A 57,671-nucleotide genomic window follows, 5' to 3' on the forward strand; every position below is an offset into this window, starting at 1 on the left:
TTTTAAAAGACTGTACATAAAAAATCCGCTATTATACGTGAACAAATCTCACATTTTAAAATCAATCAAAAAAGCGCTACTATCAATATCTTATTGACAGTAACGCCTATATTTATCATATATTAAAACTTATTCTTGTCATCAAGCTATCAATTATTGTTTTGGAACTTCAAATTTATAAATATCATTAGAATATATAGGAATGAATTTTTTACACAATTCATGAACAATAAATGCCGATACAAATGGTATGACAAAATAACCAAGTGCTAATAAAATAATATTCATTGTTGGATCACCTGACATTCGGTTAAATGCATTTATTGGGCCAACTAATCCTGTATATCCAAATCCAGCAGACAATGGTGTTCCTTTAACCTGAAGAACGTAAGCAATGATTCCAGTAATTATTCCATTTATAGTCAATGGTATCGAAATAATTAAATTTTTCAAGTAAACTGGGATCATCATTTTTGCAGCTCCTATGAGTAAAACTGCATTTACACCAATAGAATTGACACGCAATGAGCCAAATAAGAAAGTAACACAGGCAGCCACTATACCTAGGTTTGCTGCTCCACTTCCTAGTCCGTTTAAACTAATCGCAGTTGCAATCGCTACTAACGATATTGGTGTTACCATTAATAATGAAAATGCCACACTAATAAGTATAGACATTAACAACGGATTTAAGTCTGTAAAAGAATGAATTACATTTCCAATTGCTTGAGTAATTTTTCGAATGTAAGGTAATGTGATTAGACCGATACCCCCACTAACGATAGGTACTAAAACTGGTAATATAATTAATTCAAAAGATCCAAGTTTGTTTTGTAATACCATATATATAAGACATGCAATAATAACAACCAAACTCGTATTTATAATGTCACCTATACCTTTTAACATAAAACTATTATTGCTATATACAACAGCACCTGAACCAATCATAGCTGATGTACCTACTATAGCAGCACCTGCGCCATTAAATTTAAATTGATGAGCAGCTAAAACCCCAATAATAAATGCCATAAATGATTGAATTAGTATCACTAACTGATACGTTAATTCTAAAATTTCATTACCACTTTTAAATATTTTTAATACTTCACCTAATAAAGCATTCGGAACAAGTGCAATAACAACACCAGCACCAATAGAATTTAAAATCTTACTGAAAAACTGTTTATTATCAGCATTATTTGCGTTACTCATAAACGACCTCCAATTTGAACATTAAACTCATCATATTATAGAAAATTAACTTTAACAATGATTAGTTGGCTAATTTAATCTAAATATAACAATCCACAAAATGAATAAAGTAAATTTAAACAATCTACTCACTAATCAATGTCATGCTAATCTTAAAATACTACTAATTACATCCTGTGACTAATAATGTAATAAATTGTAAATATTAAAATAGCCATATTACTATTAAGATAGATAAATTGAATCGACTTGGTATAAAGCACAATAAAATAGCACTTTTACAAATATATTATTAGAAAAGTTGAAACAAATATATAACCCCAGATAATATAATCATTATCATTAATGTAATACCAAAAAAAGAAGTTAAACAATGCATAGTTGCTTAACTTCCAATATTGAACTCATCATTACAATTTGACATAGAGTCTATTAAAGCGTGTGCCATTTGAGTCCACTTTTATGGTTCTTCATCTTTTATGGTGGGAAGGTAAAACTTCCTGCTTTTTTTAATACACAAAAAGCGCAATTGCCTCTATAATTTAAAGTGACCAAACCCAAACTAAAGGAGACAAGTGCGCCTATGTGTAATGATACCTTAGAATTACTAAGAATAAAAGATGAAAATATAAAATATATAAACCAAGAAATTGACGTCATTATCAAAGGAAAAAAAGCAACAGTGGTTAATGCTGTACTAACGTATAAGCCTTCGGCCTGTTATTGTTGTGGAGTTAAAAATGAAGGACAAATTCATAAACATGGTAAGCGTGTTTCTCGTATTACTTTACTTAAAACTCAAGGGTATAACACATACCTCAACTTAGCTAAACAACGTTTTAAATGCTTAGAATGCAATGGCACTTTTACTGCTAAAACGTCAATTGTTGATGAGTCGTGTTTTATCTCAAGATGTGTTACTCAAAAAGTTATAGAAGAAGCTACTAAAGTTAAAACAGAGATTGATACTGCAGAAGATAACTGTATCTCTCCATCTACTGTAAGTCGTATTAGAACTAAAGCGGCTAATTCATTACGAATTAAACCGTTTAATTGTTTGCCAGAACACATCGCTATGGATGAATTTAAAAGCGTTAAAAATGTAACTGGATCAATGAGTTTCATTTTTATAGATAATGATACTCATGATGTTATAGATATTTTAGAAAATAGAACTACAAGATTCTTGCGTGCCTATTTCGAGCGATTCGATTTAAAAAATCGACAACAAGTTAAGACGGTTACTATTGACATGTATGAACCCTATGTCCGATTATTTCGCGACCTATTTCCTAATGCAGCTATTATTTTTGACAGATTCCATATCGTTCAACATTTAAATAGGGAACTTAATAAGTATCGTGTACAAGTTATGAATGAATACCGTAATAAAAAAGGACCTAATTATACAATTTTTAAGAATAACTGGAAAGTTCTATTGATGGATACTAGTAAAACCATATTTAGTAAATACAGATGGAATAAATCTTTTAAGGCTTATAAACGCTCATCTGACATTGTAGAATTCATGCTTTCAAAAGACGATATACTACGACGCTCCTACGAACTTGTCCAAGGATTAAGAAAAGATCTAAGGTTATGTAATTGGCCTAAATTTATTAATCGTTTAAATTCAGTTAGTAAAAAGTCTGTGAGTAAAGGTGTATGGAAAGTGGTTAAATATTATAGAAAACATCAAAGGATGTTAAGAAATACAATTTATTACCCAGCATTTAATAATGGTGCTATAGAAGGAATTAATAATAAGATAAAATTAATCAAGCGAATTTCTTTTGGTTACAGAAATTTCAACAACTTTAAAGCACGTATAATGATGATTTTCAGCTTATACAAAGGAGAAAAAAAGAAGACAACCAAGCCCAATAATGGACTGGCCGCCTAATAATAAAAACTCTAAAAGTTGTAATTTAAAATAGTTCTTTAAATTATATACCCACCACATTTGGTGGAGAACCACTTTTATTTGTATTGTATAGAGAGAAATAAAAAGAAACCTTGTTTTACAAGGTTTCTAATACGTTATGTTATGTAAATAACAGTTAATTATACCGGTGGTCGGGGTCGAACCGACACTCCACAAGTGGAACGGGATTTTGAGTCCCGCGCGTCTGCCAATTCCGCCACACCGGCTTAATGGTAAACAAAAAACTTCCCTTTGGAAGCAATTATGGAGCGGAAGATAGGATTTACACCTATACCTCGTTCCGGGAAGGAACGTGTTCTAAAAGTTGAACTACTCCCGCAAATATTAAATTATGGAGCGGAAGATAGGATTTACACCTATACCTCATTCCAGGAAGGAATGTATTCTAAGAGTTGAAATACTCCCGCATTATTATTAAATTATGGAGCGGAAGATAGGATTTGCACCTATACCTCGTTCCGGGAAGGAACGTGTTCTAAAAGTTGAACTACTCCCGCATAAACCTGGAGGCGGCAACCGGATTTGAACCGGTGATAAAGGTTTTGCAGACCTCTGCCTTACCACTTGGCTATGCCGCCAATAACTGGGCTAGCTGGATTCGAACCAACGAGTGACGGAGTCAAAGTCCGTTGCCTTACCGCTTGGCTATAGCCCATTAATAATAAGGGCGGCTGAAGGGGATCGAACCCTCGAATGTCGGAACCACAATCCGATGTGTTAACCACTTCACCACAGCCGCCATGGCAGGGGCAGTAGGAATCGAACCCACACCAAAGGTTTTGGAGACCTCTATTCTACCGTTGAACTATGCCCCTATTAAAAATAATAAATGGAGGGGGGCAGATTCGAACTGCCGAACCCGAAGGAGCGGATTTACAGTCCGCCGCGTTTAGCCACTTCGCTACCCCTCCATAAATGGTGCCGGCCAGAGGACTTGAACCCCCAACCTACTGATTACAAGTCAGTTGCTCTACCAATTGAGCTAGGCCGGCTAAGAAATGGTTCAGGACAGAGTCGAACTGCCGACACATGGAGCTTCAATCCATTGCTCTACCAACTGAGCTACTGAACCATAATAAAAATGTAATGATGGCGGTCTCGACGGGAATCGAACCCGCGATCTCCTGCGTGACAGGCAGGCGTGTTAACCGCTACACTACGAGACCTATTAAATTAAAAACTATGTATTGCGGGAGGCGGATTTGAACCACCGACCTTCGGGTTATGAGCCCGACGAGCTACCGAACTGCTCCATCCCGCGATAATAAAAAATAATGGCGGAGGAAGAGGGATTCGAACCCCCGCGGCCCGTTAAGGCCCTGTCGGTTTTCAAGACCGATCCCTTCAGCCGGACTTGGGTATTCCTCCATTATTATAGGTAAATCGCTATTAATTATAAAATTAAATGGCGGTCTCGACGGGAATCGAACCCGCGATCTCCTGCGTGACAGGCAGGCGTGTTAACCGCTACACTACGAGACCATTAGTAAAACGGAGGAAGAGGGATTCGAACCCCCGCGAGCCGTTAAGCCCCTGTCGGTTTTCAAGACCGATCCCTTCAGCCGGACTTGGGTATTCCTCCAAAATTATATGGACCTTGCAGGACTCGAACCTGCGACCGAACGGTTATGAGCCGTTAGCTCTAACCAACTGAGCTAAAGGTCCTAAATATAATTTTACAACTAATAAATAGTGGCGGTGGAGGGGATCGAACCCCCGACCTCACGGGTATGAACCGTACGCTCTAGCCAGCTGAGCTACACCGCCTTATATAGTTTGTAAATAATATGGTGGAGACTAGCGGGATCGAACCGCTGACCTCCTGCGTGCAAAGCAGGCGCTCTCCCAGCTGAGCTAAGCCCCCATAATAATTACAGTATATCGGGAAGACAGGATTCGAACCTGCGACCCCTTGGTCCCAAACCAAGTGCTCTACCAAGCTGAGCTACTTCCCGTATAATTAACGCGCCCGATAGGAGTCGAACCCATAACCTCTTGATCCGTAGTCAAACGCTCTATCCAATTGAGCTACGGGCGCATATGTTTTTATTGAAAATGGTGCCGAGGACCGGAATCGAACCGGTACGGTGATCACTCACCGCAGGATTTTAAGTCCTGTGCGTCTGCCAGTTCCGCCACCCCGGCACTATAAAAATGGAGCAGAAGACGGGATTCGAACCCGCGACCCCAACCTTGGCAAGGTTGTATTCTACCGCTGAACTACTTCTGCATATGCGGGTGAAGGGAGTCGAACCCCCACGCCGTAAGGCGCTAGATCCTAAGTCTAGTGCGTCTGCCAATTCCGCCACACCCGCAAATGGTGAGCCATAGAGGATTCGAACCTCTGACCCTCTGATTAAAAGTCAGATGCTCTACCAACTGAGCTAATGGCTCTTCCATGGTGCCGGCCAGAGGACTTGAACCCCCAACCTACTGATTACAAGTCAGTTGCTCTACCAATTGAGCTAGGCCGGCAATATGTAAGAATAAATGGTGGAGAATGACGGGTTCGAACCGCCGACCCTCTGCTTGTAAGGCAGATGCTCTCCCAGCTGAGCTAATTCTCCGATTTAAAACTGCCTGGCAACGTTCTACTCTAGCGGAACGTAAGTTCGACTACCATCGACGCTAAGGAGCTTAACTTCTGTGTTCGGCATGGGAACAGGTGTGACCTCCTTGCTATAGTCACCAGACATATGAATGTAAATTATACATTCAAAACTAGATAGTAAGTAAAAGTGATTTTGCTTCGCAAAACATTTATTTTGATTAAGTCTTCGATCGATTAGTATTCGTCAGCTCCACATGTCACCATGCTTCCACCTCGAACCTATTAACCTCATCATCTTTGAGGGATCTTATAACCGAAGTTGGGAAATCTCATCTTGAGGGGGGCTTCATGCTTAGATGCTTTCAGCACTTATCCCGTCCACACATAGCTACCCAGCTATGCCGTTGGCACGACAACTGGTACACCAGAGGTATGTCCATCCCGGTCCTCTCGTACTAAGGACAGCTCCTCTCAAATTTCCTACGCCCACGACGGATAGGGACCGAACTGTCTCACGACGTTCTGAACCCAGCTCGCGTACCGCTTTAATGGGCGAACAGCCCAACCCTTGGGACCGACTACAGCCCCAGGATGCGATGAGCCGACATCGAGGTGCCAAACCTCCCCGTCGATGTGAACTCTTGGGGGAGATAAGCCTGTTATCCCCGGGGTAGCTTTTATCCGTTGAGCGATGGCCCTTCCATGCGGAACCACCGGATCACTAAGTCCGTCTTTCGACCCTGCTCGACTTGTAGGTCTCGCAGTCAAGCTCCCTTATGCCTTTACACTCTATGAATGATTTCCAACCATTCTGAGGGAACCTTTGAGCGCCTCCGTTACCTTTTAGGAGGCGACCGCCCCAGTCAAACTGCCCGCCTGACACTGTCTCCCACCACGATAAGTGGTGCGGGTTAGAAAGCCAACACAGCTAGGGTAGTATCCCACCAGCGCCTCCACGTAAGCTAGCGCTCACGTTTCAAAGGCTCCTACCTATCCTGTACAAGCTGTGCCGAATTTCAATATCAGGCTACAGTAAAGCTCCACGGGGTCTTTCCGTCCTGTCGCGGGTAACCTGCATCTTCACAGGTACTATGATTTCACCGAGTCTCTCGTTGAGACAGTGCCCAAATCGTTACGCCTTTCGTGCGGGTCGGAACTTACCCGACAAGGAATTTCGCTACCTTAGGACCGTTATAGTTACGGCCGCCGTTTACTGGGGCTTCGATTCGTAGCTTCGCAGAAGCTAACCACTCCTCTTAACCTTCCAGCACCGGGCAGGCGTCAGCCCCTATACATCACCTTACGGTTTAGCAGAGACCTGTGTTTTTGATAAACAGTCGCTTGGGCCTATTCACTGCGGCTCTTCTGGGCGTTAACCCTAAAGAGCACCCCTTCTCCCGAAGTTACGGGGTCATTTTGCCGAGTTCCTTAACGAGAGTTCGCTCGCTCACCTTAGAATTCTCATCTTGACTACCTGTGTCGGTTTGCGGTACGGGCACCTATTTTCTATCTAGAGGCTTTTCTCGGCAGTGTGAAATCAACGACTCGAAGACACAATGTCTTCTCCCCATCACAGCTCAGCCTTAACGAGTACCGGATTTGCCTAATACTCAGCCTTACTGCTTAGACGTGCAATCCAATCGCACGCTTCGCCTATCCTACTGCGTCCCCCCATCGATTAAAACGATTATAGGTGGTACAGGAATATCAACCTGTTATCCATCGCCTACGCCTGTCGGCCTCAGCTTAGGACCCGACTAACCCAGAGCGGACGAGCCTTCCTCTGGAAACCTTAGTCAATCGGTGGACGGGATTCTCACCCGTCTTTCGCTACTCACACCGGCATTCTCACTTCTAAGCGCTCCACATGTCCTTACGATCATGCTTCAACGCCCTTAGAACGCTCTCCTACCATTGTCCAAAGGACAATCCACAGCTTCGGTAATATGTTTAGCCCCGGTACATTTTCGGCGCAGTGTCACTCGACTAGTGAGCTATTACGCACTCTTTAAATGATGGCTGCTTCTAAGCCAACATCCTAGTTGTCTGGGCAACGCCACATCCTTTTCCACTTAACATATATTTTGGGACCTTAGCTGGTGGTCTGGGCTGTTTCCCTTTCGAACACGGACCTTATCACCCATGTTCTGACTCCCAAGTTAAATTAATTGGCATTCGGAGTTTGTCTGAATTCGGTAACCCGAGAGGGGCCCCTCGTCCAAACAGTGCTCTACCTCCAATAATCATCACTTGAGGCTAGCCCTAAAGCTATTTCGGAGAGAACCAGCTATCTCCAGGTTCGATTGGAATTTCTCCGCTACCCTCAGTTCATCCGCTCACTTTTCAACGTAAGTCGGTTCGGTCCTCCATTCAGTGTTACCTGAACTTCAACCTGACCAAGGGTAGATCACCTGGTTTCGGGTCTACGACCAAATACTAAACGCCCTATTCAGACTCGCTTTCGCTACGGCTCCACATTTACTGCTTAACCTTGCATCAAATCGTAACTCGCCGGTTCATTCTACAAAAGGCACGCCATCACCCATTAACGGGCTCTGACTACTTGTAAGCACACGGTTTCAGGTTCTATTTCACTCCCCTTCCGGGGTGCTTTTCACCTTTCCCTCACGGTACTGGTTCACTATCGGTCACTAGAGAGTATTTAGCCTTAGGAGATGGTCCTCCCAGATTCCGACGGAATTTCACGTGCTCCGTCGTACTCAGGATCCACTCAAGAGAGACAACATTTTCGACTACAGGATTATTACCTTCTTTGATTCATCTTTCCAGATGATTCGTCTAATGTCGTCCTTTGTAACTCCGTATAGAGTGTCCTACAACCCCAACAAGCAAGCTTGTTGGTTTGGGCTCTTCCCGTTTCGCTCGCCGCTACTAAGGGAATCGAATTTTCTTTCTCTTCCTCCGGGTACTAAGATGTTTCAGTTCTCCGGGTGTGCCTTCTGATATGCTATGTATTCACATATCGATAACATGACATAACTCATGCTGGGTTTCCCCATTCGGAAATCTCTGGATCAAAGCTTACTTACAGCTCCCCAAAGCATATCGTCGTTAGTAACGTCCTTCATCGGCTTCTAGTGCCAAGGCATCCACCGTGCGCCCTTAATAACTTAATCTATGTTTCCACCATTTTTATAAGTCAAACGTTAACATGAAGTTACGTTCTTTTATAAAAAGATTTAAACGCGTTATTAATCTTGTGAGTGTTCTTTCGAACACTAGCGATTATTTCTTATGAATTCAAGCTTATTTAAAACTCTTTATTCACTCGGTTTTGCTTGGTAAAATCTATATTTTACTTACTTATCTAGTTTTCAATGTACAAATAATGGTGGAGACTAGCGGGATCGAACCGCTGACCTCCTGCGTGCAAAGCAGGCGCTCTCCCAGCTGAGCTAAGCCCCCAAATAGGTATTAAATTAATGGTGGGCCTAAGTGGACTCGAACCACCGACCTCACGCTTATCAGGCGTGCGCTCTAACCAGCTGAGCTATAGGCCCATTAATTTGAATGAACAAACATTCAAAACTGAATACAATATGTCACGTTATTCCGCATCTTCTTCAGAAGATGTTCCGAATATATCCTTAGAAAGGAGGTGATCCAGCCGCACCTTCCGATACGGCTACCTTGTTACGACTTCACCCCAATCATTTGTCCCACCTTCGACGGCTAGCTCCTAAAAGGTTACTCCACCGGCTTCGGGTGTTACAAACTCTCGTGGTGTGACGGGCGGTGTGTACAAGACCCGGGAACGTATTCACCGTAGCATGCTGATCTACGATTACTAGCGATTCCAGCTTCATGTAGTCGAGTTGCAGACTACAATCCGAACTGAGAACAACTTTATGGGATTTGCTTGACCTCGCGGTTTCGCTGCCCTTTGTATTGTCCATTGTAGCACGTGTGTAGCCCAAATCATAAGGGGCATGATGATTTGACGTCATCCCCACCTTCCTCCGGTTTGTCACCGGCAGTCAACTTAGAGTGCCCAACTTAATGATGGCAACTAAGCTTAAGGGTTGCGCTCGTTGCGGGACTTAACCCAACATCTCACGACACGAGCTGACGACAACCATGCACCACCTGTCACTTTGTCCCCCGAAGGGGAAGGCTCTATCTCTAGAGTTGTCAAAGGATGTCAAGATTTGGTAAGGTTCTTCGCGTTGCTTCGAATTAAACCACATGCTCCACCGCTTGTGCGGGTCCCCGTCAATTCCTTTGAGTTTCAACCTTGCGGTCGTACTCCCCAGGCGGAGTGCTTAATGCGTTAGCTGCAGCACTAAGGGGCGGAAACCCCCTAACACTTAGCACTCATCGTTTACGGCGTGGACTACCAGGGTATCTAATCCTGTTTGATCCCCACGCTTTCGCACATCAGCGTCAGTTACAGACCAGAAAGTCGCCTTCGCCACTGGTGTTCCTCCATATCTCTGCGCATTTCACCGCTACACATGGAATTCCACTTTCCTCTTCTGCACTCAAGTTTTCCAGTTTCCAATGACCCTCCACGGTTGAGCCGTGGGCTTTCACATCAGACTTAAAAAACCGCCTACGCGCGCTTTACGCCCAATAATTCCGGATAACGCTTGCCACCTACGTATTACCGCGGCTGCTGGCACGTAGTTAGCCGTGGCTTTCTGATTAGGTACCGTCAAGATGTGCACAGTTACTTACACATATGTTCTTCCCTAATAACAGAGTTTTACGATCCGAAGACCTTCATCACTCACGCGGCGTTGCTCCGTCAGGCTTTCGCCCATTGCGGAAGATTCCCTACTGCTGCCTCCCGTAGGAGTCTGGACCGTGTCTCAGTTCCAGTGTGGCCGATCACCCTCTCAGGTCGGCTATGCATCGTTGCCTTGGTAAGCCGTTACCTTACCAACTAGCTAATGCAGCGCGGATCCATCTATAAGTGACAGCAAGACCGTCTTTCACTTTTGAACCATGCGGTTCAAAATATTATCCGGTATTAGCTCCGGTTTCCCGAAGTTATCCCAGTCTTATAGGTAGGTTATCCACGTGTTACTCACCCGTCCGCCGCTAACATCAGAGAAGCAAGCTTCTCGTCCGTTCGCTCGACTTGCATGTATTAGGCACGCCGCCAGCGTTCATCCTGAGCCAGGATCAAACTCTCCATAAAAATTATGATGTTTGATTAGCTCATAAATACTAAATAATGTTTGTAACTTATAGTTACGTTTTTGGAATTAACGTTGACATATTGTCATTCAGTTTTCAATGTTCGTTTGTCACTTACAACATTTAATTATAACTCGTAAGTTTTTGTAAGTCAAGAATTATTTTTAATTATTTTATTTCTAAAAAATAAATTTCCTAACTCAATTAATTCAACAAATATTATTTTATTATGTATTTGTTCGAATTTCAATAGTCAAATTTACACTTTATTAATATTTTAAATCAACAACTTAAAACATTTGTTTTTTAAATATTAGTGCCGTTTGACGACTTTTATATAATATCAAGTTATTCTAGTAGAGTCAACATAAAACAACACTTATTTTTGTTTAAAAATTACTGTTGAAGGGATTATTTTCTATTCGTAAGTACTATATGTATTTAAAGTGTAATTCCTTACGCTTTTTACTTCAGTTTTACAAACAAACTTATACTCACTTTATGGATAGTTATTTAGTAGACCTTCGTTTGAATATTTTTATGTTTATTTATAAAGGGTACTAGTTATTAGTTAATACCACTTCCGTAGTTAGAATATTCTTTTCTTCAATTTAAATATTTTTCAGAATAAGCATAAAAAAGAAGTTAAACAACTTTCATGTCGTTTAACTTCTTAAATATTACACTTACTTATATGAAGTAAGCTAACGCTTTTTTAATTTGTCATACTACCAAAGTTAAATTATTTATCTTGGCATTCTTTACAAACTCCATAAATTTCCATTCGATGATGTGTTACGTCAAAGTCAGTCATATGCTGAGCTAATCTTTCAATTTCATTTAACTGTGGATATTGAAAATCAACAATCTTACCACATTGTTCACATATAATATGATAATGATTATGTGTATTAAAGTCGAATCGACTTGATGAGTCTCCATATGTTAATTCTTTTACAATTCCAATATCTTTAAACACTCTTAAGTTATTATATATTGTCGCAACACTTATATTTGGAAAATCAGGTGAAAGTGCTTGATAAATTTCATCAGCTGTTGGATGAGTATGTGAAGAAATTAAATAACGTAATATTGCTTGTCTTTGAGGTGTAATTCTTATGCCTGCTTGTCGCAATGATGCAATTGATTCTTCTAGTTCATGTTCAATTGATTCTATTTCAACACTCATCTATATCACCATCTTTCTTATATAATAATTATTATTACTTACTATAAATATAACTGTAGTATTGCGCGCGTGTCAATATTTACATGATGATTTCATTTAATAGCCTTTTTTAGCATCAACTTCATTCTCAATTAGACCATTCTTATTGAGAAAATTAACTAGATTGTTTTTAAAAATATCTAATAAGTCATACTTTGCCTCATAATCATTACCAGTTATATGCGCTGTTATAGTTACATTTTCCAATTCATATAATTCATGATTAGGTTTCAAAGGTTCATTTTCAAACACATCTAAATATGCATGTCGAATAACTTTACTTTTTAATACTTCTATTAAGAGCGCTTCTTTAACTATGCTACCTCGTCCTATATTTATAAAAAGTGCTTCATCTTTCATTAATTCAAAATGTTTTTTCTTTAGTAAATGAATCGTTTCTTGCGTTTCTGGTAAAGCATTTATAATAATGTCAGCATTTGGTAATGTGCTTTCAAGTGATTCGATAGTATATATCTCGTCAAACTCATCTTTGTTCTGACCTGACTTGCTCAGACCAATTAAATTCATATTAAAAGCCTTTGCTAACTTCGCAGTTCTAGTAGCAATTGCACCTGTACCTAAAAATAAAACTGTTTGTCCTGATAGGCGTTTACCAGTTATTTTCGAATCATATATATGTTGTCTTTGGTTATCATATGATAGTTTCATCTTTTTATAATCATCTAAAATGAAAGCTAAAATGTATTCAGATAATTGTTTAGCTTGAACACCTTTTCCATTAGTTAAAAGTATGCCGTGATCTGCAATATAATCTAACGGTAATGTATTTACACCCGTTGCAAACCATGCAATCCATTTTAAATTCGGGCAACGTTGTAAAAATGCCTCATTGATACCGCCATCATAACCAACTAATATATCTAAATCAGCCAAGTCACTCTCAGGTATTTCTGATGCTTTTTTATAAAATTTAAAATCTAAATCTGAAAAGCGTTGTTGTAATTCAGTTTCAACTTCACGCATACGATTTAACCCAACAACTTTCATATATGTCACCCCAAAATGTTTTTAAGTTCTTCTATTTGTGTTTTAACCTTAACCTTCTCGATAACATCTAATACTTTACCTTGTTCATCTATTATAAAAGTTGTTCTTACAATACCCATACTTTCTTTGCCAAATGATTTTTTTAACTGATATACGCCTGTTTCTTTAGCTAATTTAAAATCTTCATCTACTAATAAATCGAAATTCAATCCGTGTTTCTCAATAAAATTTTGGTGTTTTTTCTTTGAATCACCGCTTATACCATATACTGCAACATCTAAATCATTGAACATTTCTAAATTGTCTCTAAAGTCACAAGCTTCTGTGGTACAAGTAGGTGTATTATCTCTAGGATAAAAATATATAATCGCCTTTTTACCTTTTAATGTATCATTTGTAATGACAGTTCCGTCTTGATTTTCTAATTTAAATATTGGAAATTGTTCTCCTTTTTGCAACATATAATCACCTTTTTCTTCATTATAATAATTTTATGATACGATATTAGATGAAAATATTAAATTAAAAGAGGTTGATATAAATGAATTTTAGTGAAAGTGAACGTTTACAACAACTTTCAAACGAATATATTCTAGGCGGTGTCAATTCCCCTTCTCGTTCTTATAAAGCTGTAGGAGGCGGTGCACCTGTTGTTATGAAAGAAGGACACGGTGCATATTTATATGATGTCGATGGCAATAAATTTATTGATTACCTTCAAGCATACGGTCCAATTATTGCGGGGCATGCACATCCTCATATTACTAAAGCAATTCAAGAACAAGCAGCCAAAGGTGTTTTATTTGGTACACCGACTGAACTAGAAATTGAATTCAGCAAAAAATTACGTGATGCAATTCCATCTCTTGAGAAAATTCGCTTTGTAAATTCTGGAACAGAAGCAGTCATGACAACAATTCGTGTTGCACGTGCATATACTAAAAGAAATAAAATTATAAAATTTGCTGGATCTTATCATGGCCATTCTGATTTAGTATTGGTTGCAGCAGGTAGTGGCCCATCTCAGCTCGGTTCTCCAGACTCAGCTGGTGTTCCAGAAAGCGTCGCACGTGAAGTCATTACTGTACCTTTCAATGATATTAACGCATATAAAGAAGCAATTGAATTTTGGGGTGATGAAATTGCCGCAGTATTAGTAGAACCAATTGTTGGTAACTTTGGAATGGTAATGCCTCAACCTGGATTTTTAGAAGAGGTTAATGAAATTTCGCATAACAATGGGACACTAGTGATTTATGATGAAGTAATTACTGCATTCCGTTTCCATTACGGTGCCGCTCAAGATTTATTAGGTGTTATCCCTGATTTAACTGCATTTGGTAAAATTGTTGGCGGTGGTTTACCAATTGGAGGCTATGGTGGACGTCAAGATATTATGGAACAAGTAGCACCTCTAGGACCTGCATATCAAGCTGGTACAATGGCTGGTAACCCGTTATCTATGAAAGCAGGTATTGCATTACTCGAAGTACTAGAACAAGACGGTGTTTATGAAAAATTAGACAGCTTAGGCCAACAACTAGAAGAAGGTTTACTTAAATTAATCGAAAAACATAATATCACAGCTACAATTAATCGTATTTATGGATCTTTAACATTGTACTTTACAGATGAAAAAGTCACACATTATGATCAAGTTGAACATTCTGACGGCGAAGCGTTCGGTAAATTTTTCAAATTAATGTTAAATCAAGGTATCAATTTAGCACCTTCTAAGTTTGAAGCTTGGTTCTTAACAACTGAACATACAGAAGAAGATATTCAACAAACTTTAAAAGCTGCAGACTATGCTTTTAGTCAAATGAAATAACTTTTAAGGAAGTATATTTTTAATTGAATTAAAATAAAACAAATGCTCACATAGTAGATTCATTTTATATCGTTAAATATTAACGTTTAACTTGATATGTCACTATGTGAGTTTTTATTTTACAAATTTATACTCTTTTAATCTCTGACTAAAGTTTTACATCGCTATCAGTATTATGTATGATTTATTTTAACAACTATAAATAAGCTTGAATTTTATAACTAGTAAGTGTATAACAGTAATGAATACGAATATTAGATATTCAATAAACTTAAAAGGGGCGTCATTATTTTTGAGACTAGGAGCTCGGATTTTTAAAACTGGTATAGCCATTATTTTAGCTATGTCTATCGCTTCTTTACTACCGGATGATGTTGGTCTGAAAGCCTTAGCTGGTGTCAGTGCTGTTGTTGCAATGCAACCTAGTATTTATCGTTCATTTAAAACAGTTTCTGATCAAGCATTGGGTAACATTATAGGTGCCATATTATCTGTTACAATGGTAACAATTTTTAGTGATAATTTTATCATTATGGGTGTTACCGTCATAGTACTTATTGCTATTTTATTTAAATTTAATTTAGCACATGTTGCTACTTTGGCGAGTGTAACAGCATTAATCATTATGGGACAACATACCGGTTCTTTCTATATTACCGCCTTTTACAGGTTTGTACTTGTAATGATTGGTGTCATAAGTTCATCTCTAGTTAACTTTGTGTTTCTACCACCTAAATTTGAAACAAAAATTTACTATAATTCATTAAATATATCCTCAGATATTTTTATGTGGTTTAAATTAGTATTAAATGATACGACGGAGTTTAATAATATTAAACAAGATAGTCATAATTTAAAACAACGTGTCGAAAAGTTAGAGAAAATTTATGATTACTATAGCGAAGAACGTCCTATTACAAAAAAACATATTCACCAACAGAATAGAAAGAAAATACTTTTCAGAGAAGTAGTTCAGACGACTAGACAAGCTTATGAAGTATTAAACAAATTGTCGCGTTATCAAAACGACTTATATTTACTTAATAACAATTTCCTATTACAAATCAAATTAGATTTAGATTCATTAACTGCTTTTCACGAGCAAATTTTAGCTAGCCTTTCTAAAAAAGCACGTTATAATGTGACACATGTTGATTATGAGTTAGATAATCCGCAGAAAAAAGATTTATTGTCTACATTTCAGCATGAGTTAATAAATCATCCTTATCAAACGGAATATTCGTTTGCCAATGTTATGCAAATTGTTGCAGCCATCGAAGAGTATCGACACCATTTAGAGCATTTAGACCGCATAAGAATTAGCTTTTTCACATATCATAGGTCTGATGCAGACATTGAAATTGTTGAAGAAGACTTTGATTTATAAGTTTAAAGCAATTCCTGTAATTAATACCACAATGAGATAAAGTAATATTGAATCTCGAAATTAAATTTAAAAAAGCAGTAAGATTATTTTCAATGAAGAAAATCTCTTACTGCTTTTCTATGTTATGACCCCACCATCCTGTTACAAATCTTCCCTACAAGATTGTACTGAAGTCAAACAACTAATACTTTATAAGTTTTGAATGCTATATAAATGCTCGTAAGCACCTTGTTTTGCAATCAATTCACGATGCGTACCTGTTTCAACAATATGTCCATTTTCAATTACGACAATTTTGTCAGCATGTGTAATAGTGGACAAGCGATGCGCTACGATAAGTGTCGTTCGATCTTTACTCAACACATCTAATGATTCTTGAATAATGGATTCACTTTCTAAATCAAGTGCACTTGTTGCTTCATCCAAGATAAGAATTGGCGGATTATTTAAAAATATTCTAGCAATCGATAATCTTTGTTTTTGACCACCTGATAATTTAACACCTCGTTCACCTACTTCAGTGTCATATCCCTGTGGCAAGTTCATAATAAAGTCATGTGCATTAGCCATTTTCGCCGCTTCAACTACTTCTTCATCTGTTGCTGTTGGACGACCAAGTAAAATATTTTCCTTAACTGTATCAGAGAATAAAATATTATCCTGTTGCACCAATCCTATTTGATTTCTTAAACTTCCCGTTAAAAAATCTTTAATATTGTGACCATCTATTAAAATTTGCCCAGAAGTTACATCGTAAAATCTCGGTATTAAGTTAATTAATGTTGATTTACCACCACCACTCATACCTACGAAAGCAACTGTTTCTCCTTTTTCAATACTCAAATTAATATCTTTTAAAATTGGAGCTTCGTTATCGTTATATTGAAAACTAACATGATCAATATCAATACGACCTTGTTTAATTTCAATAGGTTGAGCACCAACACCATTTTTAATGTCATAATCTTCGTCAATTAATTGGAATACACGGTCCATTGAAGCAAAACTTTGCGTTAAAGTTGTAAATGATGCGACTAAACGACGTAAAGGCCCGAACAATAACTCTAAGTATCCAACAAATGCTGCAAGTGTACCTACTGTGATTGATCCAGAAATAGCAAGATATGCACCAACACCGATGACAATAATTGGTCCAATATCTGTAACTGTATTAATTGCGGCAAAGGAATAGGCATTCCATCTTGTATGTTTCAACGCACGTGTTAAGAAATTAGTATTCTTTTTATCAAAGTTTTTCGCTTCATTGTCTTCAATCGCAAAACTTTTAACGACTGAAATACCTTGAACACGTTCATGCAAGAATCCTTGAACCTCAGCTAATGCTTGCGATCTCTCACGCGTCAATTTTCTTAATCTTCCAAAGAAAACGTACACCGTTAAAATGTAAAATGGGAAGATAAACAGTGCTGCTAAAGTCAATTTCACATCTAAAAAGAACATTATGGATAGTGCAATAATAATTGTTATACAATCTAACCAAATATTCATTAACCCGGTTAAAATGAAATCTTTTGTTTGTTCAACATCATTAATCACTCTAGATATTACTTGACCTACTTGATTATTAGCATAAAATCTCGCACTTAAAGCTTGTAAATGGTTATATAACTTTTTACGTATATCATACAATATTTTATTACTTGTCCATTGCGCCAAATATTGACGTATAAATTCAATTGGTGGTCTCACTATTACAAAAATAAATAATGCGATACCAATGGCAATAGTTAAATGATGAACTTTTTCATCAGTCGTTAGTGCGTGGTTATTAATCACGCCATCTATTGCATATTTAATTAAAAGTGGTATAAGCATTGGTATACCAAACTTAATTATCCCAACAATAATCGTTGCAAAAATACGATATTTATATGGCTTAACAAATTGCAAATATCGTTTAATCATACAATCCCCCCTAATCTATTGCCCTATCCTATTCATAAGCATAAAAATGAATAGAGGTTGGATACATAATTTGTAGATGTAAATTCTTCTTACAATTTACATTTTTAAAATTAAGATATCTCAACCTCTGTCATATTCATGTGATTAAATACGTTGTCTTATTCGTATGTTATATTCTATTCAATTTAATCTATGGATACTGTGTCCCCACACGACAGCAAAAGTTATCATACTTCTTTACATCACTAAGTCAATATAAATGATTTAATCAGTATTTACACTTTATTTGCTTAATACTGTCTAATTTTTTTGTAACGTTCTTTCCAAACTTTGATAAAATCTGGCGCGAATGGGCCCTTCTTCTGTTCTATCCATTGTTGAAGAATGTCCACGTTGCGTCTTAAAATAATATCAATATCATGCGGATAATTCATTTGATTCATATGTTGCTCATATTCATCTTCATCTAATAAATGATACTTTCCGTTTGGATATACTTTAATATCTAAATCATAGTCTATATATTTTAATGCCTCTTCATCACAAACAAATGGTGATGACAAATTGCAATAGTAATAAATTCCATCTTCTCTAAACATGCAGATAACATTAAACCAATATTCTGAGTGAAAGTAAACAATTGCCGGTTCACGTGTTATCCAAGTTCTTCCGTCACTTTCAGTCACTAACGTATGATCATTGCCACCAATGACAACATGATCAGTACCCTTTAATATTGTTGTTTCAGACCAAACGCGATGAATCTTACCATCATGTTTATAACTCTGAATTTTAATGTTTTCCCCTTCTTTAGGTATGGATTCTCTGACCATACTCCACACCACCTTCTGTTAATTTAACCATTATAAATTATAGCATATTTCAGAAATAGTATTATATAAATACATATTTTTACGAAATAAGATTTTACTACTTAATGATTAAACTCGGTAATATTGCTAAGTACTACAACAGAGATTTACATGTCCCATTTAAAGTATGTAAAATCATCACTTTTATAAATCAACACTTTAACTTTTTGACATTGTTATCCTATGAGATTTAAAGATATCATTTATACATTTTTAAAATTAATGTCACTATGTTTTCCGATAATATTACCAATCATCGAATGTTACCCATTTATAAATTGATAAATCTTTGACATAGGTACAGGGAATGTATATTGGTCTCGATCACTTAAATTAAACCAAATCATGTCATCTGGTAATGTTTCAATGTTAATTGCTCCTGAAGCGGCGTATACTTTAATCTTCCATGTTAAATGAGTAAATTGATGCTTCAACTCAAAAATAGGTGTTTCTACTGGTTGAATGTCATGACCGATTTTTTCAGTCATTTTACGTCTAGCATGCTCACTTTCAAACATAGGAAATTGCCACATACCATGCAATAATTTTTCGCTACGCTTTTGCAACAGATATTGACCTTGATTATTTCTAATTAAAAAGACGGATTGCTCAATTACTTTTTTACTTACATTTTTAGATTTAACAGGTAACTTTTCAAATGTACCTTTATCAAATGCCTCACAGTTTTCTTGAACTGGACAAAATAAGCATAATGGATTTTTTGGTGTACAAATTAATGCCCCTAATTCCATCATAGCTTGATTAAACGTTCCAGCTTCTGTAGTAACATACGGTAACAATTCTTGTTCGTACGATTTCCTCGTCGATTGTAATTTAATATCTCGATAGTCATCATTCAATCTAGACCATACTCGAAAAACATTTCCGTCTACAGTTGCTAGTGGTACATTATATGCAATGCTCATTACTGCAGCTTGTGTGTATGGGCCAACACCTTTTAACGCTTTAAATTGATCAGGATCTTTGGGAACTAAGCCTTCATATTTATCATAAACTTCTTTAATCGCCGTATGAAAATTTCGAGCTCTACTATAATATCCTAAGCCTTCCCAATACTTTAACACTTCATCTTCCGAAGCTTGACTCAAAACTTCCACAGTTGGAAATCGTTCAACAAAACGATGATAATAGTCAATAACTGTTTTAACTTGTGTCTGTTGTAACATGACCTCACTTAACCAAATATAGTACGGATTGGTCGTTTGTCGCCATGGCATTTCTCTTTGATTTTCATCAAACCAGTGTATCAAATTTTCTTTAAAACTAGACTGCTGATACATTTATAAAACCCTTTCCTCACCAAAATTAATTGTCTTTACTCATAATGTTTTTATTGTACATTAAAATCATGGTTAGTATGTAAGTTAATTTAGTTATTTGCGAAATTGGATTATAATAGTATATATAATATTATGAAATGAGTGAACTGATATGGACACTGCAACACATATCGCAATTGGGGTGGGCCTTACAGCACTTGCAACTCAAGATCCAGCAATGGCTTCTACGTTTGGTGCAACAGCTACAACCCTTATCGTTGGTTCATTAATTCCTGATGGGGATACTGTTCTTAAATTAAAGGACAATGCAACATATATTTCGCATCATAGAGGTATCACGCATTCCATCCCTTTCACAATACTATGGCCAATTTTAATTACATTTTTAATATTCACGTTCTTTAGTGGAACCAACCCATTTCATGTATGGATGTGGGCTCAGCTCGCAGTATTTTTACATGTCTTTGTAGATATATTCAATTCTTATGGTACACAAGCGCTTAGACCTATCACAAACAAATGGATTCAATTAAGTGTGATTAACACATTTGACCCTATTATTTTCACAGTTCTTTGTATTGGTATTGTATTATGGGTTATAGGCTTGCATCCATTTGCAGTCTTCTTTCCTATAATCGCTTTACTAATCATTTATTACATGATTCGTTTTAAAATGAGAGCCGTAATTAAGCAACAAGCTTTAAAAGCAATTCAACAAGAGCATCACCCTGTTAAAGTATTTGTTGCGCCAACAATAAAATTTATGGAATGGCGTGTCGCGATACAAACTGATGCACATGACTATGTTGGAAAAGCATATGGTAGGAATGTGGTGTTTAGTGATAAAGTGGAACGTCAAACATTATCAACAGACTCCATTTTATGGAAAGTCAAAGGTAATAAAGATATACGTACTTTTTTAAACTTTTCATCAATCTATCGTTGGCAAACAACAACGTTAGCAGATGGTTCTACTGAAATTCGTTTGATTGATTTGCGTTATTTAAAAAATGATCATTATTCATTTGTGGCAATTGCACATGTAACAAACGATAATGTCATAGACCACTCTTATATTGGCTGGGTATTTACAGAAGATAAGTTACAACGTAAACTGTATGCTAAATAATTTCAAGTTATTATTCACTAAAGTTAATCTATAAAAAATGAACAACCGGGCAGAATGAAAATCAAAACGATTTTTACTCTGTCCGGTTTTTTAATGTAAAACTATGAATGCTTTTACAAAATCTAAAATTTATATTGTTGCTAACAAACTACCTTTAATGACTCGAAATATCAAAATCAGTATAGGAAAACAATATCTAGATGATATTCTAATTGTTTCTGATTCTCACAGATTAATTTACACAACAGGTCAGCTAAACATCATGAAGAAGTATCCGCCTCGTCTGTACTATCATTTGAAACATCTTGTTGATTATCAGTTTGCGTCACTTTAGATGTTTTATTATAAATTGCGTGTGTCGTATACCTTGCTAATACGAAATTTACTGCAGCTATTAAACATAAGAATAAAATAAAGTAAAAATGATATGGAATGTTTTCCATACTTGATATACCAAATATGATAGATTGTGCTATACCATTAACAATGTAATACATTGGATTCAGCATTAGGATGTGATTGATAAATACATGATTTGGATTTGGTATGAAAATAATTGGTAACAATAAGATACACAATACACAAACCCCATAAAATATGATATTTATTTTTTCAGTTAACAGTCGAATAAGACCAAAAGTAACGGATATTAATCCTACAAAAATAGTTGCCATCACAATAAAATAGAATAGCGCTATATATGATGTTTCGAAGTTTACTGGTTTAACCAATGCACTAATCATCGTCAAAATGACTAGCATAATAAAACTTAAAATAGACATAATAACTACTGGCGTCGCTGCGGAAATATTAAATAACTTAGTCACTAAAAAGTCATTCATATAATGATGATAAGAGATATAAATTGTGAACATCAATACCGCAAAAACAATCAATGCAATAATTCTAAATAACCATCGCACCTCTTTAACATCGGTCAAATGACTAAAGGAAAATAGCGTTTCACTTGCAATAATAAGTATTAAACATGCAGCTAATACGATTAGAAAACTTTTCCAACTTTGTTTTAAACGTTCTGTTACATACCTTTTAGTATGCGGTAAGTTTTTAAAATATAAAATAATATTATCTAGCATCTTTACACCTACAATTCAATATAAATCCATTTGTCTTCTTTCAAATTGGCAATACAATATCCATTCCCAACTTTAGTAATCCAAATGTTATTGTTAATATTAAACTTATCTTTTAATTCTTTTTTATCTACAATTGGATAAACAAAACCGTATAACTGATTATTATCATTGAAAAGTAATTGTATCGGTTGTTGTGTAACGGATGCAACGAAACGGTTATCATCATCAGGAACTAAAGTTTTTATAACTGAACTATGCTTTTTATGTAATTGACTGTTAAAGTATGCATAGTAATTACTATAATTTGATTTCATATATGGCGCTAATTTTTTAAAACTATGCGTTTGATATAAACCTGCCGGGTTAAAATATTCTAATTTATCTTTACTAACATAGTAAGTCTTATTATCGGCGGTAACACGATAATTTTTACTATTTTCGCCAGTAATTGTAACTACACTATATTTTGGAATTGTGACTTGTTTATCCCCTTGCATATCCACACTGCCATTAAAAGCAATTCCATAAGCTAACTTTTCGCCATATGGATCTTTATTTTCATTTTGCATCGTAGCACGATTCGTAAAATCTGTTATCGAAATAATTCCTATATTATTGAAAATGAGCAACATCATCAATGCTAAGCCTAAAATAGTACCTGAGGCTAAAGTCCAAAAACGCACTAAAAACTTAGGCGGTTTTGCATGATTATAGCGCTCAACGCGTTTGAAATTATAGGTCATCTCTGGTATTCTTGTACGATTCTTTTTCCAATCTAAATCAAAGTTTTCAATTTCTTCTTTTGAGTTTAAACTTAATCGATCACGTTCATGTTCTTTAAAAGATGGAATAACTTGTTTAAGTGACCCTTCCATTCTTAATTGACCATGTGAAAACCAAGCTATATAGTTACTCACTTGTGAAATTTTATCAATATCATCACCAATTGACACAATCGTTAAATTATTTTCAATATAATCATTTGTTAATTCAATCGCACGTTCCATAAATTGTGGTGTTAAATAGTCAATAACATGATTTAAAATAATAATATTTGATTTTGATGAGCGTGCAATACTTAATAGTAATTGAGCGTATGCCGCTTTCGAAATATGGTTAACCGGCTTCGTTTTATAATCGCCTAAATGTGCATATTGAATAATCTGTTCAGCTTTATGATCATTAATTTCATATGGAAATAGTTGAACTAACTGCGCTGTGTAAGCTTCAACAGTTTGATGAATTAACGATTGATCTTCAATATATCCGTAGAACAAATCTTCAGTACAAACTACTTTACCTTTATCAGGTTTAATTGCACCTGCCAACAATTGACCTACCAACGCTTTGGAAGATTCAGGTTCACCAATTATACCTAATGCTTCTCCTTGATAAATATGTAAACTAATATTGTTTAAATCGATATCTTCAGCATCATATCCAAAAGGTAAATACCATTTCTTATTCTGTTTATTCCTATAGTAGTGTGTTACTTTTAGTAACTTTAAAACAATTGAACTTCCCATCTATTTTCATCCTTCTATAATTGTAATAACGCTATAGGTAAGCCTTCTTCGGGTTCATCGCTATTAAATCTAAACCCCCACGCAAAAATACCTTTTAATCTTTCTACTTTAAAATATTGATTACTGCCATCAGTCAGTTTATAAATTTTACCAATTTCTATCTTTTTTCTGTCTACTAAGTAACTTTCGGCAACAATTACTTTACTTTGATAAACGTCATATTCATTTAAAATACCATTCATCTCAGCTTTTCTCATTTTCTCTTTATAAAGTTGTATTTCGTGTCTTAATTCTGGCTCAGACATCTCACTCAATTTCTTCTGTTCCATCGGCAATACCACTTTCTTCTAATTTAGCTTTAATTTTATCATATTTATATCCTTTTCTCATAAGGCCTTCGATAGTTTTTGAAATTAATTTCTGTTGCGTGTACTTCTTTCGATTTTTATTATAAATTTTTTCTAAATCTCGTTGTAATAAATCGTCTAAAACCGCTTCATCTTGTGTAAAATCCATTTCATTCAATACAGCATGAATGGTTTCCATTTCAAACCCTTTTTGAATTAAAGATTGCATTACTTTTTCTTTAACCTTATTTTGTGGTCCTTTTTTTGTTTTAGATATTTTTTCAGCAATTTGGATAATATCATCAAGTTCCTGTTGTTCTCTATAAAGTTCTGTAAACATTTCAATGATATTTGGTTCTATACCAAGTTGATAAAGTTTTTGTTGATAAATTTTAGGTCCTTTATCTGTCGTGCGAATCATTGTATTTTTTAAACTTTCCGCATAATCTTGATGGTCGATTAACTTTTCGCGATAACAATATTCAATCACTTCAGAAATCGCTTGCTCTGATATCTCTTCTTTTTGTAAATATTGAATAACTTCTTTTTCAGTTCTCTTTTTATATGATAAATATTGGATTGCTTTGTTTAAACCTATGCGATAATGATCATACTTTTGAATCTCTGCCATGTCAGCAGCTTCAAGTTGTTGCCCTTTTTTTAAATTAAATTTGACTAATGTATCGATATCTATACCCATTTCAAATTGTTCGTCTAAAAAAAGATTAAAACGTTCTTTGTTTTTCTTTTGAACTTCTATTTTAGTAATCTTCGGCACTGGATCACCCCGTTACTTTCTCAAGTTTTATACAATACTCTTTTATTATTCAATAAGCCACTTCCTATAGCAAATGTTTAACTTTAAATATTTTTCGATGCTAACAAAAAATCACACTATCATCTTTTAAAATGAAAGTGTGATTACAAGCAAATCTGTAAAATTTATTAAGCAGAAACAATTCAACTTTATCATTATGACATTTCAATTAAACCTTCTACATTATAGTTCCAAGCATCTTACACATGAATGCAAGTATTTAACGATTTAATTGTGACATAGCCTGTTGATATTGTGTTTCATTGATATAATTTTGTTGCTTCATTTTTTCTAAGTTCGTGCTTACACGTTGCGTAAAATTCTCTGACATATTATTGATATTATATACGCTAGGTGCATTGACTTTACTAGCTAAAATAGCGCTTTGTAAAACTGTTATGTGAGACATTGTTGTACTATTTTTATTCACGGTTGTTCCAAAGTAATGGTTTGCTGCGCCCTCAAGCGTATATTGATTATCCCCAAAGTAAATATTATTTAAATAAAAGCTTAAAATTTCGTTCTTATTATATTGTTTTTCAACTCGATGAGCTACAAATAATTCTTTTACTTTTCTAGTAAATGAACGATCATTATCATAAAAATAATTTTTGACAACTTGTTGTGTAATGGTACTACCACCTTGCACATCTCTGTCGCTAATCGTTGAAAATAAAGCTCTAGTTGTACCTTTCAAATCGAATCCATGATGATTGTAGAATCGTTCATCTTCCATTGAAATAAAGGCACCTTTAACATACTCTGGCATGTTATCAGCTGACACAAAACTACTTTTATTTTCAATTTTTCTTAGTTCATCCACATTATCGCGTGTAGATAAAAAATACATGATACCAATAAACAATGCGATAATGATTAGAATGGTTAATAATATTTTTAATAGTATTCGTTTACTTTTTTTCTTTTTCGGCGGTTTGCCAACTGGTTGATAATACGTATTATAGTGAGGTTCGTGTTTCATATGCTCAAAATGTTCATTTGAGTTTGAGTACCTATCGCTTCTTTTCATGCGTTTGCTCCTTCTTTTAAAACTCACTTAGTATATACCTTGAGTTTACCAGTACTATCACAAATAGGCTACACTTTTTGGGAAAATCAGTCCAAGGGCTTACAATCGTATACGCCATCATACTTACTTTTTTGTTTTTTGAAAAGATTATAGATAAATCATTACAATTTTAAATATTAATCATGCCAAATATTGTTATATTTTGTAAAATAAAAGACCATCCCTATTAAATGCCAATAGAGACGACCTTTTATTTGTTATTCATTTATTAAAACTAAAATCCATATTTCATTTCAAACGAAAATATATAAATTTTAACAATCGATAACCACAATACTTCTATTGTAATTGTTTAACGATTTCTCGATTAAAATCATCTAAATCGTCTGGTACTCGACTTGTTACAATATTGTTGTCTACAACTACTGACTCATCAACTACATGTGCGCCTGCATTTGATAAATCTTTGCGCACGTTCAATACTGCTGTTAACGTACGACCTTTTAAATCATCTGTATCTATTAGTATTTGTGGCCCATGACAAATGGCAAATGTTGGTACATCATTTTTAGTAAAGTATTTAGCAAATGTGCCATATCGACCTTCTGTATCTCCACGTAAATGATCTGGTGAAAATCCTCCAGGAATTAATAATGCATCATAATCTTCTGGTTTAGCTTCTGCAATGCCTACATCGACAGTAACTTTTTCACCGTGTTTACCAACAACTTCACTATTTGCAGTATCCCCAATCACTACAGTATTAAATCCAGCATTCTCTAATGCCTCTTTAGGACTTGAATATTCTATATCTTCAAATTCGTTTGCTAGAATAATTGCTACTTTTTTAGTCATTGAAAATCACATTTCTATATATCATTGATATAATTACTATAGACAAGTAAATCAGTGATTAAACATACAAGATATAAAAAATATTAAGCGACTATCGCGATATCTAACTCTAACACATCTTATGTGGCATTTACTTAGATACTAATTTAACCTTTTCTTCAAGCTGATCTAACAATCCAATCCATTCATCTATATCTTCAACACGTACTTCATCAGGATTTACATGATCGATATCCTCAATAAACTTATTTAAACGTGCTTTTATCTGTTCGATTGTTTGCTGTTCATTCATAAAAAGTTAACTCCTTTTATTTTGTTTTCTTTTTCATTATTATCCTAACAGAAATTGCGTTAAAGCGATATAATCTTAGCTATATTTATGACATTCAAATTATTTTGACTTTTAAAAATCCCCTTTTCAATTAACTAAAATTAAGAGATAATTTGTTACGAGTGATAATACGAAGTGGTATCATACCGATATGAACCAAATAGAAAGAAGGAAGTTTAAGACGATGAATAGCGTCAAATTGAAGCAACCTGTTAGCATTTACAATGATCCATGGGAATCATATAACGATGTTAAAGAACATGGCCAATTAACTTTAAGTAACATCGAATTTACAACTACAAATCTTTGTAATATGCGTTGTAGCCACTGTGCAGTTGGTTATACTTTACAAACTGTCGACCCCGAGCCTTTAGATATGGACTTAATTTATCGTAGACTTGATGAAATTCCAAATCTGCGAACGATGTCAATTACAGGTGGCGAACCAATGTTTTCTAAAAAGTCTATTAGAAATGTTGTTAAACCTCTATTAAAGTATGCACATCATCGAGGTATATATACACAAATGAATTCAAACCTAACATTGCCTCAAGATCGTTATTTAGATATTGCTGAATATATCGATGTTATGCATATCTCACATAACTGGGGAACAACTGATGAATTCGCAAATGTTGGCTTTGGCGCAATGAAGAAGCAACCACCGTTAAAAGCTAAGTTAAAATTATATGAACAAATGATTTCGAATGCACGTACATTATCAGAACAAGGAATGTTTGTATCTGCGGAAACAATGCTCAATCAAAGTACGCTACCACATTTACGAAAAATACATCAAGAAGTCGTTCATGATATGAAATGTAGCAGACACGAGATTCACCCTATGTATCCAGCTGACTTTGCAAGTCAATTAAATGTGTTAACTCTAGCGGAAATGAAAAAGACAATTCATGATATATTGGATTTCAGAGATGAAGATATTTGGATGTTATTTGGTACTTTGCCTGTGTTTCCATGCTTAAAGGATGATGAAGATCAAAAGTTACTATCACGTTTAAGAAATGCTAACAATGTAACGACTAGAAATGACCCGGATGGCCGTAGTCGTTTAAATGTCAATGTATTTACAGGTAATGTAATCGTAACTGATTTCGGAGATGAAACAGGTACAATTTCGAATATACAAAAAGATAAATTAACAGATGTATTTGATAAATGGTTATCCTCTGATCTTGCTAAATCATTAAATTGTCATTGTTCCGAGTTTAGTTGTTTAGGACCAAATGTTCTTGTTAAAAATATGTACTATCCGAATATGGATTTTAAAGATAATGAGCGTCATATGCACAAACAACCACAAATTATACAATTTTAAAAACTCTTAATTATGCGGAGAAGCACTTTATCGATAAGTAGTCTCCGCATATTTTAATGCTATTATAAAATAAAAAACAATTAATTGCTGGCAGTACTCTACTTTAATAATAAAGGTCATTTAATAGGACTAATAGTCTATAATAAAAAGGTTAAATTTTAACTAAAAGCATAAACGTGCATAATCAAAAAGACAGATTGTAGGTGGAATATTCGAACATAACAGTTCAATTCATCCTTAACAATCTGTCTTTATATTTTTAGTCTCTAATATGTTGCACTTGAGCTAAATATTCAATTGTTTGTTTACTTTCAATGCGACGTGCTTTTCTTCGTTCAACACGTTGTGGTGCTGTATCATAAAACCATTTTTCAACATCATCTTCTGGATATACACCAGGTACATGTTTAGGTTTGCCTTCATCATCTAACGCAACAAATGTTAAGTAACTTAATGCAGCTAAATCATGCTTGTTATTAAATACATCGTCAATTCTAATTTGAACGACCACTTCCATTGAACTAGTCCCAGCGTATGAAACCATCGCTACGTATTGTAATATGTCCCCTGTTTTAATCGGCTTTAAGAAATCTACTGAGTCTGTAGATGCGGTAACTACTTGCGCACCAGCATGTTTCATAGCTGTGATTGCTGCAATTTCATCAATATTAGCCATCAATGTACCACCAAACATTGTATGATGGTGATTCGTATCTTGAGGGAAAACTTGTCTATTTTTATAACATTTTGATTCTGACATAGATTTCATTGGTCTGTCCTGATTTGTCATTATTTTATCTCCCAATCTATATTTTAATCACGTATTTGACCTTTAAATACATGTTTCATTTCCTACTCAGCACCTCAAAATAACATTTATTAAAATGTTGATGCCCAATTTCCATTTTCAAATACTAGTTCTTTTGAACCATCTTCGAATATGCCATAAATAGTCAAATCACTACTACCAATCATGAAATCGACATGTACGTTTGAATCATTTAATCCGCTTGCAATCTTTTCCTCAACAGTCATTTCCGTTCCACCTTGAATATTAAAGGCGTAAGCAGATCCAATCGCTAAATGACATGCTGCATTTTCATCAAATAAAGTATTGTAAAAAATGGTATTACGATTTGATATCGGTGAATCATCAGGTACTAACGCTACTTCACCTAATCTTCTTGAACCTTCATCGGTATTGATTAAATCTTTCAATACCGCTTCACCTTTTTCAGCTGAAAAATCAATAATTTCTCCATCTTTAAACATCAATTTAAATTGATCGATAATCGTTCCATTATAACTTAAAGGCAATTTATTAGTAACATATCCATCTACTCTATTTCGATCTGGTGCTGTAAATACTTCTTCAGTTGGTATATTAGCAATAAAAGCTTGTTCCTCGCCGTTAACATAACTTGTAGCATCTTCCCAGATATGATTTTTCGCTAAACCTACTGTTAAATCAGTACCTTCAGATACATAATGCAACGCATGGTAATTTTTTTGTTGTAACTTTTGAGCGTAAACACTTAAATTAGCGATGTGTTGACGCCAATTTTCAACTGGATCGTTACCATCAATTCGCACAATATCAAATACCTCGTCAATAAACTTAATATATGCTTCTTCTACAGATAGTTCAGGATATACTCTCTTCGCCCAAGCTTTAGATGGAAAAGCAGCTACGACCCATGGAAATTGATTTTTTTGTACACTTTCCATATATCCTTTAAATGCGCGTGCGTTTTGTTGTTGAAATGCTTGTAATTTTTGGCTATCGATACCATCCATTAAATCAGGATCTTCACTAATAAGTGCTAAATTAGCAGCGCCACGTTTAACGTAATCCATTCTCGCTTCAACATCATATGATTTTATCTCATGATTAGCAAAATGTTCCACAGATTCATTTTCAAATTTTAAGCGTTTTAAGGTTGGATCGCTATATACAACACGTACATCTGAAGCGCCACAATGATATGCTTCTTCTACAATTAAATGCGTTAATTCTAATGTTTCTACTGATGATCTAATAAATACTGGCTGTTTTGGTTGAACATTCATACCAACCTTAACTAATAGTTCAGCGTATTGTTGTAACTTTTCTTTGTAATTAGTCAAAATTCCCACTCCTAGTCGTGTCGCAATTGTCCTAAAGCGTCAGCAATAGCTGTCACTTCACTTGGCGACAATCTTTCTCTTGATTGAACAAAATCATATATATCTGTTAATTCTTCTTCATTTGCATTTTTATATTTTTCAGGATCTAATAATCCTTGATTAACAATATTTAACTTCTCTCTAATAGCTAATACTTTCTCTTCATTTGTCATAGCCACAATGTTCACCTCTAATAATAGTTATGTTATCAAAGTATCACAATTTAATAAACTTTAATAGAATTTTATATAATCTGCTTTCTTATTGTTTAAAGTCGCTATAAAATGGGGATATAACTACATAGTTTGGAGGAATCAAAATGGTAGATGTAGCATTTGTCTGTCTTGGCAATATATGTCGTTCTCCAATGGCAGAAGCAATCATGCGACAAAGACTTAAAGACAGAAATATTCATGATATTAAAGTACATTCAAGAGGTACTGGTAGCTGGAATTTAGGAGAGCCGCCTCATGAAGGTACACAAAAAATTCTCAACAAACACAATATTCCATTTGATGGCATGATTAGTGAATTATTCGAAGCGACAGATGATTTTGATTACATTGTGGCTATGGATCAAAGTAACGTTGATAATATTAAATCTATCAATCCTAATCTTAAGGGACAATTGTTCAAACTGTTAGAATTTAGTAATATGGAAGAGAGTGATGTACCAGATCCATACTACACGAATAATTTTGAAGGTGTATACGACATGGTATTATCATCTTGTGATAATTTAATAGACTACATCGTAAAAGATGCAAATTTGAAAGAGGGGTAGTTTTTTATGGAAAATAAATTTGTTCCTGGTATTTTAATTGGTGCCGTAATTGGTGGTGCAATTAGTTTAGCTGATAAATCTACACGTCAAGCTTTAGTTCAATCAGTTAAAGATGCAAAAAATGGTAACCGCACTCGTAAGCCTTCTAAAGTCAGCAAGATTAAAGACGAAGTTTTATACTGGAAAGATGTTGTTGAAGAAATTCGTCGTAATAATCCTGAATTAGAACGTTCATTAAAGGATGCGAAAGAAACATTTGTTAATAGAAAAAATCAACGCTAAGATGATTTTGTTTTTATAAGGCAATACTTAACAATTTGGTGTACGCCTTTCATAGTTATCATTATTAAATGATAATACAATGATTGGCCAAACTACATTGTTTCAGTATTGCCTTTGTTTTAATTTTAAATCAAAATAGCCTATGAAAGATTTAAATCAATTAATTTCTATAATATTATCATTTTTAAAGCATATCATTGTTTAGTTTTTTTATAATTGGATAAATACTAATAGTTACTTTATAAAACATTACATAGAGAAAGGTTAAGGAGTGCACATGTCGAAAAAGGATCACTCTTCTTCAAAATACCTTAATTCTGTTAAGGAAGCGCAAGAGGAGTCAAAAAAGAAAAATAAAAGTAATCCCAAAATTGATGTTGATCGTACATATATTGAACCTCAACAATTCCAATCTAAGAAACCTAAAAAAGATGATCAGGTTTTCTTCTTATCAAGATTAAATAAACCTGCAAAATATAAGAAAGACTCTAATTTCTTATCATATCTCATCTATCGCATAGGAAAAGATGATGCCTCAGGACTAGCAGCGCAAATGACTTACCATTTCGTACTTGCTATGTTCCCTATGTTGCTTTTCCTATTAACATTATTACCATTTTTCAATATTAAGCAGAGTCAAATTACTAATATGTTAAGCAATGCACCCGCTGAAACATCTACTCTAATTAAGAGTGTAATTGGTGATATAACTCAAAACTCCAGTGGTGGCTTATTATCTATCGGTTTGATTTTAGCAATTTGGTCAGCTTCAAATGGAATGACTGCAATTATGAATTCTTTCAATGTTGCTTACGATGTAGAAGATAGCCGTAATGGAATCGTTTTAAAACTACTAAGTGTTGTCTTCACTGTAGTTATGGGCGTTGTGTTTGTAGTTGCTCTAGCATTACCAACGCTTGGTTCTGTAATTAGTCATTTCCTATTCGGTCCACTTGGATTTGACGAACAAGTGAAATGGATTTTTAACCTTATTAGAATTGTGTTACCAATCATTATTATATTTATCATATTTATCGTGTTATATTCGGTTGCACCTAACGTTAAAACGAAGCTTAAGTCAGTATTACCAGGTGCAGTATTTACTTCAATTATTTGGTTAGCTGGTTCATTTGGTTTTGGTTGGTATATTTCAAATTTTGGTAACTATTCTAAAACATATGGCAGTATCGCGGGTATCATCATTTTATTACTATGGTTATATATCACAAGTTTTATTATAATTGTCGGTGCTGAAATCAATGCAATCATTCATCAGCGTAGTGTAATTAAAGGTAAAACACCTGAAGAAGCAGCATTAGAACATGATGACAATAATAAAAATCATTATAATGAGAACACTAGATACGAATATGATGAAGATAGTAATGCAACACATCAACGTACGTATCATGTTGATGAACATCCTAGTGATACCTATCCAGAAGATGATAAAAATATAAAAGACAAAATCGTTGATAAGCTTAAAAAAGACTAAACACCAACAAAACAGAGGTTTTCGCTAATGATTGCGAAGACCTCTGTTTTTTGGTGTCTATTTGATGTTATATTGTGATTGGCGTAAGTAACTTTTCTTAATTCGATACGAACTATTGAATTAAATTATGTTGGAATGCATAGATGACAGCTTGTGTTCTATCTTGCACTTCTAACTTACTTAAAATGTTACTCACATGTGTCTTAACCGTTTTAATAGTAATATGCGATGCACTAGCAATTTCTTGATTTGAGTAACCTTTCGCAATCAATAATAATATTTCCATTTCTCGTTCTGTAAGCATTTCATATAACTCTGCGCGCTTTTTCATACGGTTACGCATTTTCACTAAAACTTCCGGTTCAAAAACAGATTCTCCTCTAGAAGTTTTACGAACTGCATCGGCGATATCTTTTGCACTTGTTGTTTTTAAAATGTAACTATCGACACCTGCATCTAATGCACGATATACCTCTTTATCTTCAATAAAACTAGTTAACATTAATACTTTAATTTGCGGTAAATCTTTTTTAATCTGAGTCGTCGCTTCTACACCATCCATGTCTTCCATAAGTAAATCCATTAAAATTAAATCTGGCTTCAACTCATGGGCTTTGGCAATTGCTTCTTTACCAGAAGCGCCTTCACCAACTACTTCAATATCACTTTGCGTTGATAGATAACTTGAAATTCCTATACGTACCATTTCATGATCATCCACAAACAATACTTTAATCGTCATACGAATCCTCCTTATTTAAAGGTGCTTTCACCTCGATACGTGTACCTGAATCTGGCAATGATACAATATGGAACGTTGCACCAATTTCCAAAGCTCTTTCACGCATATTTTTAAGTCCATAACTTTGTTCTAATTTTTCATCAACATTAAAACCTTTACCATTATCTTGAATTCTCAACAATAAATAATCGTCTTTATTAAACAATTCTACTGTCACTTTTGTACCGTTTGAATGACGCAATGTATTCGAAATTGCTTCCTGTGTAATTCTGAACAAATGATCTTCAATACCTTTAGGCACTTTAAAATCTTGTATTTCATGCACAACTTTCATTGGCACTTTTTTTTGTAAATCAATAACTAAATCTTTAATACCCTCACCTAAAGATTTGTCTTTTAAACCAAGCGGTCTTAAATGTAACAGCAAAGCACGCATTTCTAACTGCGAATCTTGAACCATTTTCTCTAAAATCGGAATTTGTTGGTCTAATGGTGGTTCTAACTTCGTTTCTTTGATAGCAGAAAGCATCATACTTGCCGCAAAAAGTTGCTGACTAACAGAATCGTGAAGTTCTCGAGCTAGTCTTTGACGTTCATCTTCAATAATCTTTTTAACTTTCACATCATTAATATTATAATTTTCATTGGTTAAGTTTTGAGTTTTAAGTCGCAACTTATGCAATTCTTGATTTAAAGGTACGAGTGTATGGTATAAATCTAACGTTTCACTATATATTTCTATATTTTGATCATTAATGCCAACTGTTTCGCCTTCCATTGAACGCTCAATTTGCGTCTTAATCCAATCATTTTGCTGATTGATTTTGTATGCGAGTACCGAACCAACAATAATACACAATAATATGATGATGAGATTTAAAAATAAAAAGACTGGTATTCCGAATATTTGTGTATAAAACATACCTTGAAAATAGATGATATTTACAAAAACTTTATCGATGAATAGAAATGCAGCTAGCATGCTATATACTAAGATGAGCATTGAACCAATTGTTCTAATGTAGTGGTTCATCGATAAATCACCTCTACGTCTCCGATAAACGTTGATACGTAGATATTAACTGTATAGTTATCCGGTTTCATCATTTCTTCAATATGAATATTGTTATTTTCAACTTTATATGATTTTTCATTCACGTAAGTACTTCCATAAAAAGCAGCTACATGTAAATTAATATTGTAATTAACCGGCAATATAACCTGCACTTTACCTAAAATGTGTCTAACAACAATGGTATTATTTTCCTTAATATTTGCAGCTTTTGTTAAGTCAATATGTAGGTCGCCAATTCCATGTTGAATTTGGACATCTTCCCACTTATATACATAAACTGGTGTACGTTGCTCACCAAACCACTTTTGTTTAATAAAAGATGGTGAAGTCATAACCTCATCCGTCGCAACTACTTTTTTTGGTTTAAATTTATGTATTAAATAACGCACAATAAGTAGTAATAAAAAGACGAACAAGATGATGATTGTATACTTATTAGACAATAATGTGAATGCAATTAATAGCGCGCCTATCCAAAACGCTAAAAGGCCACGTATTTTATGAAAATAAAGATATCCTACATAAACTAATACACATCCCAATAATAGAACGAGTAAAAAGCCAATTTTTTCAAAAAATATGTAGTAAAAATTGGCAATAATCATTAATGCAGTAAAAATGATCAACATTTGCGTTGATATATATTTGTGTGTCATGTTTCGCCGCCTTTCTATGCCACAGCGTTCATATAATTTATTAGATACGATGTTTTTTCTGTTGCTATTTTTTCAGTTGAAGTTTGTTGAATTTGAGTTTCAATTTGTGCATAATATGCTTCAACTTTATTCAACTCTGATTTAATATTTTCAATTTCTTGATTATTGATTTCTCTTGCACATTGAATTTGAAATGCTTCAGCAATATCAATATATTTATTTTCTAATGTTAGCATTAGACTGTCAATTAACTTGCTAAGTTGTTCTTTTTTAGTAATTAAATAACGCATATAATCATCTAAATTTTTCATTTTTTCATCTAGCATTAAAAGGTAGTGCTTGATATTATTTCTTACTGTTGCTCTCAAAAACTGTTCAATATAACGTTCAACATAGTTCATAACTATCACCTTTTATAATAAGTTTTAAAATACCAAATGCGCTATGTATCTTCGTTGATGTCGATGATATGTTTGCTTAAAAACTACTTTATTACAACATATTTTTGAAATGACGCATTGATTGTGTTCTTAATTATTATAAAACAGTTCCGAAACCAATATGAATAGGCTCCGGAACTAAATGATGTTCATACTTTAGTCTTAGTATATGTTGAACTATTCTTCTTCAATTTTTGTCGTTAAAATCGGACCATCCTTAGTCACGATAACCGTATGCTCAATTTGAGCAACAAAACTTTTATCGCTCGTTTCAAAAGCCCATTCATTTTTACCTTCTGTAACAAATGATGCATTTGATGAGATAAACGGTTCAATAGCTAATACCATACCTTCAGTTAATAATGTTTTGTCTTTTGGATCAAAGTAATTAAGTACATGTGCTGGTGCTTCATGTAATGATAAACCAACACCATGACCTGTTAAGTTTTTAATGACTTTCAAATCATTTTGTCTAGCTGTATTATGCACCGCTTTACCAATGTTACTTAACTTAGTACCCGGTTTTACTTTTGCAATTGCATTCTCAAATGCCATCGTTGCTACGTCACATACTTTTTGTTTCATTGGATCATCTGATTCTCCAACGACAAATGAAATGCCTGTATCTGCATAATAGCCATTCTTCAAAGCCGATACATCAATATTTACTAAATCTCCTTCACGAATGACACGCTTACTTGGAATCCCATGTGCCACCTCTTCATTGACACTAATACACGTTTGACCAGGAAAATTTTCATCATGAATTGGCGCAGAAATAGCACCGTATTCTTCAAATAACTCTTTCGCAATATTATCAAGCTCTTTCGTAGTGATACCTGGTTTGGTTGCAGCTTGCATTGTATTGCGCACTTTAGCGCATATGTATCCAATTTCTTTTAACGCTTGTAATTCTTCTTCTGTTTTTACAATCATTTTATCCCGTTCCTTTTTTATATAATTATAACTTATTATAGCAAAAATTCTTTGATATACTAAAGATGTTACTTTAGTATTTTGGAAAGTGAGTGAGACATAGTGTGATAAAGAAAAAATATTTCTTTATCGTTGTACCCCAACTTGCATTGCCTGTAGAAATTGTAGATCCAATTTCTCTATGTTGGGGCCCCGCCAACCTGCACATTATCGTAAGCTGACTTTTCGTCAGCTTCTGTGTTGGGGCCCCGGACTATAATTGAAAAATGCTTGTTACAAGTGCATTTTATTTCAGTCAACTACTAACAATATAACATTGTGGAGCCCAGAACTTTGATTAATGTATATGAAAATCAAAGTAATGCTTAAGTATGATTATTTCAAATATTTTACATACATGAACTTTTCCAATGTACGATACTATTATTATAAAGCGCTCGCTAAGATTTTACGATGATTAGAGGTTAAAAAATGAACGATCAATGGTATAAACATTTAATTGGTGCCAGAACAATTAAAACTGGTATTGCCATTTTTTTAACAGCTGTCTTTTGTATGGCACTAGATTTAACACCCATCTATGCCATTTTAACAGCTGTAGTCACAATTGAACCAACTGCCAAGGCATCACTTATTAAAGGTTATCGTAGATTACCTGCTACGGTAATTGGTGCAGGCTTTGCAGTATTATTTACATATTTATTCGGCGATCAATCACCTTTTACATATGCATTGAGTGCAACGTTCACGATTTTATTCTGTACAAAACTCAAATTGCAAGTTGGTACGAATGTCGCTGTACTAACATCATTAGCTATGATTCCAGGTATTCATGATGCCTACATATTCAACTTTTTGTCTCGAACATTGACAGCAATTATTGGACTCGTGACATCAGGTTTAATTAACTTCATGGTGTTTCCACCTAAGTATTATGGTCAGGTCGAAGAAAAATTAAGTAAGACAGATGCCTTGATGTATAAATTATTTTACAATCGCTGCCAAGAACTTATCTTATCAAGACTGCAATCTGATAAAAGCGAAAAAGCATATAAAAATATTTTCAATTTAAACAATCAAGTTGAAACGTTAATAAGTTATCAACGTGATGAATTAAGCTATCATAAGAAAAAAGAATGTGATTGGAAATTACTCAATCAATTAACTAAACGTGCATATACGAATCGTTTGTTTATCACTCATTTATCAAATATCATTTACTTGCCTAAAAATACTCGTGTTAACTTTTCAGGTGACGAAAAAATGGCATTGCTAAAAATTAGTAGTAGCATCAAAGATATATTTTATGATGGTACTTTTAAGAGAGAAGATGATTCTGTAGAAACTTTACGTTCGACTATAAAAGCACTTGAAATTAGTGGTGAAAATCAAATTAAAAGTCATATACTATACGAAGTTCTAATGATTTATCGACTGCTAGACAGCAGATATGCTTAATTTAAGTACCTTATGCTAATTGGCACCATGGGAGTGGGACAGAAATGATATTTTCGTAAAATTTATTTCGTCGTCCCACCCCAACTCGCATTGCCTGTAGAATTTCTTTTCGAAATTCTCTGTGTTGGGACCCACACCCCAACTTGCATTGTCTGTAGAAATTGGGAATCCAATTTCTCTTTGTTGGGGCCCCTGACTAGAATTGAAAAAAGCTTGTTACAAGCGCATTTTCGTTCAGTCAACTACTGCCAATATAACTTCGTAGAGCATAGAACATTGATTTATGTCCCCGCCTCTTTTTATCGTATATAGCATGTCCCTTTTTAAAATTACAAGCATAAATATTCAGACTCAAATATAGCCACACGCCTAAACTACGGAGGGATGTGGCTGTCTTTTTTGATTGTAATTATGTATCAGATTTAAATCATTAATATAAAGAGGCTAATTCATTAATAAATTTAGTAAAATCTGATTTAGCAATATTTATCCTTAATGAAATACCAGATTCTGTTGCCATGTTTGAATGCCTTAAACCAGAATCAAAATCAATATAAATACAAAGCAGTTCTTGATTAAAATCAATAATTGTAAAATGTAAATCAGGTTCTATAAAATATATTTCAGTAACAGGATTGTCGTAATCCATATGTTTCAAATTGTCCATGTCACTATCAAAAAGTGCAAATTCAAATTTAACTTCTTGATCTTCGAAAGTTGCACTAGTGTCGAAATAATAAATTTTATTATCTTCTTCGATAACTACATCTTTTAAAATAAATGTTATCGATGTTTTGCTATGTAAATAAGATGCATCTCTTAAAATCACTTTAGTGGGCTTCATCGTCAAATTCCTTTCATCATTCATTTTTTCATGTTGCATAATCACCATTACTATTGATAATTCTAGGATAGATACTCATTGTATAATAATTATTCACTAGAACAAAAAAACACACATCAATTTGGTTGTTTCCATCCAAAATAATGTGTGTGTTTATACATATATGATTTATTACTAAACTTCATCGTTTATCAATATTAAATCCATTGATGCGATGTTCAGAGTTAACGAGATTTCTTCTGTCTATTTGCTCTGTCTATTAATACTTGTTTCGCTTGTATTTCCGCTTCATTATCTATTTCTTTAGGCTCAAACGGAATCCCCTTACGTTCACAAGCTTTTTCTAACAGATAATCAGTGATTTCGTAATTTTTAGGTAAAATTGGTCCGTGTAAATAAGTACCTAATAAATTTTTATAATGAATGCCTTCTTTTTTATCTTCATCATTATTACCATAACCAAAAGTAACATGACCAAGTGTACCGAAATCATGATATGTTCTACCACCGTGATTTTCAAAACCTACAATAGTTCCAAAAGTATCACTTTCGATAACAATATCTCCTGTTAATCGGTTTGTCTTTGATTCAGTATAAAAATCTAAAATACCTAACCCTTCTAATTCTGTACCATCAGGCGTGATATATTTTTTTCCTAAAAATTGATAGCCTCCACAAATTGTTAATCCCGGCATACCATCTTCAATCGCTTCTTTAAGTGGTGTCTTAATTTTACTTAATTCTTTTGTTGCTAATGCTTGTTCTCTATCACTTCCACCACCGATAAAGAAAATATCACATTCATCAAAGGTAATACCTTCTGTTTCATTGATTTCTACGACATTAACTTTAATATTTCGTTTTTTAGCACGTTGTCTTAAAGCAATAATATTTCCTATATCACTGTATAAATTCAATTTATCTGACATAAAATGATAAATAGTCAATTCATGCATATTATGATTGACCTCCTTCAAACGAACGGTTTAATTGTTCAAGCATAGGCGCTAATGATGTATAGTTTGGTATTGCAACTGTGAAACCTTTATAATCCATAGTCTTTGCCGTTGCTTTATAAATATCACGCTCAACTATAATTGGTACTTCAACCTCTGCTAACTTCAATCGCAATTGAAGTTCTTCTGCTCGTGTACCTGTCACGATGATAGCTTCAATTTGTTGCTTAGATAATTTTTCAAAATCTGCATCATAAATCCATGAAGTATCTCGACCATCTGCAGCGTTATCATTTAGCGAAATAACATACACTTTTTCGCCTTCTAATTGTTCACCAACTGATAAACTTGCATTCATTCCTGCAGGATTTTTAGCTAAATTGATCATCGCTTCTTTTCGTTCTTTTTTAAAGTACTGCATACGACCATTGTCTGATGTATACGTTTCAAAGCCATTTTTAATTGTTTGTTCATTTAACCCTAGCTCTCTTAAAACAGTATATGCTGCTAACGCGTTATAAGCGTTAAAGTCACCTGCAATTTTCATATCATATTTTTCATCATTGATATTTAAATATAAAAACGGTGCCACATCAAAACTTGATATTTCATATTTTGCTTGCTCTCGTTTGAAACCACACTGACAGTGATAATGACCAATTTGATTATAATGAATATAATCGTATTGCAATAAGCGACCACAGTTTGGACAATATCTACTTTCATTCATCGTACTTTGTTCAAATTCATGGGCATGTGCTTTCATACCATAGTACACAATCGTATCACTTGCGATTTTCAAACGACTCACAAATGGATCATCAGCATTTAGCAATAATTTGATGCCTTTATTACTAATTGTCTCTGCAATGTTATTAACCATAATATCAATTTCACCGAAGCGATCCATTTGATCTCTAAAGAAATTAGTAAATACCATCATTGAAGGTGTAACTTCTTTTAACACACGTGGAATCGAACCTTCATCAATTTCGATTACCGCAATTTTAGTCTTAGGTGTTGATTGCATGATGAATGCAGAAGTTATACCTGCAGCCATATTAGCACCTTCATTATTGTGTATAATTTGAATATTATTTGCTTTTAAAGTATGTCCAATTAAGTTTGAAGTCGTTGTTTTACCATTTGTTCCACTGATAAATACAATATCATCAACTTGCTCTGCTAATTTTCTTAATACATCTGTATCCACTTTTCTAGCGATTTGTCCAGGTAAATCTGTTCCTCTTTTACCTACTGCTCTACTTGCTTTACGCGCCAATTTCGCTAGATGGATTGCCGTCCACTGTCTCATGTGTTTCCTCCTCAAATTTCCACTCGCATCATTATAACATGACAAGGCAACTTCAAAAAAGTTTCTCAATCACAAATTGATACAGTGTTTCTAAATTATAATCATTCTCATTTAGATAATTAAAAATGATATTTATTCTCAATTAAATATCGCTAAATGATACATTTTCTCAATTAGAGTGCTAAAATAAGGTATTAAATTATAATTATTATTATTTACAATTGAGAATGAGTTTGTTATACTAAGTTTAATTCATAGTAATTTTAATTTACAAATAAGAGGTGTAACAAAATGTTAAGTAAAAATTTATTAGAAGCATTAAATGATCAAATGAACCATGAGTACTTTGCAGCACACGCATATATGGCAATGGCAGCATACTGTGATAAAGAATCGTACGAAGGATTTGCAAACTTCTTCATTCAACAAGCTAAAGAAGAACGTTTCCATGGACAAAAGATTTATAACTATATTAACGACAGAGGTGCACATGCAGAATTCAGAGCAGTTTCAGCACCAAAAATTGACTTTTCAAGCATACTAGAAACTTTCAAAGACAGCTTATCTCAAGAACAAGAAGTAACAAGACGTTTCTATAACTTATCTGAAATCGCTCGTCAAGATAAAGATTATGCAACTATCTCATTCTTAAACTGGTTCTTAGATGAACAAGTCGAAGAAGAATCAATGTTTGAAACTCACATCAATTATTTAACTCGTATCGGCGATGACAGCAATGCATTATATCTTTACGAAAAAGAACTTGGCGCTCGTACATTCGACGAAGAATAATTAAACATCACTACAATAGACAGATAAATATCATACGACATGATAGGCATTTGGGTCACTTACAATAACCCAATGTCTATATTATTTTGCTTTACGGAGATCACTAGATTCATTTTCTGAATCATTGATCTGCGTTTTTTCATTTTCAAGGCTAATTATTGTATTTTTAGTCATTTATTTTTTAAACTACTAATGTTAATAACTCTAAATTTGATGTTGAATTAATTTGACCGATTTTAAAGCATATCATCATTTACTTTTTAATCAGAGTTACATCCAAATGATAGATTTCACGTTATACCTTCACGTATAATATTATGTATCGTTTGTAAGCAAATGACTAAAAGTCTATTAATATATACATTTAATTAATTGAAAGGATTGACTACATGATACAAGATGCGTTTGTTGCACTTGATTTTGAAACAGCAAATGGTAAACGTACAAGTATTTGTTCTGTCGGAATGGTTAAAGTCATTGATAGTCAAATAACAGAAACATTTCATACTCTTGTGAATCCGCAAGACTATTTTTCACAACAAAATATTAAAGTTCATGGCATACAACCAGAAGATGTTGAAAATGCACCTACGTTTGACTACGTATTTCCATATATGATGCAATTTATTGCAGATTTACCTGTTGTCGCACATAACGCGGCATTTGATATGAACGTCTTACATCAAAGCATTCAAAATATTGGTTTACCAACTCCAAATTTAACTTACTTTTGTAGTTATCAACTTGCTAAAAGAACCGTTGATTCGTATCGATACGGTTTAAAACATATGATGGAGTTTTATCAATTAGATTTTCATGGTCATCATGATGCATTGAATGATGCCAAAGCATGCGCAATGATTACTTTTAGGCTACTGAAAAATTATGAAAATTTAACATATGTAACTAATATTTATGGTAAAAATCTAAAAGATAAAGGCTAGGACTAAATAAAATACTCCCTTCAAAAGTAAGCATTGTAAAAATGTAAACTTTGCAGGGAGCTTTATTTTATATAAAGTCATATATCGTCATATTTTTATAAGTTGATTGTTCTAAATTACCTACAGTGACACCAATAAGTCGAATTGGTACATCTGGGTCTTTTAAATCGTTATAAAGTAAATATGCAATATTATAAATATCTTCTTCAGAACTAACCGAATCTCTTAAACTCATCTGTTTAGATAGCGTTTCAAATTGATAAGTTTTAATTTTAACCGTTACAGTTTTAGCTGACTTCTGTAATTTATTTAGACGTTCAGCTGTTTTACCTGACAATTCCCATACTTTTCTTAAAATCTCTTCATCATCATTCACGTCTGTTGCAAATGTGCGTTCAGTCCCTACTGATTTTCTTACTCTTGATGATTTCACTTCACTATGGTCAATACCGCGTGCCTTGTTATATAAACCCCGACCTCTTTTTCCAAACAAACGTATTAATTCAAATTCCGTTTTCTCATATAAATCTCTACCGTTAAAAATACCATTATCATGCATTACTTTTTTGGAAGCTTTACCTACGCCTGGAAAATCTCCAATATCCAATGTCATCAAAATATCATGGACATTTTGATAATCAATCACAGTCAAACCATCAGGTTTATTCATACCACTCGCTAATTTAGCTAAAAATTTGTTATAAGAAACACCTGCAGATGCTGTTAAATGTGTCTGCTCTAGAATATCTTTTCTAATATACTGAGCAATTTTCGAAGCAGGAAGGTCTGGTCTCACTAATTCTGTAATATCTAAATACGCTTCATCCAATGACATCGGTTCTACCTTATCTGTATAACTTCGGAAAATAGACATAATCTGCGCAGATGTTTCTCGGTAAGCACCAAAATTACTTGTGACAAAGTATCCATTTGGACATAATTTATGCGCTTGTGACATAGGCATTGCTGAATGGACGCCGTATTTTCGTGCTTCATAGGATGCCGTAGAGACAACACCCCTACTGCTTGCTTTACCACCAACAATGACTGGTTTCCCTTTCAATTTGGGGTTATCTCTCATTTCGACTTGTGCAAAAAAATAGTCCATATCTATATGAATAATTCGTCTCTCAGTCAAGTGCTCACCTCCCTACTAATTTTTACTTTTATAACGCACAAAAATATCTCAACATAATTATACGCTGTGTACGATTTTTTTACATAAATCTTGCACTTAGCGATAACTATATTGAGATAACTACAAGTTGTTATAAAATCAATTGCTATTTAAGCATGATGATGAAGACGATTGAGTAAGAAAACATAGGTAATCTGAAATAATTCAAGCAAATTCATTTTGTTGGTATTATCATATTAAAATTTATTATTGAGTCGGCTTTTGATGATACAAATAAATACTATCTTCATCTTGTTGAACATATTTAAAACTACTAGATATTGTTAATGCAACAAGCAGAATATCTATAAAGCAATAAGCGGTATGCATACTAAACATAAAAATAAGTGATGAATAACCAAATACCTTAATTAAAATAAGCAAGCCAGTACTTAATAAGATTAGTGGTGACAGCATAATAATTGAGAATTGCCATTTGTTGAAGCAAGCATCTGCTGTTTGGAATAAGATTCTGTCTTTTTTTATATTAAACATAGGTTTGCTATCTTTTTTAAATAAAAGAAATAATGCTCTATGGATAAGTTCATGTAAAATCAATAAAATAATGAATCCAGCAAACCCATATACAAGATTGATGATGATATTTTGATCGACAACCGCTGTGACACCTAACGCCCACTTATACGTAAATAAAATCACGAATAACGCAATAACAAGTTGCAAGATAATAAACCTTCGCATTTGAAAATTATTTGTCGTTAAATCAATTTTATGCATTACCAACCCTCCCGATCATGACATTCTTATTCTTCTTTAAATATAGTATACAATGTCACATTTAATTTAAAAAGTTCATATCAAGAAAGTAAATTGGCTGTAATAAAATTTTAATATACGACTTCTTTCTTCACTTATTAAGGCGAAATTTTATCTCAAATCATGTGCGCTATTTCAAATTGAATAATGCCACTGTCTCAACATGTGTTGTTTGTGGAAACATATCTACCGGTGTTACCTCTTCAAGTTGATATTTTTCAGCTAATAATAATGCATCACGTTGCTGTGTTGCGGGATTACATGAAATATAGACAATACGCTTAGGTTCTAATGTAAGCAAAGTCTGAATAAACGTTTCGTCACAGCCCTTTCTTGGCGGATCAACCATTACAACATCTGGTTTAATCCCTTGTGCTTTCCATTGTAAAATAACTTCTTCAGCTTTCCCACAGACAAAAGTTGTATTATTGCATTGGTTTATAGTCGCATTTTGTTGTGCGTCTTCAATTGAAGAAGGTACTACTTCAACACCGTATACATGTTTTGCATGTGGTGCCATATATAGCCCTATTGTTCCAATACCACAATAGGTATCTAATACAACTTCATTACCTGTCAATTGCGCATACTCAATTGCTTTATTATATAATTTCTCTGTTTGTTCAGAATTAATTTGGTAGAATGACTGATCACTTATTTTAAATGTACTATCTGTTAATTGATCAATAATTGTATCTTTACCATATAGCGTTATAGATTGACGTCCCATAATAACATTAGAGTGGCTATCATTAATGTTTTGTTTAATGCTTGTCACATTAGGAAATGCATCTAATATCTTCTCAACAACAGCATTTTTTTGTGGCCACTTTTTACCATTAGTTACAAAAATAATCATCATTTCGTCTGTATGATATCCTGTTCTTACAACCAAATGTCTCATTAAACCTTTTTTCAATTGTTCTTGATAAATACTTACATTTAAATCTTTTAAAATAGATTTAACTTCATTCATCACTTCTTGATGTTGTGAATCTTGTATTAAACAACTTTCCATGTCAATAATGTCATGGCTTCTTTGACGATAAAAGCCCATAATAACTTCATTCTGTTCATTCTTACCAACTGGAATCTGGGACTTGTTTCGATATCTCCAAGGATCTGTCATGCCAACTGTATCGTTAATCTTAGAATTATCAAAATGCGCTTTTCGCTGAAACAAATTAATCACTTGTTCCTTTTTCATTTCAAGTTGTGCTTCGTATGATAAGTGTTGAAGTTGGCACCCACCACAACGTTCATAATATATACATGGCGGTGCAACACGATTCTCACTTCTCGTATTTATATTAAGCAACTTACCTATCGCAAAGTTCTTTTTTACTTTGATAATTTTATATTCAATTTGTTCATTAATTAAAGCTTGTGGTATGAAAATAGGAAAGCGATCTATTTTTACAACACCATGGCCTTCATGCGTTAAATCAACAACTGTTCCCGTTTTTATGTCATTTTTAGCTATTGCTTGCAAAATTTTACCTCCAAAATGAACAGGTTAGGAACAAAATTATGCGCTTCCTAACCTGCCATTATATATTTCACTATTTCTGTTTATTCTTCGATTAAATTGTCATCAACATGATCATTATTTATTAACTCTTCATTTACAATATCATTAGGTGCAAAGACATCTATATGACGTTCTAGATTTAAGAAATTCGCTGGTAATTTACCACCATATTCTCCATCTACATTTAGTTGTAAGTCTGTGAATGATGAAATATTAATTGCCTTTGCTTTTTCATAAATAACTTTAGGATGCTTAGTATGTTCTCCTCTTGAAGCTAAAGTCATAATATGACCAAGTTCTGCAAGGTTTGATTTTTCAACTATAATTAACGTAAAATAGCCGTCATCTAACTTAGCGTCCGGCACTAATTTTTCAAATCCTGCCATTGAATTTGTTAAACCTAAAAAGAATAATAATGCTTCTCCTTGGAAAACATTACCATCATATTCAATTCTTAAATCTACAGCTTTCATTTGAGGTAACATTTCGAAACCTTTGATGTAATAAGCAAATGGACCAACAATAGATTTCAATTTACTCGGTGTTTCATAAGAGACTTGCGTCAATTGTCCGCCTGCAGCTAAATTAATAAAGTATCGATTATTCATTTTACCAATATCTACTTTAGTAGAATGACCTTCAATGATGACATCAAGTGCCCCCATGATGTCATTAGGTATATGCAATGCACGTCCAAAGTCATTAACAGTACCCATAGGAATGACACCTAGCTTAGGACGATTAGGCTTTTCTGCGATACCATTAACTACTTCATTTAATGTTCCATCACCACCTGCAGCGATTAATACATCATAATTTTCATGCATAGCTCTTTCTGCTTCAAGTGTGGCATCACCTATTTTCTCGGTTGCATATGCACTCGTTTCATATCCCGCTTTTTCTAATTTTATTAAGGCATCAGGTAATTCTCTTTTAAATAGCTCTTTACCTGATGTCGGGTTATAAATGATTCTAGCACGTTTCCTCATATCTTATCCCTCTACTTAAAATTCATATATTTTAACTTCATCTTTGTTTCGTCTAATAGGGAGTGGGACAGAAATAATATTTAACAAAATTTATTTCGTTCTACCCCAACTTGCATTGTCTGTAGAATTTCCTTTCGAAATTCTCTTTGTTTGGGGCCCCACCCCAACTTGCACATTATTGTAAGCTGACAGAAAGTCAGCTTCTATGTTGGGGCCCCGCCAACTTGCACATTATTGTAAGCTGACAGAAAGTCAGCTTCTATGTTGGGGCCCCACTAGAATTGAAAAAAGCTTGTTACAAGCGTATTTTCTTTCAGTCAACTACTGCCAATATAACATTGTAGTGCCTAGGACATTGAATTTATGACCCAGGCTCAGTCTTATTTCATCATTCTTAATATCGTTAAAGACCAACTTGTATCTTAAACAAATACTATCTCAATATGTACAAAGCTTGTTATTTATTCAGCATTTTTTGCCGTTCTTCATTATATAGACTTCGTCAGTTATGCTATTTTACCTTTAAAATGATGTTGTAAATATAATGTTGTCTTTATACAAAAATGTTTTATACCTTTTTATTATACAGTTTGCCTTAATATAATTAAAGCTAACGCATTAATAAAATTAATATTTTTACCATTAACATGTACAATGAATAAAGTTAAAAGTAATATGACTTCTATAGATATAAATAAACCCTCGATTGCATCTAAGTCAGCAATCAAGGGTTTATTTTTTAAATCTTCATAGTTTGATGATTTAAATTATCTTTTATCTAATTCTTGTTTTAATAGTTGATTTACTAATTGTGGATTAGCTTGACCTTTAGACGCTTTCATAATTTGACCAACTAAGAAGCCCATAGCTTTGCCTTTACCATTTTTGTAATCTTCAACTGATTGTTCGTTATTGTCTAATGCTTCATTTACAAATTTTAGAAGTGTTGCTTCATCAGAAATTTGAACTAAGCCATTATCTTCCATAATCTGTTTAGCATTACCACCTTTAGCTGCTAACTCTGGGAAGACTTTCTTCGCAATTTTACTGCTCATTGTTCCGTCTTCGATAAGTTTAATCATACCTGCTAAATTTTCTGGTGTTAATTTAGTATCTAATAATTCTACTTGATTTTTATTTAAATATTCGTTTACGCCACCCATTAACCAGTTAGATGTTAATTTAACATCTGCACCGTGTTCAATTGTTGATTCAAAGAAATCTGACATTTCTTTAGTCAATGTTAATACGTGTGCATCGTATGCAGGTAAACCTAATTCATTTACATACTTAGCCTTACGCTCATCTGGTAATTCAGGAATTGTCTGACGAACACGCTCTTTCCAAGCATCATCAATATATAAAGGTACAATGTCAGGCTCTGGGAAGTAACGGTAATCATCAGAACCTTCTTTAACACGCATTAAAATTGTTTTACCTGTAGATTCATCAAATCGACGTGTTTCTTGTCCGATTTCTCCACCATTTAACAATTCTTCTTCTTGGCGTTTTTCTTCATATTCTAAACCTTTACGTACATAGTTAAATGAGTTTAAGTTTTTCAATTCGGCTTTAGTACCAAATTTTTCTTGACCATATGGACGCAAAGAGATGTTAGCATCACAACGTAAAGATCCCTCTTCCATCTTAACGTCTGATACACCAGTGTATTGAATAATTGAACGTAATTTTTCTAAATATGCATATGCTTCTTTAGGTGAACGAATATCTGGTTCAGATACGATTTCAATTAGCGGTGTACCTTGACGGTTCAAGTCAACTAATGAATACTCACCTTTATGTGTTGACTTACCAGCATCTTCTTCCATGTGAAGACGAGTAATACCGATTCGTTTTGTTTCACCGTCGACTTCGATATCGATATATCCATTTTCACCAATTGGTTGATCAAATTGAGAAATTTGATATGCTTTTGGATTATCTGGATAGAAATAGTTCTTACGGTCAAACTTAGATTCTGTTGCGATTTCCATATTTAGTGCCATTGCAGCACGCATTGCCCAGTCTACTGCACGCTTATTAACAACTGGTAAGACACCTGGATATGCTAAGTCGATAACATTTGTATTTGAGTTAGGTTCTGCTCCAAAATGCGCTGGTGATGGAGAAAACATTTTTGAGTCCGTTTTTAACTCTACGTGAACTTCAAGTCCTATAACTGTTTCAAAATGCATGATTTCCACTCCTTATAATTTTTCATAAACGTCATGTAAATTGTATTGTGTTTCATATTGATAAGCGACACGATATAACGTTTTTTCATCGAATGGTTTACCAATGAACTGTAAACCGATTGGTCGGCCATTTGATTGTCCACAAGGAACAGAAATACCAGGTAATCCAGCTAAGTTTACTGGTGTTGTTAATAAATCATTGGCATACATTGTTAATGGATCATCAATTTCTTCACCTAAATTAAACGCAGTTGTAGGCGCTGTTGGACCAACTACTACATCATAATTTTCGAATACTTTATCAAAGTCATTTTTAATCAATGTTCTAACTTTTTGAGATTTTTTATAGTAAGCATCGTAGTAACCTGAACTTAATGCAAATGTACCTAAGAAAATACGACGTTTTACTTCTTTACCGAAACCTTCAGATCTTGACATTTTATATAATTCTTCTAATGAATGAGCTTCTTTAGAATGATAACCATAACGAATTCCGTCAAAACGAGAAAGGTTTGACGAAGCTTCTGATGATGCAATCACGTAATATGATGGAATACCAAATTTAGTATTTGGCAATGATACTTCCTCAACGACAGCACCTAAAGATTTTAAAGTTTCTACAGCGTTTTGAACTGCTTCTTTTACGTCATCAGCTACACCTTCACCTAAGTATTCTTTAGGTAATGCAACTTTTAATCCTTTAATATCTTTACCAATTTCAGATGTAAAGTCTACATCATCAACTGGTGCACTTGTAGAGTCATTAACATCTGCACCAGAAATAGCTTCTAATACGATTGCATTATCTTTTACATTTCGAGTCAATGGACCAATTTGGTCTAATGAAGATGCAAAAGCAACTAATCCAAATCGAGATACACGACCGTATGTTGGTTTCATACCGACAACGCCACAATATGCAGCCGGTTGTCTAATTGAACCACCTGTGTCTGAACCTAAGCTAAATGGTACTAAGCCAGCTGCAACTGCTGCTGCAGATCCACCTGATGAACCACCTGGTACTGCTTTATGGTCAAATGGGTTAACTGTTTTTTTGAAATAAGATGTTTCTGTTGAACCACCCATTGCAAACTCATCCATATTTAATTTACCGATTAAAACGGCATTCTCTTTATGTAGTTTTTCCATTACAGTAGATTCGTAAATTGGCACAAAACCTTCTAACATTTTACTTGCACATGTTGTTTCTAATCCGTTTGTAATAATGTTATCTTTTATACCCATTGGAATACCAAATAATTTGCCATCCATTTGATCTTTTGCTTGTAATTCATCCAATTCTTGCGCTTTTTTGATTGCATTTTCTTTATCCAGCGCTAGAAAAGACTTAATTGTTGGATCAGTCTCTTCAATTGCATCATATATATCTTTAACAACATCAGATGGTTTGATTTTTTTGTCTTTTATTAAAGTTAATAAATTCTCAACCGATTCGTAGCGAATGCTCATCTTACGCGTCCTCCTCATTCATGATTGTAGGCACTTTAAATTGTCCATCTTCTGTTTCTTTGGCATTTTTCAAAGCTAATTCTTGCGGAATACCTTTAATTGCTTTATCTTCACGTAAAACGTTTTGTAAATCTAAAACGTGATATGTAGGTTCAACGCCTTCTGTATCAGCGCTATCATTTTGTTTTGCAAAATCTAAAATGCTTTCTAATGTGTTGGCCATTTCTTCCGTTTCTTCAGGAGAAATTTGAAGTCTTGCAAGATTCGCGATATGCTCAACTTCTTCACGTGTTACTTTTGTCATTAATAAAAGCCTCCTTTAAGTCATTCATCACTAAATTGTATCAAATTTCCAATTAAAAATCTAAGTATTTATGAGGTGCTACTTTAATTTCATATAAACTGTATAAACATTATCATTCGTTTATCAAATCATTTTTTATGAAAACAACACTCTTTTAATATTAGACAACCCAATTCAATATTATGATTATGCAATTTTAATTATAAAAATTTGCTCATATCCAAAAAATACGAAAGCGCTTCCTATATTGGTATGCAAGTATTTCAAAAAGAATAAATTTAATTTTCCTACTTTTCTAAACATTTATCTTTATGTATAATGTTTTCAAGTAACTAAATTATAAATTAAATAAAGGGAGTGTTTATCATGCTTACAATGGGGACAGCATTAAGTCAACAAGTAGATGCCAATTGGCAAACTTATATTATGATTGCCGTCTACTTCTTGATACTAATCGTTATTGGCTTTTACGGTTACAAGCAAGCAACTGGTAACCTAAGCGAGTACATGTTAGGTGGACGTAGTATTGGACCGTATATTACTGCATTATCAGCTGGAGCTTCAGATATGAGTGGATGGATGATTATGGGGCTACCTGGTTCTGTCTATAGCACTGGTCTATCAGCTATGTGGATTACAATCGGTTTAACATTAGGTGCTTATATAAATTACTTTGTTGTTGCTCCTAGACTTCGTGTTTATACCGAATTAGCTGGAGATGCAATTACATTACCAGATTTCTTTAAAAATCGTTTAAACGATAAAAATAATGTGTTAAAGATTATTTCTGGATTGATTATCGTAGTATTCTTTACATTATATACACATTCTGGTTTCGTATCTGGTGGTAAATTATTTGAAAGTGCTTTTGGATTAGATTATCATTTCGGTTTAATATTAGTTGCTTTCATTGTCATTTTCTATACTTTCTTTGGTGGATATTTAGCTGTATCAATTACAGATTTCTTCCAAGGTGTCATTATGTTAATTGCGATGGTTATGGTCCCTATTGTTGCTATGATGAATTTAAACGGCTGGGGAACGTTTCATGATGTAGCAGCTATGAAACCTACAAATTTAAATTTATTTAAAGGGTTATCATTTATAGGAATTATCTCTCTATTTTCATGGGGATTAGGTTATTTCGGTCAACCTCATATCATTGTAAGGTTTATGTCTATTAAATCACACAAGATGCTACCTAAAGCTAGACGTTTAGGTATTAGCTGGATGGCTGTTGGTTTATTAGGCGCTGTGGCTGTTGGTTTAACAGGTATTGCATTCGTACCTGCTTATCATATTAAACTAGAAGATCCTGAGACATTATTCATCGTGATGAGTCAAGTACTCTTCCATCCTCTTGTAGGTGGTTTCTTACTTGCTGCGATTCTAGCTGCAATTATGAGCACGATTTCTTCACAATTACTTGTAACATCTAGTTCACTAACGGAAGACTTTTATAAATTAATTCGTGGTGAAGAAAAAGCTAAAACGCACCAAAAAGAATTTGTTATGATTGGAAGATTATCTGTATTAGTTGTAGCAATTGTTGCCATCGCGATTGCATGGAATCCAAACGACACAATTCTAAACTTAGTAGGTAACGCTTGGGCCGGATTTGGTGCATCGTTCAGTCCACTTGTGCTATTTGCACTTTACTGGAAAGGTTTGACACGTGCCGGTGCTGTAAGTGGAATGGTTTCAGGTGCCTTAGTCGTTATCGTTTGGATTGCGTGGATTAAACCATTGGCACATATCAACGAAATATTCGGCTTATATGAAATTATTCCTGGATTTATTGTAAGTGTAATCGTTACATATGTTGTAAGTAAACTTACTAAAAAACCTGGTGCATTTGTTGAAACTGACTTAAACAAAGTTCGTGACATCGTTAGAGAAAAATAATTCATAAGTCTTAACAAATTAAAAAGGTACTAATGTTAATCAAAATTATGACTAACATTGGTACCTTTTTATTATCTTTAATTTACAATTAATTACTGTAAATATGAACTTGCGGTTCTTTGTCATCTTTTGTCTTACTAATTAAAGCACGTGGTTGGTTACCATCTTTAATACGAATTTCATAGTTATCGATTTTATCGAAATATTTATTCGCTTGTTCAGTAACGTACTGTGTAATACCAATTGTTTCAGCTTGTCCATAGTAATCGATTGGTAAATCTACTACTAATCGTTGTGGCTTTTTATCAACAAATTTAACTTTCCCTACTGCTTGTGTGAAATTAGAAAAATATGATTGCAAATTATCATTAAATTGCTTGAAATTATTATTTAAATTTTCATCATAATCTGCTGCTGTTGAAGAAGGTAATAAAGCTGATTTTTCATTGATATTATGCCATTCATTAAGCTTTGTTTGACTCTTTTCTGCAGTCGCTTGAGTGATAAATTCACCTGGTGTGATTGAATCTTCACTTGATTGCTTATAAATTGCAAAATGAATTGGTATATCTTTTAAATCATCATTTTCACGTAACCTTGATAATATCTCACTAGCCATTTGTTTACCTTGCTTTTTAACTTCGCTATCATCTAGTTTTTTACTAAAAGTCGGTCCATCTTTTTCTTTTTTATAGTAATAAACACTATTCATAGCTAAACCAATCGTCATACCTTTAATATTCTTACCTTTTGTATCTCTACCACCATAAAAATCTTGCTCTAAAATGTTAGATAAATAGGCTGGTGATTTTTCTGCAATCTTTTCAGGATTTGTTTCACCTTCGTGTGATGGATTAAGTCCTAAATTTTCATTCGCTTTCTTGTCTTTTTTATCTTTTTCAGACATCTTATCGATTTCACGTTTTGTATACTTAGGATTTAAATAGGCATTAATTGTTTTCTTGTCCAAAAATTGACCATCTTGATACAAATATTTATCTGTTGGAAATACTTCTTTACTTAAGTTCAATAAACCATCTTCAAAGTCGCCGCCATTATAACTATTTGCCATGTTATCTTGTAAAAGTCCTCTTGCCTGGCTTTCTTTAAATGGTAACAATGTACGATAGTTATCACCTTGTACATTTTTATCCGTAGCAATTTCTTTTACTTGATTTGAACTATTGTTATGTTTTTGATTATCTTTTCCAGCCTGGTCATCCTTATGGTTACCACAAGCAGCGAGTATAAAGATAGCTGTAATCAATAATACTAATGTACGCTTCATCGACATACCCCTCTAACTATTTAATTCATTTTGCTTATCTACAAATTGTTGCTCTGTCCAAATTTCAATACCTAAACTTTGTGCTTTTGTTAATTTTGAACCTGCATCTTCACCAGCAATAACGACATCTGTATTTTTAGTAACGCTACTTGTAACTTTAGCACCTTGTGATGCAAGCCATTTAGATGCTTCATTGCGTGTCATTTGATGTAGCTTACCAGTCAGTACTATCGTTTTACCACTAAATTCAGGATGTCCTTCAATATCTGATGTTTTGATACCTTTATAAATCATATTAACATGTTTATCTTTTAATTTTTGAATTAAAGCACGAATATCTTCATTTTCTAAATAAGTAACTACAGATTGTGCTACTTTATCACCTATATCATGAATTTCTACTAATTCCGCTTCAGTTACCGTTAGTAATCGATCTATCGTTTCATATTTTTCTGCTAACACTTGGCTCGCTTTAACACCTAAATGCCTAATACCTAGACCAAATAATAAATTTTCTAAAGAGTTGTCCTTAGCTTGTTGAATGGCAGCTAATAAATTATCAACTTTTTTCTGCCCCATTCTATCTAAAGGTAATAAATCTTCTTCTGTTAAATAGAAAATATCAGCAACATCTTTAATTAATTCGCTTTGATAAAGCTGTTGAATAATTTTAGTGCCTAAACCATCAATATTCATGGCTTGTCTTGATACAAAGTGAATTAATCCTTCAACAAGTTGTGCTTGGCATTTTGGATTAATGCAACGAAGTGCTACTTCGCCTTCAATACGTACTAATTCATGTCCACAACTTGGACAATGGGTTGGCATATGATATGTGACAGCATCCTCAGGTCTACGTTCTGGAATACTACGTACAACTTCAGGTATGATGTCACCTGCTTTTTTCACTACAACACTATCACCAATTCGAATATCTCTGTCATGAATTAAATCCTCATTGTGCAAAGATGCTCTTGATACAGTTGTACCAGCTACTTTTACTGGTTCTAAAATAGCAGTAGGTGTGACTACACCTGTTCGTCCAATACTTAATTCAATATCTAATAATTTAGTTACTACTTCCTCAGCTGGAAATTTATAAGCAATGGCCCATCTAGGAGATTTTTGTGTGAATCCCATCTCATCCTGTTGATCTAAATCATTAACCTTAATAACAATCCCATCAATATCATAAGGTAATGACTCTCTTTGGCTTGTCCATTTTTCAATATACTCTAAAACACCATCGATATTATTTACACGCGCTCTATTTTTATTCGTTGTAAAACCTAATTTATCTAACTCATCTAATGCTTCACTTTGCGAACGCGCATTGAAATCAGTGAAATCATTGACACTATATATAAATACGCTTAGCTTTCGTTTTGCCGTTAATTTAGAATCTAACTGTCTTAATGATCCCGCAGCAGCGTTTCTTGGATTTGCAAATAACTGCTCATCATTTTTTTCTTTTTCTTCATTTAATCGTAAAAATGAACGTCTCGGCATATATGCTTCACCACGAACTTCTACATTTAATGGTTCTTTCATTTTCAAAGGTATCGCATGAATTGTTTTTAAATTTTCGGTAATATCTTCACCTGTTGTTCCATCACCACGTGTTAAACCTTGAACGAAGTATCCATCAACATATTTCAATGATACTGCTAAGCCATCAATTTTTAATTCGCACATATATTCAACGTTGCCAATTTGTTCACGTATGCGTTGGTCGAATTTTCTCAAATCATCCTCATTAAATGCATTCCCTAAACTTAACATTGGCGTGTCATGGTTGACTTTTTTGAAAGAGGCTTGGGCTTCACCGCCAACTCTAACTGTTGGAGAATCTACAGTCTTATACTCAGGATGCTCCTCTTCTATTTTAATCAGTTCATGAAGTAATTTGTCATATTCACTATCTGGTACAGATGGATTATCCTCTACATAGTATTCATAACTGTATTGATTTAATAAATCATGTAACTCGTTCACACGAGACGATAAATCAGCCATCCCTTAATCCTCCTTTTTTTCAATTGGTGCAAATTGCGCTAACAAACGTTTTGGCCCTTGTGATTTAAAGATAATATCTAGTTCGATTGAGCCATTTTTCTCGTTTACATTACTCACCATGCCTTCTCCCCAGGCTTTATGCATCACTTTGTCACCTACATTCCAATCAGATGACGATACTTGTTTTTTCGTTGACGTTGTTCGTTGACTAAATCCGCGTTTAGCAAAAGGTTTTGCCT

Annotated in this window: 50 protein-coding genes, 28 tRNA genes, 3 rRNA genes and 2 pseudogenes (1 of these 83 only partly in view); 13 read left to right on the plus strand and 70 right to left on the minus strand. The window is 34.0% G+C overall.

What is annotated here, in order from left to right; all coding sequences use genetic code 11:
* Positions 1 to 153: 153 nt before the first annotated feature.
* Positions 154 to 1,215, minus strand: coding sequence for a PTS transporter subunit IIC (locus NSS86_RS07995; protein WP_000063582.1), 1,062 nt, complete (start codon positions 1,213 to 1,215; stop codon positions 154 to 156).
* Between the two features lie 583 nt (positions 1,216 to 1,798).
* Between NSS86_RS07995 and NSS86_RS08000 the strand changes: the two genes are divergently transcribed.
* Entirely contained in the window at positions 1,799 to 3,118 is a 1,320-nt protein-coding gene (locus NSS86_RS08000) for an ISL3-like element IS1181 family transposase (RefSeq protein WP_001557163.1), read from the plus strand.
* A 2-nt stretch (positions 3,119 to 3,120) separates the two neighbouring features.
* Positions 3,121 to 3,192: pseudogene (locus NSS86_RS08005) on the plus strand (hypothetical protein); the annotation flags it as partial.
* Positions 3,193 to 3,282: 90 nt separating this feature from the next.
* Here the strand turns inward: NSS86_RS08005 and NSS86_RS08010 are convergent.
* The 34 genes from NSS86_RS08010 to bcp form a co-directional block, all read right to left on the minus strand.
* Positions 3,283 to 3,366: transfer RNA gene (locus NSS86_RS08010), tRNA-Leu, on the minus strand.
* 38 nt (positions 3,367 to 3,404) lie between these two features.
* Positions 3,405 to 3,479: transfer RNA gene (locus tag NSS86_RS08015), tRNA-Gly, on the minus strand.
* Positions 3,480 to 3,582: 103 nt separating this feature from the next.
* Positions 3,583 to 3,657: transfer RNA gene (locus NSS86_RS08020), tRNA-Gly, on the minus strand.
* Positions 3,658 to 3,664: 7 nt separating this feature from the next.
* A tRNA-Cys gene (locus NSS86_RS08025) sits at positions 3,665 to 3,738 on the minus strand.
* 5 nt (positions 3,739 to 3,743) lie between these two features.
* Positions 3,744 to 3,815, minus strand: a tRNA-Gln gene (locus NSS86_RS08030).
* An 11-nt stretch (positions 3,816 to 3,826) separates the two neighbouring features.
* Positions 3,827 to 3,899, minus strand: a tRNA-His gene (locus NSS86_RS08035).
* A gap of 2 nt (positions 3,900 to 3,901) precedes the next feature.
* Positions 3,902 to 3,975 (minus strand) — tRNA-Trp (locus NSS86_RS08040).
* A gap of 15 nt (positions 3,976 to 3,990) precedes the next feature.
* A tRNA-Tyr gene (locus NSS86_RS08045) sits at positions 3,991 to 4,071 on the minus strand.
* 5 nt (positions 4,072 to 4,076) lie between these two features.
* Positions 4,077 to 4,152, minus strand: a tRNA-Thr gene (locus tag NSS86_RS08050).
* A 7-nt stretch (positions 4,153 to 4,159) separates the two neighbouring features.
* Positions 4,160 to 4,232, minus strand: a tRNA-Phe gene (locus tag NSS86_RS08055).
* 18 nt (positions 4,233 to 4,250) lie between these two features.
* Positions 4,251 to 4,326: transfer RNA gene (locus NSS86_RS08060), tRNA-Asp, on the minus strand.
* A gap of 21 nt (positions 4,327 to 4,347) precedes the next feature.
* Positions 4,348 to 4,421 (minus strand) — tRNA-Met (locus tag NSS86_RS08065).
* A 14-nt stretch (positions 4,422 to 4,435) separates the two neighbouring features.
* A tRNA-Ser gene (locus NSS86_RS08070) sits at positions 4,436 to 4,528 on the minus strand.
* Between the two features lie 38 nt (positions 4,529 to 4,566).
* Positions 4,567 to 4,642: transfer RNA gene (locus tag NSS86_RS08075), tRNA-Asp, on the minus strand.
* A 10-nt stretch (positions 4,643 to 4,652) separates the two neighbouring features.
* Positions 4,653 to 4,742, minus strand: a tRNA-Ser gene (locus NSS86_RS08080).
* 9 nt (positions 4,743 to 4,751) lie between these two features.
* Positions 4,752 to 4,825, minus strand: a tRNA-Ile gene (locus tag NSS86_RS08085).
* Between the two features lie 28 nt (positions 4,826 to 4,853).
* Positions 4,854 to 4,927: transfer RNA gene (locus tag NSS86_RS08090), tRNA-Met, on the minus strand.
* 21 nt (positions 4,928 to 4,948) lie between these two features.
* A tRNA-Ala gene (locus tag NSS86_RS08095) sits at positions 4,949 to 5,024 on the minus strand.
* A 17-nt stretch (positions 5,025 to 5,041) separates the two neighbouring features.
* Positions 5,042 to 5,115 (minus strand) — tRNA-Pro (locus NSS86_RS08100).
* Positions 5,116 to 5,124: 9 nt separating this feature from the next.
* Positions 5,125 to 5,198, minus strand: a tRNA-Arg gene (locus NSS86_RS08105).
* An 18-nt stretch (positions 5,199 to 5,216) separates the two neighbouring features.
* Positions 5,217 to 5,305 (minus strand) — tRNA-Leu (locus tag NSS86_RS08110).
* Positions 5,306 to 5,315: 10 nt separating this feature from the next.
* A tRNA-Gly gene (locus tag NSS86_RS08115) sits at positions 5,316 to 5,390 on the minus strand.
* Between the two features lie 3 nt (positions 5,391 to 5,393).
* Positions 5,394 to 5,475, minus strand: a tRNA-Leu gene (locus NSS86_RS08120).
* Positions 5,476 to 5,478: 3 nt separating this feature from the next.
* Positions 5,479 to 5,554 (minus strand) — tRNA-Lys (locus tag NSS86_RS08125).
* 5 nt (positions 5,555 to 5,559) lie between these two features.
* Positions 5,560 to 5,635 (minus strand) — tRNA-Thr (locus tag NSS86_RS08130).
* Positions 5,636 to 5,651: 16 nt separating this feature from the next.
* A tRNA-Val gene (locus tag NSS86_RS08135) sits at positions 5,652 to 5,727 on the minus strand.
* An 11-nt stretch (positions 5,728 to 5,738) separates the two neighbouring features.
* Positions 5,739 to 5,853: ribosomal RNA gene (gene rrf / locus NSS86_RS08140) — 5S ribosomal RNA — on the minus strand.
* 72 nt (positions 5,854 to 5,925) lie between these two features.
* Positions 5,926 to 8,848: ribosomal RNA gene (locus NSS86_RS08145) — 23S ribosomal RNA — on the minus strand.
* Between the two features lie 213 nt (positions 8,849 to 9,061).
* Positions 9,062 to 9,137: transfer RNA gene (locus NSS86_RS08150), tRNA-Ala, on the minus strand.
* Positions 9,138 to 9,155: 18 nt separating this feature from the next.
* Positions 9,156 to 9,232: transfer RNA gene (locus NSS86_RS08155), tRNA-Ile, on the minus strand.
* A 91-nt stretch (positions 9,233 to 9,323) separates the two neighbouring features.
* A 16S ribosomal RNA gene (locus NSS86_RS08160) occupies positions 9,324 to 10,875 on the minus strand.
* Together the 16S, 23S and 5S rRNA genes with 28 tRNA genes alongside form the textbook arrangement of a ribosomal RNA operon.
* Before the next feature lie 741 nt (positions 10,876 to 11,616).
* Positions 11,617 to 12,063 carry a peroxide-responsive transcriptional repressor PerR gene (perR, locus tag NSS86_RS08165; protein WP_000110007.1) on the minus strand — a complete coding sequence of 149 codons (447 nt, stop codon included), beginning with the start codon at positions 12,061 to 12,063 and terminating at the stop codon, positions 11,617 to 11,619.
* A gap of 96 nt (positions 12,064 to 12,159) precedes the next feature.
* Positions 12,160 to 13,110, minus strand: a complete 951-nt coding sequence (locus NSS86_RS08170; RefSeq protein ID WP_000869446.1) for a phosphoglycerate dehydrogenase — start codon at positions 13,108 to 13,110, stop codon at positions 12,160 to 12,162.
* A gap of 5 nt (positions 13,111 to 13,115) precedes the next feature.
* On the minus strand, positions 13,116 to 13,571 hold the full coding sequence (gene bcp, locus NSS86_RS08175; protein WP_000939521.1) for a thioredoxin-dependent thiol peroxidase: 456 nt from the start codon (positions 13,569 to 13,571) through the stop codon (positions 13,116 to 13,118).
* Positions 13,572 to 13,651: 80 nt separating this feature from the next.
* Here bcp and NSS86_RS08180 point away from each other — a divergent pair, with 80 nt between their 5' ends.
* Positions 13,652 to 14,941, plus strand: a complete 1,290-nt coding sequence (locus NSS86_RS08180; protein WP_001011595.1) for a glutamate-1-semialdehyde 2,1-aminomutase — start codon at positions 13,652 to 13,654, stop codon at positions 14,939 to 14,941.
* A gap of 292 nt (positions 14,942 to 15,233) precedes the next feature.
* The gene (locus tag NSS86_RS08185; RefSeq protein ID WP_001236371.1) at positions 15,234 to 16,328 is read left to right on the plus strand and encodes an aromatic acid exporter family protein; all 1,095 of its coding nucleotides are present in this window, start codon (positions 15,234 to 15,236) and stop codon (positions 16,326 to 16,328) included.
* Positions 16,329 to 16,417: 89 nt separating this feature from the next.
* Here NSS86_RS08185 and NSS86_RS08190 read toward each other — a convergent pair.
* The 4 genes and pseudogenes from NSS86_RS08190 to mutY all read right to left on the minus strand — a co-directional run bounded on the left by NSS86_RS08190 (position 16,418) and on the right by mutY (position 20,427).
* Positions 16,418 to 16,509 (minus strand): annotated as a pseudogene (locus NSS86_RS08190) (hypothetical protein).
* Positions 16,510 to 16,517: 8 nt separating this feature from the next.
* On the minus strand, positions 16,518 to 18,254 hold the full coding sequence (locus NSS86_RS08195) for an SAV1866 family putative multidrug efflux ABC transporter (protein ID WP_000597240.1): 1,737 nt from the start codon (positions 18,252 to 18,254) through the stop codon (positions 16,518 to 16,520).
* A 290-nt stretch (positions 18,255 to 18,544) separates the two neighbouring features.
* Positions 18,545 to 19,087: a DUF402 domain-containing protein gene (locus NSS86_RS08200; RefSeq protein ID WP_000251253.1), complete on the minus strand. Its 543-nt coding sequence runs from the start codon at positions 19,085 to 19,087 to the stop codon at positions 18,545 to 18,547.
* 302 nt (positions 19,088 to 19,389) lie between these two features.
* Positions 19,390 to 20,427: an A/G-specific adenine glycosylase gene (gene mutY, locus NSS86_RS08205; protein ID WP_000284765.1), complete on the minus strand. Its 1,038-nt coding sequence runs from the start codon at positions 20,425 to 20,427 to the stop codon at positions 19,390 to 19,392.
* Between the two features lie 151 nt (positions 20,428 to 20,578).
* Between mutY and NSS86_RS08210 the strand changes: the two genes are divergently transcribed.
* Complete coding sequence (locus NSS86_RS08210; protein WP_000379098.1) at positions 20,579 to 21,556, plus strand: metal-dependent hydrolase; 978 nt, start codon at positions 20,579 to 20,581, stop codon at positions 21,554 to 21,556.
* Between the two features lie 260 nt (positions 21,557 to 21,816).
* Here NSS86_RS08210 and NSS86_RS08215 read toward each other — a convergent pair whose 3' ends face one another.
* From NSS86_RS08215 to NSS86_RS08245, 7 genes are all read right to left on the minus strand, one after another.
* Positions 21,817 to 22,653, minus strand: coding sequence for a membrane protein (locus NSS86_RS08215; protein ID WP_000886462.1), 837 nt, complete (start codon positions 22,651 to 22,653; stop codon positions 21,817 to 21,819).
* 8 nt (positions 22,654 to 22,661) lie between these two features.
* Positions 22,662 to 24,179, minus strand: coding sequence for an ABC transporter ATP-binding protein (locus tag NSS86_RS08220; RefSeq protein WP_000535834.1), 1,518 nt, complete (start codon positions 24,177 to 24,179; stop codon positions 22,662 to 22,664).
* 14 nt (positions 24,180 to 24,193) lie between these two features.
* Positions 24,194 to 24,508 (minus strand): YfhH family protein, encoded by a 315-nt coding sequence (locus NSS86_RS08225; protein WP_000435806.1) that lies wholly within the window; start codon positions 24,506 to 24,508, stop codon positions 24,194 to 24,196.
* Positions 24,486 to 25,304: a recombination regulator RecX gene (gene recX, locus NSS86_RS08230; protein WP_001124422.1), complete on the minus strand. Its 819-nt coding sequence runs from the start codon at positions 25,302 to 25,304 to the stop codon at positions 24,486 to 24,488. The genes NSS86_RS08225 and recX overlap by 23 nt, the downstream gene beginning before the upstream one ends.
* Positions 25,305 to 25,563: 259 nt before the next feature.
* A complete protein-coding gene (gene sgtB, locus NSS86_RS08235) occupies positions 25,564 to 26,373 on the minus strand; it encodes a monofunctional peptidoglycan glycosyltransferase SgtB (RefSeq protein WP_000830380.1) in 810 nt (269 codons plus the stop codon).
* A 339-nt stretch (positions 26,374 to 26,712) separates the two neighbouring features.
* On the minus strand, positions 26,713 to 27,228 hold the full coding sequence (locus tag NSS86_RS08240; RefSeq protein WP_000163283.1) for a type 1 glutamine amidotransferase domain-containing protein: 516 nt from the start codon (positions 27,226 to 27,228) through the stop codon (positions 26,713 to 26,715).
* 130 nt (positions 27,229 to 27,358) lie between these two features.
* Positions 27,359 to 27,520 carry an SE1561 family protein gene (locus NSS86_RS08245; RefSeq protein ID WP_001005407.1) on the minus strand — a complete coding sequence of 54 codons (162 nt, stop codon included), beginning with the start codon at positions 27,518 to 27,520 and terminating at the stop codon, positions 27,359 to 27,361.
* A 223-nt stretch (positions 27,521 to 27,743) separates the two neighbouring features.
* Between NSS86_RS08245 and yfkAB the strand changes: the two genes are divergently transcribed.
* Positions 27,744 to 28,895, plus strand: a complete 1,152-nt coding sequence (gene yfkAB, locus NSS86_RS08250) for a radical SAM/CxCxxxxC motif protein YfkAB (protein ID WP_001089621.1) — start codon at positions 27,744 to 27,746, stop codon at positions 28,893 to 28,895.
* Positions 28,896 to 29,154: 259 nt separating this feature from the next.
* Here yfkAB and NSS86_RS08255 read toward each other — a convergent pair whose 3' ends face one another.
* From NSS86_RS08255 to NSS86_RS08265, 3 genes are all read right to left on the minus strand, one after another.
* Positions 29,155 to 29,685, minus strand: coding sequence for an acyl-CoA thioesterase (locus tag NSS86_RS08255; protein WP_000184383.1), 531 nt, complete (start codon positions 29,683 to 29,685; stop codon positions 29,155 to 29,157).
* Between the two features lie 89 nt (positions 29,686 to 29,774).
* A complete protein-coding gene (locus NSS86_RS08260; RefSeq protein ID WP_001795108.1) occupies positions 29,775 to 31,031 on the minus strand; it encodes an aminopeptidase in 1,257 nt (418 codons plus the stop codon).
* Between the two features lie 2 nt (positions 31,032 to 31,033).
* The gene (locus tag NSS86_RS08265; RefSeq protein WP_000180460.1) at positions 31,034 to 31,234 is read right to left on the minus strand and encodes a DUF1128 family protein; all 201 of its coding nucleotides are present in this window, start codon (positions 31,232 to 31,234) and stop codon (positions 31,034 to 31,036) included.
* A gap of 146 nt (positions 31,235 to 31,380) precedes the next feature.
* Here NSS86_RS08265 and NSS86_RS08270 point away from each other — a divergent pair, with 146 nt between their 5' ends.
* The 3 genes from NSS86_RS08270 (at position 31,381) to NSS86_RS08280 (ending at position 33,622) form a co-directional block, all read left to right on the plus strand.
* Positions 31,381 to 31,845 (plus strand): low molecular weight protein-tyrosine-phosphatase, encoded by a 465-nt coding sequence (locus NSS86_RS08270; protein ID WP_000228666.1) that lies wholly within the window; start codon positions 31,381 to 31,383, stop codon positions 31,843 to 31,845.
* A gap of 6 nt (positions 31,846 to 31,851) precedes the next feature.
* The gene (locus NSS86_RS08275; RefSeq protein WP_000428172.1) at positions 31,852 to 32,127 is read left to right on the plus strand and encodes a YtxH domain-containing protein; all 276 of its coding nucleotides are present in this window, start codon (positions 31,852 to 31,854) and stop codon (positions 32,125 to 32,127) included.
* A 277-nt stretch (positions 32,128 to 32,404) separates the two neighbouring features.
* Positions 32,405 to 33,622 (plus strand): YihY/virulence factor BrkB family protein, encoded by a 1,218-nt coding sequence (locus NSS86_RS08280; protein ID WP_000037075.1) that lies wholly within the window; start codon positions 32,405 to 32,407, stop codon positions 33,620 to 33,622.
* A gap of 112 nt (positions 33,623 to 33,734) precedes the next feature.
* Here the strand turns inward: NSS86_RS08280 and vraR are convergent, their stop codons facing one another.
* The 5 genes from vraR to map form a co-directional block, all read right to left on the minus strand.
* Positions 33,735 to 34,364 carry a two-component system response regulator VraR gene (vraR, locus tag NSS86_RS08285; RefSeq protein WP_000153535.1) on the minus strand — a complete coding sequence of 210 codons (630 nt, stop codon included), beginning with the start codon at positions 34,362 to 34,364 and terminating at the stop codon, positions 33,735 to 33,737.
* Positions 34,354 to 35,397 carry a sensor histidine kinase gene (locus NSS86_RS08290; RefSeq protein WP_001017131.1) on the minus strand — a complete coding sequence of 348 codons (1,044 nt, stop codon included), beginning with the start codon at positions 35,395 to 35,397 and terminating at the stop codon, positions 34,354 to 34,356. Before NSS86_RS08290 ends, vraR begins: the two co-directional genes overlap by 11 nt.
* Complete coding sequence (gene liaF, locus NSS86_RS08295) at positions 35,394 to 36,095, minus strand: cell wall-active antibiotics response protein LiaF (protein ID WP_000149064.1); 702 nt, start codon at positions 36,093 to 36,095, stop codon at positions 35,394 to 35,396. The genes NSS86_RS08290 and liaF overlap by 4 nt, the downstream gene beginning before the upstream one ends.
* 14 nt (positions 36,096 to 36,109) lie before the next feature.
* A complete protein-coding gene (locus NSS86_RS08300) occupies positions 36,110 to 36,496 on the minus strand; it encodes a hypothetical protein (RefSeq protein WP_001110179.1) in 387 nt (128 codons plus the stop codon).
* Between the two features lie 216 nt (positions 36,497 to 36,712).
* Entirely contained in the window at positions 36,713 to 37,471 is a 759-nt protein-coding gene (gene map / locus NSS86_RS08305; protein ID WP_000636142.1) for a type I methionyl aminopeptidase, read from the minus strand.
* A 471-nt stretch (positions 37,472 to 37,942) separates the two neighbouring features.
* Between map and NSS86_RS08310 the strand changes: the two genes are divergently transcribed.
* Positions 37,943 to 38,929, plus strand: coding sequence for an aromatic acid exporter family protein (locus NSS86_RS08310; protein WP_000999717.1), 987 nt, complete (start codon positions 37,943 to 37,945; stop codon positions 38,927 to 38,929).
* A gap of 430 nt (positions 38,930 to 39,359) precedes the next feature.
* Here the strand turns inward: NSS86_RS08310 and NSS86_RS08315 are convergent, their stop codons facing one another.
* The 4 genes from NSS86_RS08315 to murT form a co-directional block, all read right to left on the minus strand.
* Entirely contained in the window at positions 39,360 to 39,773 is a 414-nt protein-coding gene (locus tag NSS86_RS08315) for a hypothetical protein (protein WP_001557448.1), read from the minus strand.
* A gap of 28 nt (positions 39,774 to 39,801) precedes the next feature.
* Positions 39,802 to 39,912 (minus strand): hypothetical protein, encoded by a 111-nt coding sequence (locus NSS86_RS08320; RefSeq protein WP_001790257.1) that lies wholly within the window; start codon positions 39,910 to 39,912, stop codon positions 39,802 to 39,804.
* A gap of 85 nt (positions 39,913 to 39,997) precedes the next feature.
* On the minus strand, positions 39,998 to 40,729 hold the full coding sequence (locus tag NSS86_RS08325) for a type 1 glutamine amidotransferase (RefSeq protein WP_000544969.1): 732 nt from the start codon (positions 40,727 to 40,729) through the stop codon (positions 39,998 to 40,000).
* Between the two features lies 1 nt (position 40,730).
* On the minus strand, positions 40,731 to 42,044 hold the full coding sequence (gene murT / locus NSS86_RS08330; RefSeq protein ID WP_001250343.1) for a lipid II isoglutaminyl synthase subunit MurT: 1,314 nt from the start codon (positions 42,042 to 42,044) through the stop codon (positions 40,731 to 40,733).
* Positions 42,045 to 42,335: 291 nt separating this feature from the next.
* Here murT and ftnA point away from each other — a divergent pair, with 291 nt between their 5' ends.
* Positions 42,336 to 42,836: an H-type ferritin FtnA gene (gene ftnA, locus NSS86_RS08335; protein WP_000949467.1), complete on the plus strand. Its 501-nt coding sequence runs from the start codon at positions 42,336 to 42,338 to the stop codon at positions 42,834 to 42,836.
* 81 nt (positions 42,837 to 42,917) lie between these two features.
* Here the strand turns inward: ftnA and NSS86_RS08340 are convergent, their stop codons facing one another.
* Positions 42,918 to 43,010: a hypothetical protein gene (locus NSS86_RS08340; protein WP_001790679.1), complete on the minus strand. Its 93-nt coding sequence runs from the start codon at positions 43,008 to 43,010 to the stop codon at positions 42,918 to 42,920.
* Positions 43,011 to 43,225: 215 nt separating this feature from the next.
* Here NSS86_RS08340 and NSS86_RS08345 point away from each other — a divergent pair, with 215 nt between their 5' ends.
* Entirely contained in the window at positions 43,226 to 43,780 is a 555-nt protein-coding gene (locus tag NSS86_RS08345; protein WP_000613738.1) for a 3'-5' exonuclease, read from the plus strand.
* Between the two features lie 67 nt (positions 43,781 to 43,847).
* Here NSS86_RS08345 and dinB read toward each other — a convergent pair whose 3' ends face one another.
* From dinB to gatC, 8 genes are all read right to left on the minus strand, one after another.
* On the minus strand, positions 43,848 to 44,918 hold the full coding sequence (gene dinB, locus NSS86_RS08350; protein WP_000140172.1) for a DNA polymerase IV: 1,071 nt from the start codon (positions 44,916 to 44,918) through the stop codon (positions 43,848 to 43,850).
* 246 nt (positions 44,919 to 45,164) lie between these two features.
* Positions 45,165 to 45,695 carry a DUF3267 domain-containing protein gene (locus NSS86_RS08355; protein WP_000548781.1) on the minus strand — a complete coding sequence of 177 codons (531 nt, stop codon included), beginning with the start codon at positions 45,693 to 45,695 and terminating at the stop codon, positions 45,165 to 45,167.
* Positions 45,696 to 45,864: 169 nt separating this feature from the next.
* The gene (gene rlmD / locus NSS86_RS08360; RefSeq protein ID WP_001147865.1) at positions 45,865 to 47,226 is read right to left on the minus strand and encodes a 23S rRNA (uracil(1939)-C(5))-methyltransferase RlmD; all 1,362 of its coding nucleotides are present in this window, start codon (positions 47,224 to 47,226) and stop codon (positions 45,865 to 45,867) included.
* An 80-nt stretch (positions 47,227 to 47,306) separates the two neighbouring features.
* Positions 47,307 to 48,254: a diacylglycerol kinase gene (locus tag NSS86_RS08365; protein ID WP_001231451.1), complete on the minus strand. Its 948-nt coding sequence runs from the start codon at positions 48,252 to 48,254 to the stop codon at positions 47,307 to 47,309.
* 581 nt (positions 48,255 to 48,835) lie between these two features.
* Entirely contained in the window at positions 48,836 to 48,982 is a 147-nt protein-coding gene (locus tag NSS86_RS08370; RefSeq protein ID WP_001789566.1) for a hypothetical protein, read from the minus strand.
* Between the two features lie 39 nt (positions 48,983 to 49,021).
* Positions 49,022 to 50,449 (minus strand): Asp-tRNA(Asn)/Glu-tRNA(Gln) amidotransferase subunit GatB, encoded by a 1,428-nt coding sequence (gene gatB, locus NSS86_RS08375; protein WP_000545370.1) that lies wholly within the window; start codon positions 50,447 to 50,449, stop codon positions 49,022 to 49,024.
* 12 nt (positions 50,450 to 50,461) lie between these two features.
* Positions 50,462 to 51,919 carry an Asp-tRNA(Asn)/Glu-tRNA(Gln) amidotransferase subunit GatA gene (gatA, locus tag NSS86_RS08380; RefSeq protein WP_000027917.1) on the minus strand — a complete coding sequence of 486 codons (1,458 nt, stop codon included), beginning with the start codon at positions 51,917 to 51,919 and terminating at the stop codon, positions 50,462 to 50,464.
* 1 nt (position 51,920) lies between these two features.
* A complete protein-coding gene (gene gatC / locus NSS86_RS08385; RefSeq protein WP_000170162.1) occupies positions 51,921 to 52,223 on the minus strand; it encodes an Asp-tRNA(Asn)/Glu-tRNA(Gln) amidotransferase subunit GatC in 303 nt (100 codons plus the stop codon).
* A gap of 366 nt (positions 52,224 to 52,589) precedes the next feature.
* Here gatC and putP point away from each other — a divergent pair, with 366 nt between their 5' ends.
* Complete coding sequence (gene putP / locus NSS86_RS08390; protein ID WP_000957020.1) at positions 52,590 to 54,128, plus strand: sodium/proline symporter PutP; 1,539 nt, start codon at positions 52,590 to 52,592, stop codon at positions 54,126 to 54,128.
* Between the two features lie 88 nt (positions 54,129 to 54,216).
* Here the strand turns inward: putP and NSS86_RS08395 are convergent, their stop codons facing one another.
* The 3 genes in view from NSS86_RS08395 to pcrA are tightly spaced (at most 12 nt apart) and all read right to left on the minus strand, a layout consistent with a single transcriptional unit that may run on beyond the window.
* Positions 54,217 to 55,416 (minus strand): CamS family sex pheromone protein, encoded by a 1,200-nt coding sequence (locus NSS86_RS08395; protein WP_339302206.1) that lies wholly within the window; start codon positions 55,414 to 55,416, stop codon positions 54,217 to 54,219.
* A gap of 12 nt (positions 55,417 to 55,428) precedes the next feature.
* The gene (ligA, locus tag NSS86_RS08400) at positions 55,429 to 57,432 is read right to left on the minus strand and encodes an NAD-dependent DNA ligase LigA (protein WP_000774556.1); all 2,004 of its coding nucleotides are present in this window, start codon (positions 57,430 to 57,432) and stop codon (positions 55,429 to 55,431) included.
* Positions 57,433 to 57,435: 3 nt separating this feature from the next.
* Positions 57,436 to 57,671: the 3' end of a DNA helicase PcrA gene (pcrA, locus tag NSS86_RS08405; protein ID WP_000992924.1), read on the minus strand. 1,957 nt of this gene lie beyond the right edge of the window; 236 of the gene's 2,193 nt are visible here — the last part of the coding sequence; its start codon lies off the right edge, out of view; the stop codon is at positions 57,436 to 57,438.

This window comes from Staphylococcus sp. FSL W8-0056, assembly GCF_037963075.1.
Classification (GTDB): domain Bacteria; phylum Bacillota; class Bacilli; order Staphylococcales; family Staphylococcaceae; genus Staphylococcus; species Staphylococcus aureus.

Excerpts from the sequence above, each read along its gene's own strand:
- NSS86_RS08195 (WP_000597240.1), bottom strand. The coding sequence starts at position 18,254 with ATGATTAAACGATATTTGCAATTTGTTAAGCCATATAAATATCGTATT.
- liaF (WP_000149064.1), bottom strand. The coding sequence starts at position 36,095 with ATGACACACAAATATATATCAACGCAAATGTTGATCATTTTTACTGCA.
- NSS86_RS08290 (WP_001017131.1), bottom strand. The coding sequence starts at position 35,397 with ATGAACCACTACATTAGAACAATTGGTTCAATGCTCATCTTAGTATAT.
- ligA (WP_000774556.1), bottom strand. The coding sequence starts at position 57,432 with ATGGCTGATTTATCGTCTCGTGTGAACGAGTTACATGATTTATTAAAT.
- NSS86_RS08265 (WP_000180460.1), bottom strand. The coding sequence starts at position 31,234 with ATGACAAATGAAGAGAAAGTATTAGCTATTAGAGAGAAGTTAAATATT.
- NSS86_RS08270 (WP_000228666.1), top strand. The coding sequence starts at position 31,381 with ATGGTAGATGTAGCATTTGTCTGTCTTGGCAATATATGTCGTTCTCCA.
- NSS86_RS08180 (WP_001011595.1), top strand. The coding sequence starts at position 13,652 with ATGAATTTTAGTGAAAGTGAACGTTTACAACAACTTTCAAACGAATAT.
- NSS86_RS08225 (WP_000435806.1), bottom strand. The coding sequence starts at position 24,508 with ATGGAACAGAAGAAATTGAGTGAGATGTCTGAGCCAGAATTAAGACAC.
- sgtB (WP_000830380.1), bottom strand. The coding sequence starts at position 26,373 with ATGAAAAGAAGCGATAGGTACTCAAACTCAAATGAACATTTTGAGCAT.
- NSS86_RS08000 (WP_001557163.1), top strand. The coding sequence starts at position 1,799 with ATGTGTAATGATACCTTAGAATTACTAAGAATAAAAGATGAAAATATA.
- putP (WP_000957020.1), top strand. The coding sequence starts at position 52,590 with ATGCTTACAATGGGGACAGCATTAAGTCAACAAGTAGATGCCAATTGG.
- gatC (WP_000170162.1), bottom strand. The coding sequence starts at position 52,223 with ATGACAAAAGTAACACGTGAAGAAGTTGAGCATATCGCGAATCTTGCA.
- NSS86_RS08365 (WP_001231451.1), bottom strand. The coding sequence starts at position 48,254 with ATGAGGAAACGTGCTAGAATCATTTATAACCCGACATCAGGTAAAGAG.
- map (WP_000636142.1), bottom strand. The coding sequence starts at position 37,471 with ATGATTGTAAAAACAGAAGAAGAATTACAAGCGTTAAAAGAAATTGGA.
- NSS86_RS08355 (WP_000548781.1), bottom strand. The coding sequence starts at position 45,695 with ATGCATAAAATTGATTTAACGACAAATAATTTTCAAATGCGAAGGTTT.
- NSS86_RS08340 (WP_001790679.1), bottom strand. The coding sequence starts at position 43,010 with ATGACTAAAAATACAATAATTAGCCTTGAAAATGAAAAAACGCAGATC.
- NSS86_RS08240 (WP_000163283.1), bottom strand. The coding sequence starts at position 27,228 with ATGACTAAAAAAGTAGCAATTATTCTAGCAAACGAATTTGAAGATATA.
- vraR (WP_000153535.1), bottom strand. The coding sequence starts at position 34,364 with ATGACGATTAAAGTATTGTTTGTGGATGATCATGAAATGGTACGTATA.
- NSS86_RS08220 (WP_000535834.1), bottom strand. The coding sequence starts at position 24,179 with ATGGGAAGTTCAATTGTTTTAAAGTTACTAAAAGTAACACACTACTAT.
- NSS86_RS08300 (WP_001110179.1), bottom strand. The coding sequence starts at position 36,496 with ATGAACTATGTTGAACGTTATATTGAACAGTTTTTGAGAGCAACAGTA.
- mutY (WP_000284765.1), bottom strand. The coding sequence starts at position 20,427 with ATGTATCAGCAGTCTAGTTTTAAAGAAAATTTGATACACTGGTTTGAT.
- NSS86_RS08215 (WP_000886462.1), bottom strand. The coding sequence starts at position 22,653 with ATGCTAGATAATATTATTTTATATTTTAAAAACTTACCGCATACTAAA.
- gatA (WP_000027917.1), bottom strand. The coding sequence starts at position 51,919 with ATGAGCATTCGCTACGAATCGGTTGAGAATTTATTAACTTTAATAAAA.
- NSS86_RS08280 (WP_000037075.1), top strand. The coding sequence starts at position 32,405 with ATGTCGAAAAAGGATCACTCTTCTTCAAAATACCTTAATTCTGTTAAG.
- NSS86_RS08315 (WP_001557448.1), bottom strand. The coding sequence starts at position 39,773 with ATGAAGCCCACTAAAGTGATTTTAAGAGATGCATCTTATTTACATAGC.
- perR (WP_000110007.1), bottom strand. The coding sequence starts at position 12,063 with ATGAGTGTTGAAATAGAATCAATTGAACATGAACTAGAAGAATCAATT.
- ftnA (WP_000949467.1), top strand. The coding sequence starts at position 42,336 with ATGTTAAGTAAAAATTTATTAGAAGCATTAAATGATCAAATGAACCAT.
- NSS86_RS08255 (WP_000184383.1), bottom strand. The coding sequence starts at position 29,685 with ATGACAAATCAGGACAGACCAATGAAATCTATGTCAGAATCAAAATGT.
- gatB (WP_000545370.1), bottom strand. The coding sequence starts at position 50,449 with ATGCATTTTGAAACAGTTATAGGACTTGAAGTTCACGTAGAGTTAAAA.
- bcp (WP_000939521.1), bottom strand. The coding sequence starts at position 13,571 with ATGTTGCAAAAAGGAGAACAATTTCCAATATTTAAATTAGAAAATCAA.
- NSS86_RS08275 (WP_000428172.1), top strand. The coding sequence starts at position 31,852 with ATGGAAAATAAATTTGTTCCTGGTATTTTAATTGGTGCCGTAATTGGT.
- NSS86_RS08170 (WP_000869446.1), bottom strand. The coding sequence starts at position 13,110 with ATGAAAGTTGTTGGGTTAAATCGTATGCGTGAAGTTGAAACTGAATTA.
- NSS86_RS08200 (WP_000251253.1), bottom strand. The coding sequence starts at position 19,087 with ATGGTCAGAGAATCCATACCTAAAGAAGGGGAAAACATTAAAATTCAG.
- murT (WP_001250343.1), bottom strand. The coding sequence starts at position 42,044 with ATGAGACAGTGGACGGCAATCCATCTAGCGAAATTGGCGCGTAAAGCA.
- NSS86_RS08325 (WP_000544969.1), bottom strand. The coding sequence starts at position 40,729 with ATGCATGAATTGACTATTTATCATTTTATGTCAGATAAATTGAATTTA.
- yfkAB (WP_001089621.1), top strand. The coding sequence starts at position 27,744 with ATGAATAGCGTCAAATTGAAGCAACCTGTTAGCATTTACAATGATCCA.
- NSS86_RS08245 (WP_001005407.1), bottom strand. The coding sequence starts at position 27,520 with ATGAATGAACAGCAAACAATCGAACAGATAAAAGCACGTTTAAATAAG.
- NSS86_RS07995 (WP_000063582.1), bottom strand. The coding sequence starts at position 1,215 with ATGAGTAACGCAAATAATGCTGATAATAAACAGTTTTTCAGTAAGATT.
- NSS86_RS08345 (WP_000613738.1), top strand. The coding sequence starts at position 43,226 with ATGATACAAGATGCGTTTGTTGCACTTGATTTTGAAACAGCAAATGGT.
- NSS86_RS08395 (WP_339302206.1), bottom strand. The coding sequence starts at position 55,416 with ATGAAGCGTACATTAGTATTATTGATTACAGCTATCTTTATACTCGCT.
- NSS86_RS08310 (WP_000999717.1), top strand. The coding sequence starts at position 37,943 with ATGAACGATCAATGGTATAAACATTTAATTGGTGCCAGAACAATTAAA.
- NSS86_RS08210 (WP_000379098.1), top strand. The coding sequence starts at position 20,579 with ATGGACACTGCAACACATATCGCAATTGGGGTGGGCCTTACAGCACTT.